Origin of the sequence: Acinetobacter higginsii, assembly GCF_000369525.1 — a bacterium.
GTDB classification, from domain to species: domain Bacteria; phylum Pseudomonadota; class Gammaproteobacteria; order Pseudomonadales; family Moraxellaceae; genus Acinetobacter; species Acinetobacter higginsii.
This window is the reverse complement of the sequence record NZ_KB850072.1, coordinates 1,075,802-1,133,472: the sequence shown is the minus strand read 5'-3', so window position 1 is coordinate 1,133,472 and position 57,671 is coordinate 1,075,802. Positions and strand designations below refer to the sequence as shown.

Sequence of the window (57,671 nt, the reverse complement as noted above, 5' to 3'; positions counted from 1 at the left end):
GACGTCATAGCGTAATCAATTACCTCCCGAAGGAGGTCTCTTTAAAGTGTTGTTCCACAAATATCTTTTGTTCCTGTAGGGTAAGTATTTGCAAGTTTTGTATGGTCAGTAATAAACTCTATAGATAAATTTTGCCCAACAACAGATGCTGATGTCGCAATAGCTCCAGTGCCCCCACCTGCCATAAACGATAAAGTAGAACCATTGCTATCATAACCTGAGATATAACCTTTGTTTACTCCATTAAAAATATATCCAATCTGTTTACTATTTTGATTCACATAAAAACCGAAAGTCTGATAACCATCAGCAGTATTTTCAGGTTTTAAGGTCAACACACCAGATGACTGTGTACCACCATTAATTAAAAGCAGAATATTATTGTTTGTGTTTGTGGACTGACCATTCATATGAATTAAAGCGATATTAAAGGCATTATGATTACTATTCGTTGCAGCAATCAGAATTGGGAAAAAAGTTATTGTTTCACCTGCGGGTAGAACATAAGTTGGAATTTTTAACTTGATTTCAAAAGCAACTGTACCACCAGCAGAAATTACCTTATCTCCAGGCACATCTTGAAAAGCAAGATTTGGATAACTAATTTTATTATTCGCGAAAGCATTACTCATGGCCATATAAGATTTCACACTGCTACTTGCCTCTACGTTAAAACTTGCTTTTGCACCTAGTAGGTTAGGAAACCTAGTCATAGTTGAATCAATTTGTGATAGCTGAGCCTGTGTGGCATCTAAATTATAAGTACAAGCAGCAAAGCTACTCCCCATAATCATCGTACTCAAAAACGTCCCTAAAATTATCTTTTTCATATACTAATCCTTTTTATAATAGAACATTCAGTATACATTTTTTATTAAATTAGTCAGTAAAAACAGATAAATGGGTGCAACTAGCGTTTTTCTGTTGTCAAAAGGAAGAATAAAAACCCACGTCTAAACGTGGGTCAATGTCTTCAAGCAATGGTGAATCAATCTACACAGCCCCGACATATCGATAAATACTGCCGTCTTTGGGATTTTCAAAGAGTAAATCCATATTGGGTAGAAGAATCTCCCCTTCAACTTCAATGTGTTCAATTCGTTTAAAGAAGGGAATTTCTTGATCATTAACAGCTTTTACTTTGGCTGTCGCGATCTTCTCGGCCTCAAATTGATCCTTTACCTTAATTTTTATAGTGTTCATTAAAAACTCCAATTTTTTAAATTTTAAATACAACAGCGAAACGAAAATTTAGAACGATGAAATAGCTGAATAAGCCAACGGCATCGCAAAGAAAGTTAAAACAAATGCTGCTGAACGTTGTAAGTTGCGTTGATTCAGCCAAGAGATTTTGTTGGAAATTAAAATAGATCCAAATGCAATCCATAAAAAAGCAATTGGAGTGATCAGTGCTAAGAACGTTCCCATATGAACAACATATTCATGTAGGTTGAGCCAAGCAGTATGTGGAAAAATAGCTGAAGCAAATAATAAAGCTTTAGGATTAAGTAAGGTTGCTACAAACAAAGCCTTAGAGGTAATCAAAGGTTGATCCAAATCAAACTGTTTTGTTGAAGTAATCCATAACTTAATTGCCAAATAGATAATAAAAGTCGCACTCAGTAACTTAATGAGCGGTGGTAGCCAAGGCACAACGTGTGAAACAGACTCAAGTAAAAAGCCCCATGTCGTAATGGCAATAAAATAACCAATAACCTCTGCGGGGATCAATTTCAGTGAACCTTTAATACCCGTTTGGATTCCAGACGAAGCCAATAATGTATTCGTTGGACCTGGTGTTAGTAAGATCGTAATGATCAAACCAATAAATAGAAATGACACCATAGACAAATACCTTTGCTAAGTTTCGCAAACGCAATATGGCAAACTAAATCTAGTCTTGTCGACAAATTGGTTGTAACCAAAAATATTGTTTTCATTTTTTTACATTATAAATCAGTATCTTATTTTATTAAAAATTAAATTCAGAACTTAATCAACTTCGCATAAAAACGAGATTAAAATCACATTTTCTTAATAATTCCATGTAGATAGCCCAGCTCTAGTTCACATAATATTTCAATTCTCAATAAAAGTTCATAGATAAAATAAAAGTATGAAGTCTGCGTACTTGGTTACAGACTAAAGTATACAAAGTATTGTTTTTTCTATATAACATGAGTTCAACCTTCAAAATGAGCGTACCCATGATGAAGTCTGTAAGGCTTTTATACGTAAGTAAAATTAAGAATATTGACTCGAACTTAAAAAAAGATTTGATTAAAATCCTCGATGAAGCTGTAGACTTTAATTATCGTAATGATATTAGAGGTGTTTTATATTATGGTCATGGCTATTTTGTACAATGCTTAGAAGGTCAAAAGAGCATCGTTGATGATTTATTTTATAACAAAATTGTGAAAGATAAACGCCATATCAATTGTGAAATTCTCTATTACACTGAGTGTGAGAATCAATTTTTTTCACAATGGTCTATGAAATTTTCACCAGTCAACCAGAACATTTCAGACTTTTTCATGAAGTACCATTTAGAAGAATTCAACCCTTACCTGCTAACGGCTGAAACCGTTGAGAAATTTGTTTCTGTTTTAGCTGGTGAACCTGAATATGATGTACAAGCATATGTTTCGTGAGTGAATAAATTATTCATTGAAATTAAATGTCTAAAAGTACCCTTACCAGATAAATTTTACCAATCGGAATAAAATTTAACAAAAAAAAATTGAATGAATTGCCCATTAGTGCTTATATATGTTGTGAAGAGGACGACCTCTTTGTTCAATTTTTCAAGCTTTGGGACGACCTAAAAAATATTATTAATGAGGTGTCGAAATGGCTTGGGCTTATTTAATTTTAGCTGGTATTTTTGAAATCGTATGGGCATATTCTATGAAAATGTCTGATGGTTTTACCAAGCTCACCCCTAGCATCATTACCATTGTATTCATGATTTTGAGTTTCGGTTTACTGGCTGTCGCTATGAAGACCTTGCCTTTAGGCACTGCTTATACGATTTGGGTCGGAATCGGAGCTGTTGGTGCCTTCCTGATTGGAATATTCTTCTTACATGAACCTATGGGTTTTTTACGCCTATTAGCAGCAGCATCTATTGTATTCGGTGTGGTATTGATGAAAGTGACAACACCTTAGTTTTCAATTGTATAAGGCCCTCAATTGAGGGCTTTATACTACAGAATTCAATGCTAATTTTTATTTATTTTAATAGATATAAAATAAGCAATATCCAAATTAGAAAACCAACTGTAAGAATGTAAAGTGCTGTTGTATCAAATTTAGGATTCCTATCTGCGGGCATACATAGATTTGAGCTAGTAATGAATTCGGAAGCACAATTAGAACACGCCCTTAATCCAATGGAACGCCAAACTTCGTAAACCCTAGCTGGTATTTCGAACCCAGAACATTCTTCAAATATCTATTCTTGCTTTATATGGCCTTAACCTCTTCTTAGAAACAGCTTTCTCTCAGCCTCCCGACGGCGAACTAATCCATTTAAAACCTTACCACCACCCTTATTCCAAACCAAAAACTGGTCTGCCGCATCTTGGTACGCTAGTGCATTCAAATACTTTAGCAATGTCGAATTCTTAAAAGCATTGCTACCAATGTTATATGCTAATGAAACCAGAGCATCAAATTGATTCTGAGAAAGTGGAACAGTGACAGCTTCATTTATAGCCTTTTGAAAGTACTTTAAATCATGTTGAAAAAAAGACTTTGCTTGCTCTAATGTACAATAATCCCCTTGCTTAACTCGAACACCTGTTGGATAAACTGTGGTACCAAATCCAATAGACCACACACCAACCCCATCGTCATAGGCATGTAGCTTTAAATCCTCAAAGCTTGTGATAAGATTGATACCATGAGCACTTATAGACATTTCAAAATCAAAGGCTGCACCTAACATATCGCCAGTATCATAAGCCGTTGCAACATTCATTTGCTTATCTTTAGCATCATTCCGTTTTTGAGGGGGCCTAACATCAATGAGCTTGCGGAAATAATCCAAGATAGTCTTCATGATTCCTCACTTACCATTTTCACATCATTCGATCTAACCAAATAAATCCACAATATCATTCATAAAGACTAAAAACCGTATATTAACGCTAAATATATCAAAGCACTGACAACCCTTAACGTTCAATATTTGCATTACATCATCTCTAACCAACCGATCAAAACCTATTGAATGTAACAATATGCTGAATAATCACAATATCTCTTTAATCAACATTACTCATAGCCTACCAATTAATCTTCATTCAATTGCCTTCAGTCAACATACTAGCTAAAATTATGCTTGCAGGAGCAAGGACTTCCCGATGGATGTATTCGTACTTCACAGGGTTCCTGCCGTTGGGCCAATTTTAACCGGGTCTGCTTCCGCAAAGGTAACGCCTTGGGAAGCCTAAAGAACGAAGGACGCCGCCCCTAACAGTTTCCTTTGAAGCTGAGTAGGATAAAAGAATCATGGTCACAGTGAAGTCTTTATTAAGAGCCCGAACTATGGGCTTCTATTTTGTAGTCCTTAACAATTTTGTTTTATCATTCAATTTGAAGCAACAGACTCACCCTTCTAACTCCACTTTCCATACTTTAAGCTGTATAGTAAATTCAGGGTTATATACAATTAAAAAGCCCACTCGATGAGTGGGCTTCCCCTTAATTCTTTTTGCGCTGAATGAAGGTTATTGTTGTTTAGTTATTATCAAACAACAAGGCAAATATAGATAAAAGTGTGATGCAAATCAACAAATTTATACTTATTTTAAGAAAATTTTAAAGCTGAGCTACATAATGAGTGATTTTAGCTCAGTTTAGGCAAAACTTATTTCTTCTTGTTGAACTTGGCTATCAGCACAAGAGAAGCATTAGCTAATCATAAGCACTAGAGCTAAAAAGCCCACCTTTCGATGAGCATTTAAACGAACTGAATTTATTCTCCAACTGGAACTGTTAATTTAAGCTGATTATTTTTTTGCTCTAAAGGCATATGATTTTTCTGGGTAATTTTTTGTTGATAATCTCGGTCTGATATGACGCCTCTATTTCGAGCCTTCTGCAGTGAATTTAATTGTTGCTCATATTCATACGCATTTAAAGCACGAGTATCATTGTTTTTTAGAAGATATTGAGATCGTTCAAATGGGCTCATATTAGATGTATTTGACCGAGTTTCATACATCTTCGCCGCATTTACATCACGCTGATTTAGACGATCTTGCTCTTGTTGCTTTGCTGACTCAAAAAAATCAACATGCTCACGACTTTTGATCTCATATTCAGGTATGTCATTTTTTAAGATTAAAAGTGATGGAGGCTTATTAAACAAATCATCAGCACTATACACAGAAACAGTCACAACTGAATTTATTAGAAATATTAATATTTTTTTCATTAAGTATACTCAATATAAAATAAATAAAGACAAGGATATATTTTATAATTTCTACACAATTCTTTCAAATTTAAACACTAAAGACCAACACATCAAGAATCTTGTCGGTAAGTAATTTTATCCATTCTATTGGTACAATACTTGTATTTCTCCTCTTTATTTTCAATACCGACCGTATGAACACATGAACAAAAAAGTAGTACTTTGTTATACTCAATGTTGCTTGGTACATCTACCCCATAACATTTACTGTCAATTTCGCTTAGTCGGGGCGCCATAATCCATTTACCTGAGTAAAAGGGATAGCCGAGTCCCCCTATAACAATAATGATCAAGATAAGGATAGCAAGGTTAGTTTTAATATATTTCAGCATTTTTCATATTCTTGTTAAAAAACTTAGCTTTCAATGGCGTTTAGATAATAAATCAAAAAATTAATTTAAAAAACCACATAAATATCAATCAATTATATTTAAATCTAAGACGCTTCGCAATCAAAAGATTAGAATTACTTCCAATGCAAGTCCTGTATTCACTATAATAGCCGTGCAGGAGCAAGGACTTCCCGATGGTTGTATTGATACTTCACAGGGTTCCTGCCGTTGGGTCAGTAATTTTACTCCCATTGACACAAGCGGTAATTAACAATTATTTAAATTGATTAAGATAAGCCCGTAGTCAATCGAAAGAACGAAGGACGCCACCCCAAAGGCTCACTATTTAGTGAGCCTTTATTTTTTAATCCGCGTTACTCTTATTCATTCTAAATATTTTGAATAAAGCATTCACGATCCAATTTTTATGATTTCAAATCCATTTACAATCTTCATTGTTTATTCTGCAATTGAACAAAATACAACCCAGAATATCATGTACATTTTATTTTGTTAAAACATATATGGCAGCAATCAATATATAAATAAACCTTTAAAAAGAGCGAAATACTATAAAACAAGCAATTTAATGCACAATAAAAATCATCTTAATCATTTGTTTTATATAAAATTATAATAAAGCTCTTGATATATAAGGCTTTTCCATATTATAAGGATAAATTATGGAGTAAACTTACACTCGTACCATACAGTTTCATTGAAATTTCATTAATAAACCTTATATTGGTATATGCGTAGCGATCAAGCGCCATATGGATCTATTTCATACAGCATTGATTTATACTTTTTTGATTAGAGGAACACCTCATGAATAAGTTAATGGTTGCGGTTTTTGCTGGCTTAATTACCCTCACAGGTTTTAGTGTACAAGCTGCAACACCAGAACAAGAATGTAAAAAGTTACAGGATGACTCGAACCTGATCTATGCATCTAAAGGATTCTGTTTTAAAGACGCGGATGCTAAAGCGAAGTTTGGTAACGAAAATTGCCATACGACTAAGCCAAAGTTTTCTGATAAAGAACAACAACGTCTTGATGAAATCAAAGCTCGTCAAAAAGAGCTTAACTGCAAATAAGCAGCCAAATATCGTGTTTTAAACGCCCCAATTCACTCTCTGATCACGGAGAGTGAATGCTATTATTGAAAAAATAAGCCTATCTAAAGGATGAATCATGGCATACGATGACCAAAATATTTTTGCACGAATCCTTCGTGGTGAATTACCTGCAATCAAAATCTATGAAGATGATCAGGTTCTCGCGTTTATGGATATTATGCCCCAAGCAGATGGTCATGCTTTAGTGATTCCAAAGACACCAGCAGTTACCTTATTGGACCTCCCTGCCGATGCGGCTGCATATACCATCCAGATCGTGCAGAAAATTGCCAAAGCAATGGAAACTGCCTTAGATGCCAAAGGTATCGTACTTATGCAGCTTTCTGGTGCAGCAGCGGGACAAACTGTCCCTCATGTGCATTTCCATCTGATCCCTAGTTCAGTGCATGAACTTGGTCGCCATGCGGCAAAAATGGGTGATCAGGAAAAAATTACAGCACTCGCTGGAAAAATCAAAGCTGCACTTTAAGTTCTTATTTTTATAAAGACGGAGTTTTTACTCCGTTTTTTATTGTTTGCTAATTATATAAAAAATAATAAGAAATATAATTATTACTAAATATGAATCGTCATCAAACTGTCATTTTTCTTTCACTTCTCTGTCACAAAGTTTACCGATACTGCATACAAGTCAGTGAGCTATGTAACTTTATGTACATAAGCAAGCTCATAACAGTAACTAAGGCATCAGCCATTTACAAAAAGTGTTTTGGAGAAATCTCAATGAAAAAATTGCTTCTTGCTGCTACTGTAGCAACTTTAGCCATGAATGCAGCGCAAGCAGCACCAACATTGTATGGTAAGCTCAATGTGACTTTAGATCAAATTGATAAGAATGGCTTTAAAGACGAAAGCGTAACTAAAGTAAACTCAAACGCTTCTCGTATCGGGGTAAAAGGTGAAGAAAAGCTGACTGATAACCTTTCAGCAGTTTACTTAATTGAATGGCAAATCAGTGCAGATGGTGACGGTGATGTATTTAGTAACCGTAACCGTTATGTCGGTATTAAGTCAGATGGTATCGGTACTTTAAAAGTAGGCCAATATGACTCTTACTTTAAAACAGCTGCGGGTAACAACCAAGATATTTTCAACGATCACAACGAACTGGATATGACCGCTGTTTTGGCTGGTGAAGATCGTTTAAAAAACGTGATCGGTTTTGAAACTGATAAAAAATTACTTGGTGGCCTAGCATTCAACATCATGTTCCAACAAGGTGAAGAATCATCTACTGTATCGAACAATGCAAAAGGCCAAAAAGGCAGCCGTGATAGCTTTGGTGATGGTGTTTCAACCTCAATCACTTATGAAAACAAAGACTTCGGTTTAGCTGCAGCAGTTGCAGGTAACTTTGGTGTTGCATCTAAATACAATGCTTATAACAGCGAATTAGGTGGAAACATTTACTCTGATGCAATCCGTGTAACAGGTTCTTTAGACTTAACACCTGCAGGTGTTGATGGCCTAGTGTTTGGTGCATTATGGCAAACAACTCAACCAACTGATGACACAGTAATTACGACAAGCGGAACTCCAGCTGTTGTAACGTCTTATAAAGGCTTGCAAGAAGATGCTTACGGCGTAACTGCTGCATACGTAATTCCATCAACGCCAATTAAGTTAAAAGCAGAATATATCTCTGCAACAACTGAAGTAAATGGTCGTGATGATCGTAAACAAGACCTTTATGGTGTAGGCGCTGATTACCAAATCAATAAACAAACACGTTTCTACGGTGTTGTAGGTCAACAAAAACGTGATTGGTTAGTGAAAGATGATAAGAAAACAACCATCGGTTTAGGTATGGAATATAACTTCTAATTTGAAGCTACCTCCTATCTTATAAGAAAAAGGGCGATCTTGATCAGCCCTTTTTCTTTTGTATTACACTGACAATACTTTGATATTTCCTAACTCGGGAGCTCCCATCAAAAAAAGCCTTTGATAATTTTACGGAAACTCTGAATAACAGGATCTTTAGTTCTGCCTCGTCTAAAAATAAGTGAAAATGGTGCTGTATAACCAAATGTTGCTGGAAGTAGTACTTTTAAGCGTTGTTGCTCCACCCAATATTGAGCAAAATGCTCTGGCAAATAACCAATATATTGCCCTGATAAAATAAGCACCAATTGCGCTTCCATCGAATCAACTGTAGCAAAAGAATGCTTAAATCCTTGTTTGGCCAATTCGGTATGACTCCAATAACCACGACTGACCATTTTTTCACGTCGAATAATTTCGGCCGTTAGACCTTGCTGTTTATATAAGGGGTGCGTATCACTACAAAATAACCATTGCTGTTCTTTGTGCAAAGCTTGATACATCACGCCATTCATTTTCAGAAAAAAAGATCCAATCGCAACATCAAAACGATTTTCCAAAATCCCCATCTGCAACTCATAGGGAGATTGCACCTGCAATTTAATATAAACATTTGGATTCTGTTCTGAAAACTGTTGGATGATTTGATCTAAAGGGATATTTCGATCTGTCACCATCGAATCCAGCATCCCTATTTTAATGGTACCCGTCAGTTCGCCCTTGATCTGTGCAGTGTGCCTAGAAAAATTTTCTAACTCATTCAGTATGCGCTTGGCTTCCTGAAAAAACATTTCACCTTTTTGAGTGATTGCAAAACCACCACGTCCACGTTCACATAACTTGAAACCGACCATATGTTCCAATTGATTCATATAGGTACTGATGGCCGAGGTTGATAGGTTGAGCTCTTGCTGGGCATTGGCAAACCCTTGATTCTTTACAATACTGACAAAAATTCGAACTAACTTGATATCCATATGCGTCATGGCTTTTATCTCAATTTTCCCTCTGCCTCACTTCATCTTAAAACATTCTTGTAAAACTTAGTTTAGAAAAATCAAAACTAAGTTTTTAAAAAATAGGATTTAACCCTGTTCCGAGCTGATCAATAAATAAGAAAAAGGAGAAGCAAATGAACAAGCGCTTAAATCAACCGCTCGGTGGCAACGAAATGCCGCGTTTTGGTGGCATTGCCTCAATGTTACGCCTACCAGTTGTCGATAATGATGCAGGTTTGGCCGAACTGGATGCGGCTTTTATTGGGATCCCTCTAGATATTGGTACATCTTTGCGCTCAGGCACGCGTTTTGGCCCGCGGCAAATTCGTGCCGAATCGGTCATGATTCGCCCATATAACATGGCAACTGGCGCAGCACCATTTGATTCACTCAATGTGGCTGATATTGGTGATGTCCCGATCAACACCTTTAATTTGACAGAAGCGGTACGCATTATTGAAGAACATTATGATCGCGTACTGGCCCATCCGATTATTCCGCTCACGATTGGTGGTGATCACACGCTGACTCTTCCAATCCTACGTGCAATCCATAAAAAACATGGGCCTGTTGGTTTGGTTCATATCGATGCGCATGCAGACGTCAATGATGAGATGTTTGGTGAAAAAGTCGCACATGGCACCACCTTTCGACGTGCTGCTGAAGAAGGACTACTTGATTGTCAACGCGTTGTGCAAATTGGTTTACGGGCTCAAGGCTATAGTGCAGATGATTTTAATTGGAGTCGACGACAAGGCTTTCGGGTTGTTCAAGCTGAAGAATGCTGGCATAAATCGCTCGCTCCCTTAATGGAGGAAGTGAGAGCGCAAGTTGCTGGCGGGCCTGTGTATTTATCCTTTGATATCGATGGGATTGATCCTGCTTGGGCACCAGGGACAGGAACACCAGAGATTGGTGGTTTGACCACCATTCAAGCCATGGAAATTGTCCGCGGCTGTCAGGGCCTAGATCTGATCGGCTGTGATTTGGTTGAAGTCTCACCGCCTTATGACACGACAGGCAATACCTCATTGCTTGGTGCAAATCTGCTGTATGAAATGTTATGCGTCCTCCCAGGGGTAAAAATACGTAAATAACGTCCCACAATAAAACAAGAAAAACACATGGATAAAAATAGGTCGAGATGGAATGAAAAAAGATCAATCAAAACGGGCTGCTGCCGCGGCCTTCGTTGGAACAACAATCGAGTTTTATGACTTCTATGTTTATGCCACGGCTGCAGCTCTCGTGCTCGGCTTGGTATTTTTCCCTGAAACCGATCCTGTAACAGGGACATTAGCGGCTTTTGCAACCTTTGCTGTCGGTTTTATTGCCAGACCGATTGCTGCCGTTATTTTCGGGCATTTAGGCGATAAATTAGGTCGCAAAAAAATGCTGCTATTTACCATGCTGCTGATGGGACTGGCCACCACTGGAATTGGCTTGATTCCCAGCTATGCGCATATTGGGATTTGGGCCCCTGTTCTTCTAATCGTACTACGCTTTTTGCAAGGCTTGTCAGTCGGCGGTGAATGGGGTGGCGCAGTACTCATGGCCAGCGAACATGCTCCTACCCATAAAAAAACTTTTTTCGCCTCTTTTGCCCAAATGGGCAGCCCAGCAGGTCTGATTCTGTGCCTTTTAGTCTTTAAAGGTATTACGTCTTTGGATGAACAAGCCTTACTCAGCTGGGGCTGGCGTGTGCCTTTTTTACTCAGCTTTGTATTTATGCTGATTGGCCTTGCTATCCGTCTAGGCGTAGAAGAATCCCCTGAATTTAAACAGATGCAAGCCAAGCAAGAAATAGCCAAATACCCAGTAAAAGAGTTGCTTAAAAACTATTGGCCTCAAGTAGTTTTTGCTGGACTGGCGATTACCATTGGGACAGCGGGTTTCTTTTTCACCAATACCTTCATGATTAGCTATGTCACTCAATATATGGGAATCAGTCGCCCCACGATTTTAGATGCTTTGTTTTGGGTCACTCTATTTGAATTTTTAGCCATGCCAATTGCAGCTTGGTATGCCAGTAAAGTGGGGACACATCGTTTTCTGTTCTGGGCTGCAATCCTCTGTATCGCCATTCCATATCCAATGTTTATGCTGGTGAGTACCCAAAATATTTATTACATCGTGTTGGGGATTACGCTTGCGGTCATTGCGCTGTCTTCTTTATATGCCGTTGTCGCTGGCTTTATGGCGGAAGCTTTTCCTGCACATGTCCGTTATTCAGGGATTTCCATTTCCTATCAAATGATTGCGGCAATCACCAGTGGAACCACACCCATCATTGGCACTTTGTTGGCTCAACATTATGCAGGCCAATGGCTACCTTTGGCGTTCTTATTTAGTTTTCTCTCGCTGCTGTCCCTTATTGGCATTTGTGGCATTACCCGACTAAGAAAAAAGCAACTTTCTCAGGAACAGGCTGAACAAAAGCATGTCAGCCCCAAACAAGCCGCTTAATGGATGAGCAAACAAGCAAACCTGAACCTGATAAATGGATATTAAGAGTAGCGCATTATGCATAGAGATCGTTCAAAACAGATTACAACAATCGAAAGTTATGGTATCGAAGAAATACCTGCACATGCCCGTACAGCAAGCCCTTTTGATCTATTTCGGTTAAGTTTTGGTGGCGCTAATACCTTTTCGACCTGTGTCTTAGGTAGCTTCCCGATTGTATTTGGCCTTTCTTTTCAAGCTGGATTCTGGGCAATCTTATGTGGGGTTATCTTGGGGGCCTGTATCTTAGCGCCAATGGGAATTTTTGGTGCACGTACGGGAACCAATAACGCCGTGGCTTCTGGCGCCCATTTTGGCGTGCATGGCAGAGTTGTCGGCTCATTTTTATCCTTACTTACCGCCATCGCATTTTTTTCGCTCTCCGTGTGGAGTTCTGGCGATGCACTGATTGGTGCAACCCAACGTCTATTTGACAGCTCTTATCAAAGTAACTGGCTATATGGATTGGTCTATAGTGGCTTTGCCTTATTGGTGCTTACGATTTGTATCTATGGCTTTCGCTTTATGCTACTGGTGAACCGAGTGGCCGTGATTGCATCAAGTCTATTATTCTTTTTAGGTCTGTTTGCTTTTTCCAAGCAATTTGATTCAACTTACGCAGGACAAATTCAACTCGGACAAGCTGGATTTTGGGCAGCTTTCACTGGTGCAGCCTTGATTGCATTCAGTAACCCAATTTCCTTTGGTACTTTCCTTGGTGGCTGGTCGCGCTATATTCCTAAAGAAACCGCCTCCCATAAAATCATGGCAGCTGTATTTGCTTCACAGTTTGCAACCTTAATTCCCTTTCTGTTTGGTCTAGTCACCGCCAGCATTGTTGCTCGCAGTGCTCCCATGTTTATTGAACAAAATAATTACATCGCTGGACTGATTCAAATTGCGCCAGCTTGGTACTTTATTCCATTGTGTTTAATTGCACTGATTGGTGGTTTATCTACTGGAACTACAGCCTTGTACGGTACGGGTTTGGACATGTCGAGTCTTTTTCCAAAATCACTCACACGTGTTAAAGCCACGATCTGGGTTGGTCTATTGTCCATCCTGTTTATATTTCTAGGTCGTTTTGCAGCGAATCTAACTCAAAGCGTCATGACTTTTGCCACTCTAATAGTGGTGTGCACCAGTCCATGGATCATCATTATGATTATCGGATTTATCACCCGTAAAGGTTACTATAAAAATGATGATTTACAGGTGTTTGCAAATGGCCTAAAAGGCGGCGCTTACTGGTTTCATCATGGTTGGAATTGGCGTGGCATCATCGCATGGATACCCAGTGCGCTTATCGGCCTTTGCTTTGTGCATTTACCAGATCAGTTTATTGGTATCTGGGGACATTTATTCAACGGTCTTGATTTGAGTTTACCTATCAGTATTACACTTGCAGCACTGCTTTATATTTCACTGCTCAAACTGTTCCCTGAGCCAAGTAATGTATACAAAGCAACATCTAGTGCGAAAAAGACCAAGCAGCAATGTAATCGATCATTGCTGTCAGAATAGCAATGATGCAGATATATAACTTAGAAAAAAGCCTGCTCAAGTGAACAGGCTTTTCCGCATCGAATTTTTTACTTTTTAAGGAAACCACTCACCAAATTCAACACTTGCTGGATATCTTGGTTGGCTTCTTGAGGATTGGTACTGCTACCTTGCGGTGTTAAAGAATCAATCACTTGCGGTAAAACTGAAGCAATTGCACCATAGATGGCTTGTTTCGGTGCTTGGGTTTGTTGTGCAACTTGTTCTACATCTTGGTCATCAAATAAACTTTGAATATTTTGCTCTGGTACATCTTGTGCATTTTGTTGCTGTGGATCTACCCAGCTTTGCACTTGATTCGATAAACCAGCATTTTTTAGTTTATCCAATGCACCTTGTAAACCGCCTTGTTTTTGAATCCAAGCTAACACCAATGGTAAAACTGCAATCAATAAAGTTTGTGCGGTATTACTACCACCAGTTGCATTACTTTGGGTTGAAGTATTTCCACCACCCAATTGCCCTAAAACTGAACCCAAGATACCACCTAAGCCACCTTGCTGGCTTTGGGTATTTTGTTGTTGCCCGCCAAGTTGACCTAAAACAGAACCTAAAATTCCACCTAAACCACCCGCTTGGCCTGATTGTTGCTGACCGCCTAAAGCTTGCTTTGCTAAAATTTCAACAATGTTGGTTAAATCAGTCATGACTTAAACTTTCCTTTGGAATTATTTATGCAAAAAGCATACGCTGCTTTGAAAGCACAAAACAAAGTTAAATTGTTAAATTTTGCAAGAACTTGCAATTCTTTCCAGCCTGATTATTTTACCAGCGGAATTTATTCCAATTCTCAGGATTCGCCCAGAACTTGGAGTTAAACCAGTCAGGTACATGCTTATAAGTCAAAATATTAAATTGCCATAAAGCAAAATCACTGCCGTGTGTGGTTTTATCAATCAATTGAGTAAAGCCAAGCGAACGCAATAATTTTTCATCGCCCAGTTTATTGACCACGACAATTCGTTTGGCCATCAGGTCACGCAACTTCACCAACAGCTGTGATTTTTGCGTTTCGCTGATATTTTGCATTTCTTCTGTATCAAATAATACAAAACCTAAATCATAACGCTGCGTAAATGGCAGACTTAAAAAGTCAGTTACGCTAAAATAATGCCATTGAATTGAAGCATTTTGGTCAATCTGCTGACCTATACAAAGTGCAGTATGAATGGGCTGTTCTTGAGATAAATCGTCTAGCATAGAAGTGATGACATTTTGTTCAGCCATAACTGCAACCCTTGATTGAAAAGATGAGAGTTTATTAATGGAACTACAAGGCATTTGTCATAAAATGCATGCAGCGCTCAAAACGCATAGTGTAACTGATCAATCAACAAGCAAGGCAAATGTTGAATATAAATTTATATTAGATCGTTCAGAAACTGACCTTCCTTTTGTTTTAGGTCAAGAAATTGAGATCGAATGGACTGGCAATATCTTTTGTACCTCTTGTGGTGCAAAAACACCGAAGTCTTATTCGCAGGGTCATTGTTTTAAATGTTTTAAAACCAAGGCCGAATGTGACCTGTGCATTATGAAACCTGAAACCTGCCATTATCACTTGGGAACCTGTCGTGAAGACCAGTTCGCACATGATGTTTGTTTCCAGCCACATATTGTGTATTTGGCCAATTCAAGTGCCTTGAAGATCGGGATTACCCGTATCGTCAATATGCCGACCCGTTGGTTAGATCAAGGGGCAACCCAAGCTTTACCCATTATGAAAGTCGGTTCACGTCGTTTGTCTGGGCATTTGGAAACGTTAATTGGTACACAAATCGCAGATAAAACCGACTGGCGCAAATTGCTGAAAGGTGAAGCTGAACCTTTAAATCTGCTCGAGCAACGTGATCAAATTCTTGAAGAATTCGCTCCGAAAATTCAAAGCATCCGTGAAGAATTCAATCAGAACCTTGAATTTAACGAAAGCTTGGAATTCTTGGAAGATGAAACGCCACGTGAATTTATCTATCCCGTTGAGCATTATCCTGAAAAGATTAAATCGCTGAATTTGGATAAAACCCCAAAAATTCGCGGTGTGTTGCAAGGGATTAAAGGTCAATACTTATTATTTGATATTGGTGTGATCAATATTCGTAAATATACAGGTTATGAACTAATCCTTCGTGCCTGAAGCATATGCATAAAAAAGGTGGCCTAATCGCCACCTTTTTTATTTAGCCTGCATTCAGGCAATTGAGAATCGCCTGTACTGGATCTTCGGTATTGCCTGAGATCAACTGTTTGTGCATGCTCAAATGTTGCATCATTTGGATATGCGCCGTTTCATGATCCATTAATTTTTCGATTTCAGTGGCTAAATGCTGAGGCGTTGCATCGGCCTGAATCAGTTCCTCGATCACTTTCTTGCCCGCAATAATATTTGGCAATGAGTAGTATGGAATTTTCACCATAAACTTCGCAATCAGATAGGTCAGCCAGTTCAATTTATAAAAAGTCACCATTGGACGGTGCAGTAGCATTGCTTCAAGGGTCGCCGTACCAGAAGCCAAAGCCACAATATCACTGGCATTCATCACCATACGGCCAATTTTTGACTCGGCATCGCTATTTTCCAGAACATGAATTTTAGATTTCAGACTCGTATCTAGATTTTTAATGCCCTGTTCAATCTGGTGCTTGCGCGCATCATTAATTGCAGGGATTAAAAACTCGAGATCGGGATGCTTTCGATGAAGAATTTCAGCCGCGCCTGTGAGCAATGGCAGCAATCGTTCAATTTCACCACGGCGACTTCCTGGTAATAAAGCAATATGGGTTTTATGCGCAGACAAGCCCAATTGATGCTTGGCTTCAGTAATTGGATTTTTTAACGGTAGTTGCTTTGCCAATGGATGCCCAACAAAGGCAGCGGCAACCTCATAATTTTCATAAAAGGTTTTTTCAAATGGAAATAAACATAGAACCAAATCGATACTGCGTTTAATGCCATGAACACGACCTTGACGCCATGCCCATACCGATGGGCTGACATATTGCACGGTTTTTATCGGTAACTGTTTTTCTTTAATAGTTTTAGAGAGGCGTAAATTAAAATCGGGTGCATCAATACCAATAAAGATATCAACGGGATGCTCTGTCCAGCGTTCAACTAAACCGTCACGCACAGCAAACAGTTTTTTTAAATCTTTAAGGACTTCAACAATTCCCATCACTGAAAGAATTTCCATCGGATAATAACTGTGAAATCCTTCAGCAATCATTTGTGGACCACCAATCCCTTCAAATTCAGCATCGATGCCTTGTTCGCGAAAACTGCGCATGAGTTTCACTCCTAGAGTATCTCCAGAAACTTCTCCCACCACGATACCAATTTTTAGTTTTTGCTTTAACAAGACCCACGCCCCACAGAAATGTTTAAATGATTCTAACAGAATGATTTTACATCGAATCACCCTATACCGCGCAAATTGTTCATGATTGGTGAACATTAGTTCTGATCTAAGATGACATTTATTATTTAAAATACAATCTAGATTTACGATGGATGAAGAATTGATTGAAATTCTGCTAAGATTTAATATAAACAAGAATCATTTCCATATGTGATTTATTTCTCCCTCCTTTTGCTTCAAGACCCTTTATGGCTAAATTTGCATCTATTTCGCTTGTCTACCGACTGAGCATTTTCTATCGCTTTGTACTGAGCTTTGTTCTTGGCTACGTGTGCATGATGTATTTGAGCCTTGGACTCGGTTCATTGTTTAGCCATTTATTAGACAAGGCAGAGGCTATTTACCTTGCAGCATTTATTTCAATTCTCTTTTATCTGGCCTTTATCATTATGAGTTTTTGTGCACATTCACTGTGGAAACTCAGCTTAATCAGTCTGGTTTTGACCGGCATATTGTTTGGCTTATCTGTGGGTCTAAATTAAAAATGCAAAATAAAGGCGTTCGCCAATCAATGGCATGGTTGCATGCGTGGACAGGCTTAATTTTTGGCTGGCTTTTATTTGCCATTTTTTTAATGGGCACCAGCTCCTACTATCGTCATCAGATTAACCTATGGATGCAACCACAGCTGGCGCAATATCAAGTTAATCAAGACACTGCTATTCGTACCGCAACGGATTATTTAGCTAAAAATGCGACTGATGCCAAATCTTGGTATCTCAATATTGCCAATCATGAAGAACCCGTCAATAAAATGTATTGGCAACAAGCCAGTGGTGGCTATGAAAGCCGTAGTTTAGATGCCAATACGGGGCAAGAGCTAAAACTCTCAGCGACTCAAGGCGGAGATTTCTTTTATAACTTCCATTTCCAGCTCTATGGCGTGCCCATCATGGTCGGACGGCTGATTGCCTGTCTCGCTGCCTTTATTATGCTGATTGCTTTGGTCTCTGGGATTATCACGCATAAGAAGATATTTACCGATTTCTTTACCCTCAGAACCTTTAAATCGCAACGCTCATGGTTGGACTTCCATAATGTCTCCTCTGTACTGGCCTTGCCCTTTTTCCTGACCATTACTTTTACAGGATTGGCGATTTTCTTCTATCTGTACTTGCCTTGGGGCATGCAAAAGCTTTATCCAGAGAACCCTTTTCAATATTTTACTGAGATCAGAACCACTGAAAAAAGCACAACGCATCAAGCTGAACCTAAAAAAGCAGAAATGTTACCGATTGGCAGCTTATTAGAAAAAGTAAAACAACAATGGGGAGATCAAGCCTTAGCATCGATTGAGGTCAAAAACCCAAATACAGACCACGCCATCATTACCTTTAAGCAATTAGAAGATCGTTCGATTACCTTAAATCAGGCACAAATCACCTTTGATGGACAGGGCAATATATTAGCTAATACCCGAAATGAAAGTGCTGTTGCGACCTTAAATGCGGGTGTTTATGGCCTACATATGGCGACTTTTGCCCAGCCGATACTGCGCTTCGCTTTCTTCTGCTCAGGCATTTTGGGGTGTTTAATGATTGCTTCTGGCCTATTGCTCTGGAGCTTAAAACGCCAGATTCAAAATAAATCGAATCAATTTCATTTTGGCTATTATTTGGTGGATCGTTTAAATGTTGCAGCCTTTGTCGGCCTTCCTACGGCAATGCTCGGCTATCTATTCGCTAATCGATTTGTACATGTAACCGAAACCACACCTAATTATGAAATCTATACATTTTTCTGCGTATGGGGACTGAGCTTTATCATCGCTTTATTGACGAAAAAACAATATTTATGGAAATCACAGATCTGCATTTTCGGCTTGATTGCTTTGGCTCTGCCTGTTTATAACTTGGTGTACTTAATTCAACATCAACTCATCACCGATTTACACAGCTATTGGATATTCTTGCGAATTGATTTGTTCCTGCTGGTCTGTGCCCTATTTGCTGTGTTTATTTTTAGAAATATCCAGCCAATTCAAGCGAAATCCGTTCAAAAAATCAAAACCAAGCTAGCAAAGCAACAAGAGGTCAACGCATGATTTTATTGAGCCTTGTATTGACCCTCATCGGGATGTTGTTGCTGTATAAATGTAGTGCCAAACAAATCAACAAAGCAAAACAACAGATTTTCATTCGCTATCAAACACATCTGAAAGTCTTAGCTTATTTCTGCTTGTTGCTGGCTGGCAGCCTGCTTTGTTTAGAGTATGGTAGCTCCATTGGATTTATCAGTTGGTGGATTTTTGCTACGCCTGTAACCTTTATATTGGTGTTATCTGTGAATGAGCTTAAACCCACTAAAAAACTAAAATGATTTTGCTACAACAGCTATCCTCAACTTCTGCCAAGGATAGCTTTATTACTTAAAAATTAATGCCCGTGATGGCTATGGTCTTCTTGAGAAGCCGTTTTATCTTTGTCATCACAACATTTCATCTTTTTTTCACAGCACTCTTTTTTTGTGGTGCCCTCTTTTTCTTTACAGCAGTCACTTGCAGCAAAAGCAGGTACAGTAGCGGTCAATAGAAGCGTTGAAAACAATACAGTTTTAATATTAAACATCATCATGTCCTTTAAATAAAAATAAGAAATTTGAATTTATAAAAACAGGACATGATTTGGAGGGCGATAAGGTAACTGATAAATGCCTAAAGTCAATTGATCTACATAAGCTGAATTTACTGTTTTAATTGATTGTATGCTTCGTTCAATGGAATGATGACTATGTTCAAAAGTTGCAGCGACACAGCACAGACTCTTTTGACAGTGTGATGTATCCATTTTGCCACTGTCCATAGGGTCATGCTTAGTCATCGTAGGCATTCCACAATCAGACATAGCAGCATGATTTGAAATGACGTGCTCTACGACAGGTTGATTCACTTCAGACACAGCCATTGCATAGCTATTAGTGATAAAACACATAGCAATCAGCAATGAAGTGAGGCTTCGAATGAAAATAGACATAAGGTGAAATGATCAAACATACAATCCGTGTATGAATCTCAAAATAAACCAATCACAGTTCATAAAGCAAGCTGATCTGACTAAAGATGATCTAAAAATCTAGAAAATTGGCTTTCTTTAGCTTTTTTTTGCATAAGCAAATCATTATTCATCACAACGAGTTATCTAAAAAAAGCATAAGATATGCTGATTTTTGCATAATTAGGCATATTGTCGATGTTTGGTCCTATAGAATTTATTATGGCTGGGGTATTGGTTGGCTTCTGTGTCGGTATCACAGGTGTCGGTGGTGGTTCATTGATGACCCCAATCCTGATTAGCCTATTTAAGATCGAACCGCATATTGCCATTGGTACTGATCTACTTTATGCCTCAATCTCAAAATTCTGTGGTTCAGTGGTTCATGCCAAAAAACTGAATATTGTCTGGCCAATTGTACTTTGGCTCGCTTTAGGTAGTATTCCAGCTTCTTTTGCAACCTCTTGGGTACTTGAACATTATCTCAGTCAATCTACCCATTATAAAGCTGTATTGACCATGGTCTTGGGCTTTATGTTGACCTTGACGGGTATTTCAATTGTTTTCCGAGCACAAATTGAAAAGTTCTTTGACCGCTTCCGTAACCGCGAACAAGCCAATATGGAAAGCGAGCAGCATGCATTGCAACACAAACGCCATTACATTGTGATTATGGGCATTGTACTCGGTATCTTTGTAACCTTGTCTTCTGTGGGTGCTGGTGCTTTCGGTATCATGGCCTTAGTGCTTATGTTCCCCAACCTTCCTATGATCCGTATCATTGGTTCAGACGTGGTACATGCGGTATTACTGACAGCAGTTGCTGGCCTAAGCCATATGTCTTCAGGTAATGTCGATTTTACCCTGTTGATGTGGCTGTTGGTGGGTTCAATTCCAGCCATTATTGTCGGTACACTCATCAGCTCACGTATGCCAGAACGACTAATCCGTAAAATTCTAGGCATTACCCTATTTGCTTTGGGTGTGAACTTCATGGTGAACCCAATTAAGGCGAAGCCAAAGCCAGTTGAAACACATCAAGCAGTTGTGATTCAGCAAACAAAGCACGTAACAACAACTGTTTAAGCGTTGTAATGCCGATTATTTCTACATAAATTATGCTTTTCGCTAGTTAATCAATCGGCATTTCATGCTATATTCGTAGACAAAATAACCTTTTCTTTCGATTGAATTTGTGATAGCAATGAATACTCTACAGTCAAATCCAGTTTCTCAGCCAGATATCGACGACGTTAATATTAAAAGCATTCAAACTTTGATTACCCCAGCAGAACTGAAAGCTGACCTCCCTTTATCTGATGCTGCTTCTCAAACTGTGTTACAAGGACGTGCAACTGTACGTAACATTTTAGATGGCAACGACAAACGTTTGTTTGTGGTGATTGGTCCTTGTTCGATTCACGATCCTAAAGCTGCACATGAATATGCTGATCGCCTCAAGGTTCTCAGCGAAAAAGTAAAAGACACCTTATATTTGGTGATGCGTGTTTATTTTGAAAAACCACGTACCACAGTCGGTTGGAAAGGTCTAATCAACGACCCTGACATGAACGACTCTTTCAATATTGAAAAAGGTTTACATATTGGTCGTGGATTATTAATTGATTTGAATGAAAAAGGTTTGCCATGTGCCACTGAAGCACTTGATCCAAACTCACCACAATACTATCAAGACTTGATTTCATGGTCTGCGATTGGTGCACGTACCACGGAAAGCCAAACCCACCGTGAAATGTCATCAGGCTTATCTTCTCCTGTTGGCTTTAAAAACGGTACCGATGGTGGTTTAACCGTTGCGACCAATGCGATGCAATCGGTTAAACATGGTCACAGCTTCTTGGGCCTGAATGAAAGCGGTCAAGTTGCGATTATCAATACCAAAGGTAACCCTTATGCACACGTGGTATTACGTGGTGGTAATGGCAAGCCTAACTATGATGCAACTTCAGTTGCTGAAGCTGAAGCAGCTTTGGCAAAAGCGAAAGTCAGCAACAAGATCATGATTGATACTAGTCATGCCAACTCAAACAAAGACCCGTACTTACAACCTTTGGTGTTGAAAAACATCACGGAACAAATCCTTGATGGTAACAAATCAATCGTTGGGATCATGGTAGAGAGTCACTTAAAAGGTGGTCGTCAGGATATTCCTGAAAACCTTTGTGATCTTGAATACGGTAAGTCAGTAACTGATGGCTGTATTGATTGGGAAACCACAGAAAAAGCATTACTCGAAATGCATGAAGCATTGAAAGACGTCTTACCAACACGTTAATTCGATCTTTTAACTGCGATGAAAACAGGCTCTTATGAGCCTGTTTTTTTTGTTCGTCAATTCGGCTAGCTTGCACAAACGTACAATACAGCCCATAGTACTTTGCCCTATTTTGATCATCCTTTGTTATTGATTCATTTAGGTTGGTCATGGAAATCTTTCTTTATAGCTTAAGTGTGATGTACAGCCCAGGTCCAGTGAACTTTATGGGATTAAATGCTGGGCTAACAGGACAATTCTCCAGAACATTAGGCTTTTTTGCAGGTGTGGGCTGCTCCATGCTGATGCTATTTGTTGTATTTGGTTATGCAGGTGCGGCACTGATTCCCCATGCGTATTTGCATTTTATTGCCTTGATCGGGGCGCTTTATACCTTTTATATCGCCTATAAAATGATGACAGCGCATACCGAATTAAAAACAGATCAAACCCTATACAAAAGCCTCAGCTTTTGGAATGGTTTCTGGATTCAAAGCTTGAATCCGAAAGCGATTTTGGTGATTTTACCTGTCACTACCATTATGTACCCTGCAGCACATATCACAGGTAGCTTAATTCTGATTGTTTCATTACTCATTTCTCTCGGTGCAGCGGGTGCTCCGTTGCTGTATTCATTTGCTGGATCAGTAATTGGCAAAAAATTGAGTAATCCAATTTGGCTCAATCATCTGAATAAAATACTGGGTATCTTCTTAATTATTTCAGGTCTATTTATGCTGAGTGATTTCTTAAAGGGCATGCATTTTATTTAAAGCATCTCTTAAATTCTCAGAAAAGCTTATTTCTGATGTGTATAAATCTCTTTCCATCTTGCTGGGGTAATTCCAAAAGCTTTGCTAAAATGCCGAGTCATATGACTTTGATCAAAAAAACCAGCAATGATGGCGGCCTGAGTCAGCGACTCTCCATACATCAGACACTTTTTCACGATATCCAATCGACGCATGGTCATATAACGATGCGGACTGGTGCCAAATAGCAGTCTAAAATCACGAGAAAGACTCCAACGATCACGTTGTATATTTTGTTCTAAATCATCCAGACTGATGTTCTGATCCAGTGAAGCGTGAATAAACTCTCTGGCCCGTTCCGCCGCAATATAATCATAGCGTTGCCGCGAGCGTGCTGGCTGACCTGCAACTTCATACAAGGTTGTCGCCAAATCATACAAAGCATCTTCTTCTTCTAAAAGATCCAATGGGTCCTGCATATTTTGCAAAAGTGTATGGGTAACACGATAAAGCCGTGGATCATCACTCAGTCCATGTTTGAAAAAAGGCAGCGGTTTGCCTTTCATGATCTTTTGAATCAATGCAGGTTCGACATACATCATTCGGTAGTGAAAGCCGTCTTGAGTCCCCGCACTGCCATCATGTTTTTCATCTGGATGCAATACCATGGTCATGCCATGCTGACTATGTCGGACTTCACCACGATAATGAAAACTTTGTACACCCGATAAGGTTCGACCAATCGCGAAGGTATCATGTTGATGCGGCTCATATGCATGATCAGAGAAGAAAGCTTCAATCCTTTCCAAGCGATCACTCTCAGAAGCCCGAACAATCCAATCCGAATGATTTGCTATTTTTGACACGCTGATCTGCCTATAAATTATTGAATTCAGCAGTCTCAGAATACCTCAATTTTGCTTTGATCTATAAGTCATTTTTTGATTATACTGCTGCCACATTTCTCCTACGACGTATCGCTGATATGAAGTCCAGTTTTCGTCAACATTTGCTTAAGTGGCGTGCCTATTTTGGCGCGATTACTTTGCTATGTTTACTCTGGCATATCTTCCTACCAACGATGGTTCATACAGGCGTCGTTCCTGCACTTTATGCAATGCCAAGCCATTGCCAAGTCACCGAAATTCAAAATGTCTCGTTGATGTCACAGACACATTCAGGTCATCATCAACATAGCATGCACGACATGCATCACGGACCGCAGCTACAACACGCAAAACATGCTCAGCTGAGTGAATATGCACAACAAGTTTTTGCACTGGCGGGCCAAATCATGAAGCATTGTCCTTTATGCTCACATGGTTTAGATGCCGCTGCGATCGTCCCGCTGATTGCATTCATTATTATATTTCTACTGGCTTGGTTCAGTCGCGTTCGCTGCCTGTGCCATACGTGGACAGAAGATCTGCACATCACCCGCATCTTCTATATTTTTCCAATCAAACAAGCCCCGCCACTGACTTTATAAATCGCAAATTTTACTTCGTGCCCCGCCAATAAACGGGTGTACGTCCTTAGTTCTTGCTTTTTATAGAGTTCAACATGAATACTCAATTCCGTTTGTCTGTATTAGCGGCTGCGTGCCTGTCTGTTGGCTATAGTTCTGCTACTTTTGCTGAAACTGTGCCATCTGATACCACCAAAACCTTAGCCACCATTGTTGTGACCGCCAGTCGTGAAGGTGAATCGATTAATAATACCCCTGCTGCGATTAGTAAAATTAACAGCAAAGACATTGAAGATAAACATGCAACCTTTATTGGACAGGTGCTGAATCAAACCCCAGGCGTGTTAATGAATGACTTGGGCAATGAACAGCATATGATGTCCATCCGCCAACCGATTACCACAGCAGCCGTTTATCAATATTTAGAAGATGGTATTTCGATTCGTCCTGTAGGTGTGTTTAACCACAATGCCTTATATGAAGTGAATTTGGCGGGTATTGATAGCATTGAAATTTTACGTGGCCCTGCTAGCAGCTTATATGGCAGCAATGCGATTGGTGGAACTATTAATTTTCTCACCAAAGCACCGAGTACTACACCCACAGCCGACCTTGGCATCAGTGCCAGTTCTGAAGGATATCGCCGTGTCGATGTCGGTGCATCCAATACCTTTGATAGCGAATGGGGCGAGCATGGGTTAAGACTTTCAACCTACGCCAGTGATCGTGGTGATAGCTGGCAAGACCATGCAGAAAGCAATAAACAGAGTATGACGCTCAGACATGACTGGCGCATCTCTGATGCTACACAAATCAAAAATATTGTCAGTTATAACCATTTAAAAGCGGATATGACCGGTAGCTTAAATCTGGATGATTATCGCAAACGTCCTGGATACAGCTACCAAACCTTTACCTATCGTGAAGTTGATGCCACACGGCTTTCTTCTCAAATTAGCCATCAATGGAATGATCAGCAACAAAGCCAAGTTACCTTATATTATCGTGACAATACCACCGAGCAAAACCCAAGTTATAACATCCGTACTGATGTTAAAAATGGTACACCGACGGGCACTTATAGTGGACAAACTACCTATAACGCCTTTCAGTCCTATGGCTTAAATGCGCAGCATTCAGCGGCATTTGATCAGGTCAAACTGATTGTTGGGGCGATGGCTGACCATTCTCCTAACCAAGCCAAAACCAATGATATTCAGGTATTCCGTGACCCGAATACCTTAGTATATACCGGTTATCAACAACGCCAGCGCTTGCGCGACTTCAATGTTGACGTCAATAACCAAGCCCTCTATGCACAAGCCAACTGGCAAGTGTTACCAACTTTGAATTTAGTCGGTGGTGCACGTTATGACTGGATCAGTTATGACTATGAAAACAAATTAACCCCATCAAAAACCACAGGCGCACCGAATGAAAAACGTGATTTTCATAAAGCCAGCCCACAAGTCGGTTTTGTCTGGAACATCACGCCAGCAATTGATCTTTATAGTAATTGGTCACAAGGTTTTGTACCGCCAGAGGTGAGCAGTTTATACGGGGCGAATCTGGTGACACCAGACTTGAAAGAAGCCACATTTAATAATATTGATGCAGGTCTGCGCTTTAAATTATTCGATGATCGCTTAGATGGTGAAATCACCCTATATCGCTTAGAAGGCGAAGATGAAGTGATGAGCTATACCAAGCCAGATAACACACGCGAGCCACGCAATGCAGGCAAAACCTTACATCAGGGAATTGAAATTGGGGGAACATGGAAACTCAGTGATTTATATGATCAGCGCTTAAAACTCTCAGGCAGTGTGGCCAAACATGAATATCAGCAGTTTCAACCGTCGAGTGTTTTAGATTATAGCGGCAACACCATGCCAAGTGCGCCTAAAACATTTGGTACGCTTGAATACCAGATCAAACCAATACCTGAACTATTACTTTCTGCGGAAGCGGTTTATGTCGGTTCTTACTGGATTAATGATGCCAATACGGAAAAGTATGATGGCCATACTTTGCTGAATCTGCGCGCCAATTACCGTAAAAATGCTTATGAAATCTATGGGCAAATCCTGAATGCCACAGATCAACATTATGCGGAAAGTACTTCGTTTAGTAATAACCAAGTTAGTTATACCCCCGCTGCACCACGCACCTATTTATTAGGTTTACGTTATCATTTTGGGAAATAAGCAATGAATGCCAAACAACTAAAAAAACTACTGGCATTGCACCGTAGTTTTGGGATGGTGTTGGGCATTCTCGTTTTACTTTGGTCTTTAACAGGTGTGTTGCATCCGATGATGAGTGCAACACAACCTCAACCTGTGAAACGAATGCCACCAGCTCAACAATTGGATTTAACACAAGCCTTAGCAGCAACGGATGTTCTGAAGCGACATCAAATCGCGCAATTTTCAGCCTTACAGGTAATTGAATTAGAAACTCAGCAGATTGCCTATCGCATATTACAGCCTAATCAAAACATTGCTGAATACTATGATAGTCAGACCGGTCAATTGCTGACTAATGTCGAACAGCAAGATGCCGAGCGTTTAGCACGCTGGTATACAGGTCTCTCTCAACAAGAAATTGTATCCAGTCAAATCATCACCGCATTCAGTGATGATTATCCGAGCGTCAATCGTTTACTGCCAGTTTGGCGTGTTGATTTTCAAAATGGTTTGCGTGCCTATGTCGATCCTGCACAAGCACGACTGGCCACGCTGTCTAATGATCAAAAAATGTGGATGGCAAAAATATTTCGCTTAGGTCATACCTGGACCTGGGGCGATCAAGCTTGGACAGGTCAAACTATTCTCATGCAAATGGCTTTGATCGGCATACTGTGCATGCTTTTTATGGGGATTAGCTTATTCTTCAAGATTCATAATCGGCGCAATCACCGTCTAGGGCAAAAACCGATCCGCTTTCTACATCGCTATTTAGGTATCAGTTTAAGTGTCTTTATTCTGCTTTGGGTGTTCAGTGGTTTATATCATATCTGGCAAAAAAAGCCCGATATAAAAAATATTCAACCTGTTTTCCATACGGCTGATCTAAGTACCAAAGCATGGCAGCAGGTCACTCAGCAGCTCATTCAGCGTCTGGATCTTGTGCCCACCACCTTTAGCCAGACACATACTCGTGCTGCATGGATGATTCAAGCCGTCGGACAACCTCCTTTACAAGGCAGCATGACGGCGGCAAGTAAAGAGCATGATCATCATGCGACCCAAACAGTAGCTCCCGCGATTCAGTTTATAGATGCGGGTAATGGTAAAGCGCTTGATATTCTCGAACAAAGCAAACAATTAGCTGCTAGCTACTTAGATTTAAAGCCAGAGCAGATTAAACAATCCTCATGGGTGACAAGTTTTGGAGGAGAATATGGATTTATCAACAAACGTTTACCCGTGATCAAGGTTGAGACCCAGTTAGAGAATCAACTCAGACTGTATATAGAACCGAGCAGCGGTGTGATTGCAGCTCAGGTCACACAACAAGATGCCTTAGAAGGATTTAGTTTTGCTTATTTACACAAATGGACATGGTTGCCGATAGATAAAACGCTTCGAGATATCATTCTGGCTACAATTGCAGCAATGGTTGCCTTGTTCACTGTGTTGGGTTTCCAGGTTCAATTGCGTAAACGTTAACATTCATTATTAAAGTGATTCTTCTGTTTGCAGGAGGATCACGCCAATCCAAGTGATCAATTTTTTTAAATGATATAGAACGAAGCAATCACAGCACTGACAAGCACGCCAGTTTCAGCCAGCTCAATTGCAGCGCCTATAGTATCCCCAGTAATCCCGCCAATTCTTTTAATAAACAATGATCGCATATAAAAAAGCATCACTAAAAAAACCAGTAAAGCAATTAATCCAAGCCATTTAAACACACAAAGCAATGCTATTGTAATGACAAAAACCATCCAAAGTTGTTTTTTAGGCATAAAATCTGTCATAGAACGGCCCAAGCCTTGAGCACGTACATAAGGTGTTGTGAGGAATAAAAACAGCGGCACACTGCGCCCAAGCATAGGCAAGACGATTAAAAAAACAGCCATTTGTTGTTCAAGCAAAACGTATAAAGCCACAAATTTCAGCAAGCAGACGACAACTAAACTCAGCACCCCGATTGGACCACATGCAGGGTCTTTCATGATTTTCAAGGTTCGTTCAGGATCACCAAATCCACCGACCCATGCGTCGGCTGTATCTGCTAAACCATCCAGATGTAATCCACCTGTCAGCCAAATCCAGAGTACGAGAATCACTGCCGCACTCAAGATGATCGGAAGCTTTGCCAATAACATGGCAGATGCAAACAAAATCAACCCAAGCAATAAACCCACCAAAGGATAAAACAGCATGGCCTGAGCATTCTGTTTTGCGCTTGGCATCGTTTTGAGTTCAATTGGTAAAACAGTCAAAAACTGCAAGGCAATCCAAAAAGGTGTCATGCAACCTCTCAATGACAACGGGTTTATCATGCATGGATTATGAAGAAATAAAATTGGGAATAGCAAGCTATTCCCAAATGAAAAGGCTGAATATCTTAGTTTATTGAATTTGATAACATTGTTTGAGCTTCAAATAATCATAATAAAAACTATTCGTGCTATAACGTGCATAGTTACAGCTCGACTTAAATAAGGTTTCTTTCTCGTTATAGAACATTTTCACTAAGGTTATACCTTGCTTGTTTTGATAAATATCCCACTGTAGATTCGCTGCCATGGGTGACACCACCTCACCTCGCCAAGTGCTGCTGTTGTAGCTATAGGTTTGACGTAAAGGCAAAGGTTGCATCATATTGTGCAACTCTAAACTGGTCGCCAATGGAATGATAATTTCGGCATGGGCAAAACGTAATACCGCACGATGTGCTTGCTGATGATCTACAATCACATCGACTTGTTTAAATAAGTCCTGCTTTAGGCCCTGAGCAATTGCACTGGTGACGTTCTTCGATTCGGTAAAACTTGGCCCTTTGCTATAAAAATCATTGGCATCGTTAAATTCAGCATAGAATTTTGCAGCATCTACAGGCATATATTGATCAAAATCCACACCTTTCAATTCAGTTTTCATACCACCTGATATTGAATATAACTCATAGACATAGGCCGCGGCATCCACAGCACTGGCAATGCTATTTTTACCTTTACCTTTTTCAGTGATGGTTTCACCTTTTGGTGAAGTGACGCTATATGAACCGGTATTGCTAAATACATAGCCCGTGGTTCCCAACTTTTGAATAAATTCTGCTTTGAACAGTGGATTCAATACACTCTTTGCCACTTGTTCAGCACGACTATTTTTCGCAAGTTCATTTAACTTATTGACCAGATCTGCATCCTCTTCTTCAAAATGCTGATAGGCTTGGCTGGCATCGTAAATCGCCTGTTGTTGTGCGGATAAATGCTGTGCTAAATCTTGCTCTTTATTCAAACTATGAAAATAAAGCTTAAAACGATCCACCCCACCATCTTCAATTGATGGCACGCTGCTACTGGCTAAACTGGTATATGAAATTGGGGTGATGTGTGCCTTTAATTGCGGTTGCTGTTGAATCAATTCAGCAGTAAAAAACTTGGCACTATCTACCGCACGGTCTACACCCGAACTTTGCACTAAAATTGATGCCGGTTGTTGTGCGGCGGTTTTAAACAGATTTGGTAAGCGTTGTAATAAGCGATCAGCAATACCACGATGTTCCTGAATACCTTGCATGGTTTCATTGCCATAGCCAAACTGACGGATGCCATCCACACCATAGCCCAAAAGAATATTGGCCTTCATCGTAGTTTCTAAATCTGCCCCTAACTTTTCGCCTAAAGGTGTGAGTGCATTTTCAGCTTTGGCTTGTTTCCAAAGGTTATATAGCGCTAAATCATATTTGATGCTGGATAAACCGCGTGAGCCATGACGTGCAACCAGTTCAGTAAATACAGGCTGAAATCCTTGCGGAATGGCTTCATATTTTTTAAGATCTTGTTGCGGTTGGTATGGAGTTTTTGTCTGATAATATTTTGATGCAGTATTAGTTTCTGGTAGTGTTTTTGATTCTGAGTGATCGTCGTTATTACATGCCGCCAATACAATGCTCGCGCATAACACACTGCTTTTCAATAAGATATTCATGAATGATTTGCTTATAGGTCAAGAAATGCCATGTATCATAGGCAGTGGCAATGACAATTCGATTACATGACCCAAGTAAATACTGGAAATAGAATAAGATTTTATGACTACTAAGTTTCTGTCATTTCAGAAAAATGAATTTGATTTTCAACTTGAGTTAGCTTTAAAGCATATAACTTTCCTAACTCTGCGGGCATAGTTAATAGGTCATCCAGCTTTTGCTGACGTGCCAAACAGGTCAGCAACTTAATCACCCCGCCATGCGTCACAATCAACGCCCTATTCCAATTGTGTTGTTGCATTTGGACATAAATTTCATTAAAACCATGCATGACTCGCTGCTGAAATTGATGCAACGACTCTCCATTCGGCGCATGGTATCGAGTCGGATATTGCCAGAAATTAGCCAATAACTCGGGCTCATTTTCATAAATGGTTTGAGTAGACATGCCTTCCCAATCACCAAAATACATTTCCTTGATTTCAGCATTGAGTAGTAAGGGCAATTCGAGTTGTTTGGCTAATGCTGCCGCAAACTTTTGGCAGCGTTGCAAGGGCGAGCTTATGATTACATCCCAGTGAACCTGAGCATCAAGCTGCTGCTGAATGGTGGATTGCATTTGCAACCAACCTTGCTCAGTCAAGGCATCATCAAGATGCCCACGCAAAGTATGGCTCAGTGTGGTTTCACCATGCCGCAGCAAATCAAGGTGCAACTTTATCACCGGTCACAGCAGCTTCAGCAAAGGTGGCCATTTGGTTATGCAACACGCAAGCCAGTTGCAGCATCGACAATGCAGCCCCTGCACCGCTACCTTCACCAAGACGCAAATTCATATTTAAAATAGGCTGAGCCTCTAAGGCTTTTAGCACACGATGATGGCCATATTCAGCCGATTGATGTCCAAACAGCATCCATGCGCGACTGTGGGGTTGAATGTGTACAGCACATAAAGCGGCAACCGAACTAATAAAACCATCCACCACGACTGGCAAACCAAGTTGTGCACAGCGGATATAAGCACCCGTCATTGCAGCAATTTCCAAACCACCAACTGCAGCCAAGATTTTTAAAGCATCGTCAGCAACATCTGCTTGATGTCGTTTCACTGCTTGATCAATAACAGAGACCTTGTGTTGCAGCTGTTGGTCATTAATACCTGTACCCACACCCGTTAGTTTTGCAGCATCTTCATGCAACAATAAACATGCCAGTGCTGAAGCTGAACAGGTATTGCCTATCCCCATTTCACCTGCAATAAAAATATCGGCAGCTTGAGCTTTGGCGCGATCGACACTGTCTTTACCCAGTTGTAAAGCCGCCAAGCATTCCTGTTCCGTCATTGCTGCTTGTTGAGCAAAATTGGCTGTACCTGCACGAATGCAATGGCGCTCAACCCCTGCATAATCATAGGCCTCACCCACTGTTCCGCAATCCACCACTTGTAAATGTGCACGATGATGTTTGGCAATGACACTAATAGCTGCACCGCCTGAGGCAAAATTTTGCAGCATTTGACGGGTCACGGCTTGCGGATAAGCCGAAATATTTTCTGCAACCACCCCATGATCGCCTGCAAAAATCGTAATCCAAGGCTGTTGAATCTGTGGATGCAACGTGCCCTGTAAGCTCGCCAATTGAATGGCAAGCTGCTCAAGTTGACCCAAAGCCCCTGTAGGTTTGGTCAATTGTAGTTGACGCTGTTCAGCTTGTTGTTTCGCCTCTAAATCTGGTTGCTGTACTGCTGCTAAAAACCATTGTGCTTGTTCAGTCATGTTATTTCTCATCTTTTAAAATCATTGGAAAGCCTGCGACACAAAACATGACTTTATTGGCAAGTTGCCCCAAGGTCTGATGCAAACGCCCTGCTTCATCCACAAAACGACGGCTGATTTCCCCCATTGGTACCACTCCAAGCCCAGTTTCATTACTGACCAGAATAATTTGAGATTGTAGTTGCGGTAATACGTCGAATAGTTTTTGCATCTGTTGTTGCTGCATGCCGGCGTCTTCAGCCAATAATAGATTAGTCAGCCACAAGGTTAAGCAATCGACCAAAATCAGCTGATTGGCTTGATCGCATTGCAAGAGTCGATCTGCCAGATAAATCGGTTCTTCAAGCACTTGCCAATGAGCTGGACGTTGCTGTTGATGATGTGCAATACGTTGCTGCATTTCTGCATCTAAGGCCTGCGCCGTTGCAATATAAATGACGGATAAGCCTGTATCTTTGGCGGTTTGTTCTGCCAAACGACTTTTACCTGAGCGCGCCCCACCTAAAATTAGTTGCAACATATCTAACCTAGTTCAATTTGCTGATAAGGATACAGTAATCCTTGTAAAATCTGTGCCTTATAATAGCCGAAAGTCAGTTTTTTGACCTGAATCTTCATGGTTTTTAACGACTGTTGTTGTATCCGCTGTAATACCCTATCACTTGACCAAGCTTCACCATACAAACCTAAAGTAATATGCGGACAATATTCAAGTGCTGCGATCTCTTCAGATACATGGGCAAATTGCTGACGAATTTGAGTTAGTACACCCTGCTGATCTTTAATCTGTAGAAACAAAGCACTACTAAAACTATCGATCTGTGTGATTTCAAGCTCAAAAGGTTTGAGCTGTAATGCTTCAACTAGCTTGATCTGCTGCTGTAATTGTTGAATCTGAAAATCATCGTCGTATTGCTTAACGGCAGGCTGCAAGAAACCACACACAAATAAAGTAATGTGATATTGGCGCTGCTGTGCAGGAAGCAATAGATTTGAAAATTGTGCTTGGATTTCATCTAAATATTGAATCAACTCAGGTTGATCAATCTCTATATACCAAAGCCCATAATCTGAACGGCCCTTGTGCCATTCGGGATAATCACGCATTTCAGTTGCAATCAGTTGGGTCTCTGCTTGTAATAACACAACTTCAGCATCATAGATAAAGTTGCGTTATTCAAACATAAACCCAGATAGAAGTTAAGGTACTTTCACCGTGATCATTGCCGCTTATACAGTTAGCGGTTTCAATTCCTCCAACTGTGACATGAATGCATTATCATTGAGTTGCGCCTGAATTCCGTGATAGAGCTGGTTTAATAAGGCTTTCTTCTGATTTTCAGTGATGTCCATATGCTCAATATTGGTCTGGACATGTTTTACAATCTTAATCTCGTCCAGCTCAAGCATTTTCAGCGCATAGGCATAGCCATAAATTGCACCTTGCATTAACTTCTGGTAAGGAAGTTGTTGCTGCACATGAGATTCTAAACTGCCTAAAACACGCTCATTCAGATTGAGTTTTCTAAGCGGATCACGAGCTACACGCTCACATGGATCTTTATAGGCGGCTCGGCAAGAATGCAGAAAACTTTCCGCCATCCGATCCAGTTCTTTGGCTTGGTTGGGAATCATATTAGCCAAACCCAATTTAACTTCGTTGACCACCTGCTCTGCATATTTCATGATTTTTGGATCAGCCATAGCGATACCAATGGTTTCATGTCCAAGCGCACTGGCATACCACGCCAACATGGCATGACAGCCATTCCATAGCCGATTTTTAATGATTTGAATCTCAGAAATCTGATCAACTAAAATCATTTGACGCATTTTGCTCAACAATGGACTGCGATTTTCCACGTAAATCGGCATATCCATTTCACTATGGAATAGGATCAAATCCATATTTTGTAGGAATTGCCCTGTTTGGAATTGCCCACGCATGTCTTCTAAACAGTAAGTGATCTGCTGTTCTTGCTTTTCAGTCAGAGCGGTTTCCTCTGAAAGTTCAATCGTTTCTGGATTGAGATCATTTTGATATTGTTTAAATAAATTGTGCTTGATATTGAGCTGACGATATAAGGCCTGATCCGTCAGTTTTGACACCATTCGATTGACCACGGTATCGCAAAAATAATGTTCACTTAAAATATGTTCTGCAATATCTTCATCCGTCATGGAAAGTAAGGCTTCACGGATATGTTTTAAGACCAAATACTTTGCGCACACTTTATTCAGAATAATCAAAAAGGTAATCGGCTCATTGTTGTCTGCATCAGCTGACATAAAACGGGCCAATAGTCCCTTCGCAATCGTTTTCGCCTCGGACTCAATTGCCTGTTCTGGCAAACACAGTGCGATCAGGCTAGATTGCATATACATCTCTAACATCTGCTGTTCATTGTCAGCATCAATCACAGTGAGATTATCAATACGCTCATCATAGGAAGACTGACCATATCGAATACTATAGCTGCCAAAACTGTTCACGGATTCCAAATAAAGACGATTTCGGGTTGATGCCAGAATCCGTTTTGGGCGTGTGTAACCATCCCAATAGGACAGGATCTGTGCTACATATCCCCCACCAATGGCACCAAAGCCATGAATCCCAACAGTCAATTGATTGACACTTTGCGGAAATAATTCTTGTAATTGTGGCATGCCCATTTCAGGAATATATTGATCCAAAGCATTCAGGCACTCATACATGTCCTGATAATAGAAATTTGCTTTAGAGAGCATATGATCATTGGGTTCTTTAATATCTTTGAATAAAATCGTGATACCACCAGCTTCATAGGCTGAACAAATCCCGTTTTCCGAATCTTCAAACATTAAACATTGTTGCGGTTGTAAATTTAGCTTCTGCGCCGCTTTTAAAAAGATTTCTGGATGTGGTTTTCCTTTTTCAACTTCATCCCCACAAACCAACAAATCAAAAAATTTATAAACATTGGCATTAATTAGATATTCTTCTGCAATTGCTCGACGACTTGAGGTCGCAACTGCCATTTTTAGACCAGACTTTCTTAAACGTTCTAAAACTTGAACCAAACCTTTTTTAATCGGCACACCATTTTTACGTACAGACTCCAATTCCACCTCATCTGCACGTTTGCGAATGGCAGTATAAGGAACATCTGTACCATAAAACTTTTGTGCCAGTTGCTCCGATGCTTTGGCACTTAAGCCGAGACACTGCATCAAATATTCATCTGAAAATTCCTGTCCAATCAGCTCTTTTGATGCCTGTTTCAATGTCTGGAAGCGCAGGCGCTCGGTATCAAACATTGTTCCATCCATGTCAAAAAGTGCGCCTTGAACAGGATAATCATGAAAAATAAGCATCTTTACTCCTTTATCTATCTTGTTATGACGTTTTATAGGGTACATAAAAAATCCCGTTAAAATCCAAAACGTCAATAAATGAAATAAATTTGATTAAAAAATAAACATAAAGGCGCCTCATCATAGCAATATATGACTGAAACAGTCGGAATACTTGCATTATGAGGAAAAAGATGAGTCATTTTTAGCCAAAAACCCTTTTATTCATCAAGTAGCAATGCGGTTTCACCGTCTTTTCGAATCAACATCCAACTAAAATAAAGGCCAATCGATAGGGTTAAGAACAGTAATAAATAGAATGGGAAATGGGTATTAAAACGGTACAGGAATGTACTGAATAAGGGACCAACAATTAAACCTAATGCCTGTGTCGCCGTACAAAAACTTGCCATCTTAACCTGTGACTGTTGTGATACGGCTTGAGCAGCGCCTGTGGTAAATGCAGGTAATAAGCACGCCACAGAAATACCATAAAAAATATAACTGGCCTGAAATACAAAAATTGTAGGTGCGTAGAGTGAAAGTAATAGACCAAAACACATTGTGACTAAACCAATAATCACCAAACTATTTAATTTGAGTTTAAACACTTTCACAATTAAAAGTTGGGTCAGCACCAAACAGACCCCGACAACCAACATGCATTGAGAAAAATAAACTGCACTCTGTTGGCTACTGAGATAAAACTTATCCTGAATATAAAAACCTGCCGTCATATTTAAAGTCACAATTGCAACATAAGTGACAAAACCTAGAATTAACCAGATCAGACTTTGCTTCAGAATTGGCTCATTCGCTCGTGCATTATCTTTATCTTGTTGTGAATTGAATGACTCAGCCTGAACTTGCGGACTTTTACTAAACAGGATGCCGAGTGCAATACTCACTAAGCCAAGTAAAGCCACTGCAATCCACATCGGGAAAAGTAAACCACCAAACAATAAAACTGAGGTTGCAAACGGACCGATAATCATCCCAAAACTATTCATCGCACCAAACATCGCCATTTGCTTGCTACGTTCAGCGGCTTCACTCGCATGTGTCATTACATAGCTTTGCAGACCAATTTGTGGCAAAGCCATAAAAATACCTGTAGAAGCACGACTCAATACCAGTAAGATAAAAATGAATAACGTGGGTAAAATCGCTTGTGATCCAAAATACAGAATCAAGGTGAAAATAGCCCAAGTAAAGGTCATTCCCCAAAAGCCATAATTGACGAGTTGATTGGGAGATAGCTGATTTTTCTTTTTCGCAATCCAGATCGATGCAATTGCCATACAGATTGCCCCTGCTGAAACAATCACACCACCTTGGAATTCAGATAAATGTAATTGTCGTGTCAATGGGGCAAGTAAAGGGAGAATCATGGAAAAACAAGTTCCATTGATCAAAGCAGCCAGTGCTAAAAACTTTAAATTATTGTTCATCATGAAATTCATCAAAAGAAAAGGCATCTAAACAGATGCCTTTTTGATTAGATTAGTATTTGAGGGTATAACTCAAACCATAAGTACGACCTTGTGCAGCTAGACTAGAAATATCGCCATACACTGTCGAAACTGCTTGGCTATATACAGACTTATAGTCTGTATTCCAAACGTTATAAACACCAAATCCTAATGTACCCGGACCGGCTTTCGCATTGGCAATCACATCCATCACTGCAAAACCTTTAATTTCAGCAGGCGGACGACTGCCATTTTCAATGGCTTCTTTACGTGCTTTGTCTGTACCGCCAATTGCCAAGGTTTGAACACGCAAACCTAAACCATCGTTAAATTGCCAATCTGAATAGACAGTTCCTTTTAACGGTGCAACACGGATGGCATCTAACTCTTGCCATTTACCACTGGTATTTTTAAATTGACCACGTGTATAAGCCAAAGTACCACCGACATTCCATGCATCAGTCACCGCATACTTCACATTGCCTTCTAGGCCATAAACACGTTCATCGGTATCAATCACTTCGATTGCAAAGTTTGGTGGACCAAATTTCAATGATTTATCCGACTTGTTATAGAACGCTGTAAGTCCCGTAGTTAAAGCATTATCTTGCAGACGCCAACCTAACTCAAAACTATTCACTTTAATTGGATCAATGGTTTGATTGCTTACAACAAAGTTTGCAGGTACGTCTCGTAGCATACGTTGTACGTCAGGTAAGTTTGCCCCTTGAGAGAAATTAGCAAAAACTTGTTGAGCATCTGTTAAATGATAAACAGCCCCTAAGTTAAATAAAGTCGCATCATGCTTGACCGACCCACCTTTTAAAGTTACTGGATTATATGTTGGAATAAAATCTGCAATCATCGCTTCAGAATAAGGAACAGAATCCTGCACTTGGCTATCAATTCGCTCATGGCGCACGCCTGCCTGTAAATTTAAGCGATCAGTGACTTCAAATTGACTCTGTAAAAAGAAACCTAACTTCTCAGTATCTACATCTGGACCAAAACCATAATTATTTAATGGTTTGAACTTCAGACCATTACTACTCATAAAAGTATTTAGATCATAAAGCTGTGCGGTTTGCTTGCCTTTTTCTTTGTCATAATCGACACCATAAGTGAGATGTAAAGCGCGTTCCGCAAGGTTTAATTTGCTTTGTAAAGCTAAACGCGCACCAAATACATCAATATCAGTTTCCGATTGAGTAACAATATACATCCCTTTTTGAGGATGGGCTGCATGTGCTAAATAGTTTGCACTTGGATAAAACCGACCTTTTTCAGTACGATAGTAAGCTTCTGCATTTAAAGTCTGACCAAAGAAATCTTGGTTTTCATATTGTGCATTTACAGCTGCACGTTTTGTTCTTGGCTGACTGTCTAGTTCCAAACCTTTCACTGCTTTCTGGCTTGGTTTTGCACCTCTAAGTAAAACAGCTAAGCCTGGTCCATAGTCTGCACCATAGTCACTGTCTTGTTCATCATTATAATATTGTGCACCAATGCTAATACTTTGCTTATCAGCAAACTGCCATCCCAGGCGACCATTGACATCGATGGTTTCCGTATCTTGACGATCCGTTTGCGCTACTTCAGGTCCAATTCGATCGCCATGACTGTCTTGAATCTCACCGCGTTTGGTATAGCTTGCCCCGAGGAAACCATTCCAATCCCCTTGTTTAAATGCAGCAGATTGATATGCTTCATAAGCCAAGGCATCATTTTTAAAGTTATCGCCTGAAGTTACACCGAGTTTTGATTCAAAATGAACACCCTCGGTCGACCCTTTTTTAGTGATAATATTGATGATCCCGCCTGTTGCACCAGAACCATAAATACTACTGGCACCAGAGACTACTTCAACACGCTCAATCATATCTGGGCTAATACTATTTAATTGTCGTGAGCTATCACGCGAACCCGTTTGTGGTACACCATCAATCATATACTGGACTGTACGGCCACGCATGGTCATTCCATAGTTACTGGTTGTACCAGAACTTGGTGTTAGTGATGGAACGAGTAAACCTAAAATATCTGCTGTGCTTATACCCGCAGCGGCTTGTTTTGCAATATCTTCTTGTTCAATGCGGTACACCGTACCTGCAATTTCAGCAATACTTTGTGCTGAACGCGAGGCTGTCACCACAATAGGTGCAAGTTGTGTTGGTTTCTGACTTGTAACAGCAGCAGTCGTTTGAACAGATGCATCTGTTTCAACTGTTTGAGCATATAGCTGAGTACTGATTGCTAAGCTTAACAGCGTTAATGATGTCGAAAGTGAACGTACTTTCATAAATTACCCCTAGGTGAGTTGTTCCGTTTGTTTTGCTTTGTGGATTAACACTTGGCTGAGCAAGACGCTCAACACAGATGCTGCTGCGAGAATGAGATAGAAATTTCCATAACCAAATGCTTTGGCCAAGAAACCAGACATTGCACCGCCAATGAAATAAACCAGGAGTTCAAAACAGACCAAAATGGTGAAGTCTGTTCCAGCTTGTTCCTTAGAGCTGGTATGCATGAAGTGCGCATATAAAGCAGTCATCGCGATATAACGAATCGCCAAAATAACTACAACAAATAGCCCCAATAACATTTGCCACTGATTAAACCAGCTGAGTAAGACCGCGATGCCCAGTAAGGCATACACCAAACTGCGTGCCCAACCAGCCCAAATCAGTAATTGTGTTGCTGCAATTTTTTTTAACAGGAATGCGGCTGTCACTGCTGCCAATAACCCAATGCCCGCGCCAATCACAGACATCAGTACGCCAATCTCTGCCAATGACCATTTTTGATCAATCAACATCGGATTGAGCATGGCCATTGCTGGCGCTTCGACTACGCGATAACAGACAATCAAAGCCAAGGCCCAAAGCATCTCAGGGCGCTTAAAGGCTCGAATCAGACTCGGCGCTTGTTTGGCAATTTTTTCAGTATTGGTTTTTTCTTTAATTTGAAACACTGCAAGCATGGTGAATGCTGTCATTGCAGCTAAACAAATCAGCGCTGTTTGCCAACCATACAATTGATAAAGCCACAAAGTTGCAGCACCACCAATCATACTGCCCAGCGCCACGCCAATACTTTGTGCCATACTGCCTAATCGGTATTCGGATTCAGAAAAGGTTTCGACGGTATAACCATCAATCGCAATATCTTGGGTTGCGGCAAAGGTTGAAATCCATAAACCGACAATAACAAATACACTTAGACCATAATCGAATTGTGTCAAAGCCAAGGCAACGACACCTAATACCAAGGCTATTTGGGTGAATAAAAGCCAAGTTTTGCGTTTTCCAAGTGCCTTAAAATAGAAACGATCAATTAAGGGTGCCCAAAAAAACTTAAATGCCCATGGGATATATAGCAGCGACAACATGCCAATCCAGCGTAGATCGACCCCTTGATGACGTAGAATTGCAGGTAAGGCAACATTGTAAAAGTACAGCGGCAATGCATGTGCAAGGTACAACACCACCACCACAGATAAGCTCAGTGCAGAGACTGTTTTGATTGGAAAATCTTGGTCAGGTTTTATTTGTTGATTCATAAGTACCTCTGCATCGCCCATTGCACGGCAGCGGTCTTTTCTAAACTGACAAAATAAGGAACATGCCAAGCTTTTTGCAAAGCTGGCGTGTCTAATCGAATACGATCTGCCTCATCTTGGGCAATTCGGGCAAGGCCTAAACAATACTGGTAAAAATCTTGTTTATATTGTTTGTACCATTTCCCCTGAATCACCCGATATTCTTCGGGAAATTCAGTGTTCGGCTCGGTTTGCATAATCAGCACAAAACTTCTTTTTTGTTCGAAATATTGTTGAATATGGATTAACCATTGCTCAAATTCTGCCACTGAGACATGCGCTGCAAAGCGCATGTCCAAGATGTGCATCTCATTGATAGATAGGCTCATGTAACACTCAGGATTTTGGCTGGCTGATTGGCTAGCTGTTGTTGTGACGTTTGGTAATATTCACCAAACTTGTTATAAAAAGTTTCTCTAAAGCAGTAATACAACATTGCCGTTTTTTCTGGCATAGGAATTAAACGTTGAGTTTCGTAGCAGAGTTCTGCAACCACAGCGGCATAAGGTTTAACCGTATGATCAGGCTCACCCACAATTTTCTTGGCTTGTGAATGTTCAAAAATATAGAAGCTGAGCAAACGAATGGTTGGACGTAAAAAGCCCTTACCAAACACGGATTTATCACCAAATAGCAAATGCCAACCGAGATCATTGTCATCACCTTCGTAATAACGACCTAAACGATCACGCTTACCTTCATAGATCTCGGTATAGCCCACATCTTTGCCATCCACACCCACAATCAATAAACGTTGATGGTCATCCGCCAGCATCTTGTCGAAGTAAACCTGTAAATCCAGTTCTGACTTATTCAATTGCCACTGTGGAATGACATGTGGCTCATGCATCCATTGATGTAGCAAAGGAATATCTTGTGGGTATTGCACTTGGCGTAAGTAGTATTGTGTGCCATCTTCGTGGTATTCAAAATAATCTGGTAATTGCTGAGAAATAGTTTTCATATCGAACCTTTATAAATTTAGAAAAAGACTTAACCCGCTTTAGATTCAGCTTGTTGAGCTGACCATTCAGCCAATGTTTCAGGGCTCACGGGATTTGCAATTGGATCAAGGAAAACAGGCACCGGACGTTCTGCTTCATCGTTATAACTGGTGGTAAATAAACGAACACGGTTTAAACAAATTTTGGTGTACGTTGGGCGCAGCATGGCAAATTTTTCAGCTCGCTCAGCCAATTCTGGATGTTGTTGGTTAAACGCAACAATGGTGTTGGAAATGGTCTGCCAGAAATCGAGTTCTGAATATTCAGGATAGTCTTGTAGGAACACATTACAGATATAACGGTAATGCACCATAAATAGACCTGTGAAAATGAAATGACTTAAATCTGTCGCTTCGTGACGTAATAACAAACCGCCTTCAGATGGCAATTGAGCCAATTCAGGGAAATCCTCATCCACTAAATTGATGTCATCAATGAAGTCTTTTAATACCAATGCTTTTGGCACACCATTTTCATGTACCAACATGGTGTTTTCGCCATGCGGTGAAAAAGCCAAGCCGTAGCGATACAGGCAAAGCAATAACGGACTGAGGCAGACTTGTGCAAATTGTGCTAACCAAGCCAGAGGACTCAAACCAGACGCTTGAATCAGTACACTTAGGATCGATTGACCTGAAATATCTCGGTGTAATAGTGCTGCTTGAGAAAGCACTTGTTGTGATGGATCAACATAGCGATCGATACTTTCACGCCACAAACAACCAAACAATTCTTTAAATTGATAAGGTGCACCTTCAATTCGGTCAAAACAAGGCTGATGAATGGTTAAGGTCGCCACTTCACCCAAGAAAATCACTCCAGTTTTTTGTAGGTCTTGATCTTGCTGATGGATTTGCTTTAACCATCCAGTTACAGCTGGGGCTGCTAGATTACGTTTTGATGGGAGTCCACGATAAACAGCGGTATTGAAAATACTTACAGGCAGTTTAATGTAATGACGTTGTAGGTTTGATGTGTTGCATAATGTCCGAATAGACTGCATTGGCACATAGCTGTCTTGGCTAATGTTCAGCTCAATAATTTTTTGGTCGACAATTTCATTGGCATAAGTTGGAACCAGCCACTGATGCCATTGCCAAGCATGTACAGGAATCAAAAAGTAATTTTGCGGATCTAAATTCTTTTCTTTCAAAATTTGGATGAACTGTTGCAGCTCATTGGCATCAAATTCATGTTGATATAAACCACAAGCATCCCACTGCTTTGTACTACGGAACTCAGCCAAATCACGATGTACGGCCAACCATAATACTTTGACTTCTGGTGATAGCTCTGGTGCAGCACTTAAATAATCGTCATAACCAAAGCCCATGCGGCCTTTGCTCATAATCAACCAAGGGTGACCACGTAGCATGCCTTCAACTTTATAGTGCGGTTCAGTCAGCACGGCTGTGCTTGGTAAACGCGCTTCATTAAATAAATGCGCTTCTGCCAACCAAGTATTATTCATTTCCTTAATCAAATACGCTTTGGTGAATGGCTTTACGTTTGCCTTGTCAGACATTGCGACAATAAACTCATGTAAATTCCAAGCAGGCTGATCACTGTGCTGACCGTTGCTTACATCACGTACTGAGCCTTCCTGAATATTCCAGTGTCCAAGCAAATATGGGTGGCCTTGGAATTCATAATGACGATTGCCTAAATCTAACTGATAACGTCCTGTTGATAAGGCTTTAACTTCAATAATTTCTTCATATAGAAACTCTGCAATCGCCATTTCAATGAGACGCTGTCCAGCGGCACGCCATTGCTGCTGATTAATTTTTAAAGTTGCAAAGTTCATATCAATTTCTCATAAGTTGAATGTACAGACACAGTTTGTGTACGTGTATTTGCACAACGACTACCTGCATGCGTTGTAATCGTGCTCTGTTCTGTTTTCTTTAAAATAGACTGGTTTTGGCTCACAGCTTTTTCAGAAACACCCTCGACTGAAAGTGCTTGGTCATCTGCCATTTGGATTTTAGGATTCTGATTGAGCTCAAAATGCTGGAAGGTCTGCGCCTGCTGATCGAGTTCATAAAGCGACTCACCAAGCAACTGGTTAATAATCGTCGCTGCACGATAAGCGCCAAGCCCTAAGTCTGGTGTACCGACCCCATGGCTATGCATTTCCTGATTCTGGACAAAAATATGACCATTTAGATGATGTACAACACGATAGTCTTCAGTGATTTGCCAACGCTGTTTATGATCAAATTCAATATAAGGTTTCAGCAACTGCATAAAACCAAAATCAGGGGTAAAGTAACCTGTTGCAGCAACCAGGAAATCACAATCTAAATGGAAAGCCTGTGTCGTGGCACGATGTTGGAAATGCAGTCGAATTTTTTGCGTATCTAAGACTTCTACATCTTTCAAATCACATTGGCTATGTAAATGTGTCTGCAAACTTTGACCCGCAATGCTACGGTGATAAAGTTTTTGATAGATTTCACGGATGGTCTTTGCACTAATGCCCTTGTATAACAAAGACTGCTGCTGCAATTGTTGCTCTTTCTTTTCAGCTGGCAAAGCATAAAAATGCTGTGCATAGTCTGGGCTAAAATGTTCCAGCCCCAATGGTGCATATTCCATTGGAAAGAAGCCCTGAGAACGAGTAAACCAGTGTAGGTCGAACTGATGATTGGCTGTATCTTGCTGCTCATCAAACAGATCAATAAAGACTTCGGCTGCGGATTGTCCTGAACCAAGTACCACAACATCGCCGTGTAAATCTGTATCGGCATGCGTCATATATTGTGCAGAATGCAGACATTTTTGTGGTTGCTGTTGCTGCACTTTGGCCAAGCATTCAGGCAAGTAAGGCACATTACCGCTTCCGATAACCAGATGACGGCATAAATAACTGTGCTGAACACCCTCCGATTCCACCACAACTTTAAAGCCAATGGTTTGAGGTTCGATCTTCAAAACACGAGATTGATATTCGATACAATCAAGTTGTTCTGCAACCCATTGACAGTAATGGTTATACTCACAACGTGGAATATGCGGTTGTTCTAAAAAGTAAAATTTATATAAACGTTGCTGATGGCGCAGATAATTCAAAAAGCTAAATGGGCTGGTTGGATCAACCATTGAGACCAGATCCGCCATGAACGGCACTTGCAATACCGTATTGGGTAACTGCATTCCTGCATGCCAGTCAAACTGGGCTTTCTGCTCAAAAATTGCATAGTTCAGTGTGCTTTTATTATGCAGCAGGCTGGCCAGACTCAGATTAAATGGCCCTAGACCAATTCCAATAAAATCAAGCATAACTGACATCCTTCTGTGAAATACGCAGCGGATTTGGCAGTTCGACATAGACAGATTGGTTCTCGACAGGCGCAATCAGCTCATCTAATTCATGTAAACGTGTGAGCAAATTACCTTTATAAGGCAAGGTTGCATTGAACAATAATCCCTGTAATAAGGTACTGTCTGGATATTGCTGTAATTGTTCCTGCAAGAAACTTGTTAGATGCCCAAGTAATTCATCTTCAGTAATATAGCCTGTTGCGCCAATCGCATTGATAATGCCGAACAAGGTATTGCCAAAGAAATAATAACTAAAACGTTCATCCACGAAATCTTTAGGCCCGACGGCAAACGCTTTTTCTTTCAGCTCAGGCAGCGCTTGCAGAATTTCGATTGCAAACTCTTCGATATAATAAAAACCTTGGTTATCACGTAGCCATAAGCTTTTTGGGAAATGATTTTCTAACTCCAACAGCACATTTTGCTGATGTGATTCAAATGCCATGCCATGGCGATGATAGACATACATCAACGGTTGCAAACTGACTTCAAGGAAACGATTAAACCAATCCAAAGCAATTTCTGAGAAATCGGTTTCATGATGTGCTTTTGCAATTTTTGCGAATAAAGCATTAAAACGATTTAGAGGTTTATTTGGATGATCCTGACATAAGGATGCAATACAAGTGACTTGCTGTTGAGGATGGAATGGCTGATCGCGGAAAATACAGATACTTTCGTTCACCACCTCATCATCAATTTTCAAAGCAATCCATGCTGGATCATTCACTGCTTTTAAGCTTGGGCAATGCTTTAAAATATTCTGACCAAATTCACTGTGCCATAGACGATGAGTGAGTTCACCACGGTGGCATTCTTTCGCTAAATTGACTCGAATAGAGTTGGTAATCATCACCGAAAGCGATGGTTTTACCATCCACGGCGCATTAAAACTCGCCAGTGTTCGGATCGAAGTGGTTGGAGAAAATTGCCAGCCTCGTAAGCCAACATCAATTAACTGTCCCGTTTGTTTTAAACGTTCAAACCAAGGCTTACTTTGCAAATAGCGGGCTTGCCAAGGATGTAATGGGAGTAATTTATATGCTGTGTGGGTCTTGAGCAGATTGAGATCATTTTCAGACAAATACCACTGTAACGCTGTTTTTAATTGAGCTGAAATACTTTCATCCGTAGCGCTGCCTTCTGAGATATAGTCCTGATGAACCAGCCAATAATGTAGTTGCGTCTTGCCTTTATGTTCAGGTGAAAACTTTAACCAGTCTTCATGTACAAAACCTGTTCTACTTTTTGGCGCTGGATGCATGCTATGCCCTAGAATCAGTGCCTGTTCGGTTTCAATAAAATTCTGGCCTGCTTTTACCAAGTCGTCGAAATCAGCTTCGCGCTGCGCTAAAAACTGTTGTAATGCATCACGGCTTTGAATCCACTTCTCCAACAAAGAAGCTGCATCTAATGGAATAGATGACTCAAAAACCAGTTCCTCAAGCAATAACCCGACAATTGCAACAGTACTAAATGGTTTGACTTGTCCATGGATAATAATTTGTGGAAGATCTGCTAAACGATGTCGCCCGACTCGACTGACATAAGATAAAGGGAAATTACATTGCGCTTGAATAGAATGGATAGGGATTGATAACAGCGTCAAACCTTGGCTAAACGCTTGTTGTTGTGGACTTTGCTGACTGTTATCTAGCAAGTGACCTTTGCCAGTTTCTTGCGTATATGCATTGACGAAATGTTGCATCGCCAACCGATTGGCAAGTGATTGCATCTGACGGTATCCTCTTTCAAGAGAGTTAATTTGTTTTTCGAAATGTTTTAGGCCTGAAACACATCTTAAGCACAAGGGAGTTTGCGATTAAGATAGAACTAATGATAATTATTATCATTTACTATTTCAATTCCATAAAAGAACCTGAAAAATGCGATCTAATTTATTGAATTAATTTGTTTTAAATATTAATTTAGCTTAATAAAGATACAAAAAGATAATAATAATTCTCATTAAATAAAATGATAACTTTTTAATTGCTAATTGCTTTTGTAGATTCTTAAAAAATTAGATATAACAATAATTTATAAAAAACATTGTCTGTAAAAATTATTTTTCTAGTCTAAAACATCAAAAAAATCAGCACTCAGTAATTTTGCGAGGTCCTGTGGATTAAGACCAATATCCAATCCCCGTTTCCCACCACTGACATAAATTTTATTGAATGTTTTCGCCGTCGCATCAATGACCGTCTTTAGACGTTTTTTTTGTCCTAATGGACTAATCCCCCCGACAAGATAACCGGTCAAGCGCTCCGCATCTTTAGGATTGGCCATTTGTAGTTTCTTACAGCCTACTGCTGTCGCCACTTTTTTTAGATTAAGTTGATGGTGCACAGGTAAGATTGCAATGAAATAATTCTTTTCATCGGTCACCATTAAGGTTTTAAAAACTTCTTCCACCTTTAAGTTGAGTTTTTCTGCAGCTTCTAACCCGAAACTTTTTGCATTCACATCATGTTCATATTCATGAATAGAAAATTGTATTTTATTTTTTTCCAATAGTTTACAAGCAGGTGTCATAACAATTCTGTATTTTTGTCTAATGTTGGTCGTGTGATAAGTGTAGCATTTTTAAATAAACGTTTAAATTTGCTTAGGCTATTTTTGATATAAATCTATTCTTGATAAATACTCTAACAACCTCATATATTGGCTAACGGTGAAATAAACAGGCTCAATGGTTATATGAGTTATAAGCATAATAATTTGATGGCGATGCGTCAGAATTATTGGGATGATGAATCATCCAGCACAGTACAAGCTGAAAAACAATTTCTCAGAGAGATACTTGTTAAAGAAGGCGTTTTCAAAGATGCGACTTTAGACGACACCAAGTATTTTTTCTTTACGCTGCCAAGTATTATTATCGTTAAAGCGTATGCAGTTGGGTTTCACCACAGTCAAGTAAAACAGATGCTAGTGAAACATATTCACAGCAATCGTGCTGCGTTGATGAGGAAATCTTCACTTAAGATTCAGTTTAAAATTTAGAACATTTGTATAGTAAATAGCAAATTTCTACTTAGGCTATTTTTATGAAGATACCCTATTGCACAAATTTAGACTGATAATTCAAGAGATTGAACTATTTTAATACGTTCAAAAGCGGTAATATCCGCTACAATTCAAGTCTCGGCTTTCAACCCTCCGATTTCAGCATAGGACTTTTCTTTCATGTCAGATCAGAACGATAAGCTTAAGAATCTAAAAACCTCATCGGTGGATCGTCGCTTATCTATTGCAAAAGCTTCTCTACTTGCTGGAACACGCTGGGCGACAGCAAGTGCCACTTCTATATTCTCGAGCGAAGAAGAAAAAGAGAAGAAACGAAAAAAGGCCATGGCTGAGCAGGCACACTATTTAGTTTCTGAAATTGGTAAATTAAAAGGTTCAATTGTTAAGATTGGACAAATGATGGCTTTATACGGTGAACATTTTTTACCTGAAGAAATCACACAAGCATTAAATACCCTCAACAACCAAACCGTTGCACTGGCTTGGCCTGCAATTAAAACGCACTTACAAGATCAATTGGGCTCTAAACTCGATGAACTTACGATTGATCATGAGCCAATTGGAACAGCATCACTTGCTCAAGTACATCGTGCTACACGTAAGTCAGATGGTTTAGAGCTGGTCCTAAAAATACAGTATCCTGGTGTTGCTGAAGCCATTGATTCTGACATGAATCTGTTTAAGAACATGCTGAAACTGACACGTATGGTGCCTCAAACCCGTGAGTTTGATCAGTGGTTCGATGAAGTTCGTGAGATGATGCATCGTGAAGTCGATTATGGCATTGAGGCGGCAACCACACGTCGTTTTGCTGAACGCTTGAAAGATGATCCGCGTTATGTAGTACCTGAAATTATTGAGGAATTTTGCGCTGAAAAAGTGTTGTGTATGACCTTTGAGCGTGGCGTACCAGTCAATAGTCCAGTGATGCTTTCCCTGCCCCAAGAGCGTCGCAACCAACTCGGTGAAGCGTCTTTAGAAATTGCGGTACGTGAGCTATTTGAATGGGGTGAAATGCAGACCGACCCGAACTTTGGTAATTACTTGGTTCGTTTAGGTAATGGTGATGACGTTAAAGATAAAATCGTGCTCCTCGATTTTGGTGCGATTCGACAATTCGACAATAACTTGCTCACGGTTGCACGCAATCTGATCCATGCGGGTTATGACCATGATAAGAATGCCATGGTCAAAGCCATGACAGGTTATGAATTCTTTGATGCCATGCCTGAAAATGTTAAACCAGGTATGGCAGATGTTTTCCTGATTGCAACAGAAGCATTTAGCTGCCCGAGTAACAATCCTGATATGCCAGCTGGTATTATGGATGATCAGGACCGTTATGACTGGAAAAAGAGCCAATTGCATAATCGAGTGATGCAACAGGCTGGTCAATCGATGGCTTCACGCTATTTCTCGGTTCCACCTAAAGAGTTTATGTTCATTAGCCGTAAATTTATTGGTGCTTATACTTTTATGACCGTGATTGATGCGAAAACCAATGTACGGAAAATGATTCCGCAGTTTGCTGAATAACTTACCTATGCTGTATTTAAAAGGCCTGTCTAACTGATTAGACAGGCCTTTTTTATTTGCTTTACAGAACCGACTTAGGCACGAACTTCTTCAGTACTATTTTTTATTTCATAAGGCAAGCCGACATAATTTTCTGCCAAAGTCGTCTTGCCCGCCGTAGAGCCAAGAATATAGCTAAGTTCGGCTTGTTTAATCTTATGTTCAAACTCACTTTCTGTTTCAAAGCGATGCAACAAATGCGTCATCCACCAAGAAAAACGCTCGGCCTTCCAGACCCGTTGTAAACATTTTTCTGAATATTCCTGAATGCCCTGATCTGAACCTTCGACATAATATTCAATCAATGCCCTGGAGAGATAAGCAATATCTGAGGCTGCCAGATTCAATCCTTTTGCGCCCGTTGGCGGGACAATATGTGCCGCATCACCTGCTAAAAACAGCTTGCCGAAGCGCATCGGTTCAGTCACAAAACTGCGTAGCGGTGCAATACTTTTTTCGATCGATGAACCTGTTACCAACTTTTCTCGGCTTTCAGCATCTAAACGCAATTTCAGCTCTTCCCAAAATCTCTCATCTGACCAATCTTCAACTCGATCATTAAGCGGCACTTGCAAGTAATAACGGCTACGTGTTTCTGAACGCATACTGCATAAAGCAAAACCACGTTCTGATTGGACGTAAATCAATTCATCGGCTACAGGTGGTACATCGGCTAACACGCCTAACCAGCCAAATGGATACACTTTTTCATACGTCTTGATTTTATCCTGAGGCACACTGGCTCGGCATATTCCATGATAGCCATCACAGCCTGCAATAAAGTCACAGTGAATTTTAAATACCTGCCCTTGATGTTCAAATTGCACTTTAGGTGTCTGATAAAAATCGCTAACCTGTACATTGTGTGCTTCATAAAATGATTTAAGTTGTGCGGCCTCACGTGCCATCATCAAATCTTTGGTCACTTCTGTTTGACCATAAACTGTGACTTGCTTTCCACCTGTCAATGCAGATAAATCAACACGGTGCTTCTGCCCATTGGTAAGTATTTCAATGCCTGAATGTGGCAATCCTTTCTCTTTTAAATGTTGATCTACACCGGCCTGCTTAAGTAAATCCACCGAGACTTGTTCCAAGATGCCAGCACGTATTCGCGAAGCGACATAATCTGTACTACGTTGTTCAATAATAATATGCTCAATACCTGCTTGATATAAAAGCTGCCCAAGTAGCAATCCAGCTGGACCTGCACCAATAATCGCAACCTGCGTTGTTAAAATTTCCATGACATCTTCCTTGTGATCTCCTGTCATTTAACTTACTGCTTTTAAGTTGTGTACACGATATAGCCAAGTCGAAAAGAACCGATTATCATTTCATTTGTCCGAATAGCGGACAAAACATCACAATAACAGGAATGGAAGCATGGTTAAGGTTGATGCTGTGTTAGAACACCCCAATTCGCATGAACAGATTCGTCAGGAAGACTACATTGCAGGCTTAGCAAAGGGTTTAGTTTTACTGGAGGCTTTTGGGGTTGATCGACAACGTTTAAATGTCACTCAAGTGGCTGAACGGACTGGAATTAGCCGAACTGCAGCACGGCGTTATCTTAAAACTTTAAAATACTTAGGCTATTTAGACACAGATGAACATTATTATTGGCTCACCCATCGTGTGTTACGTTTCTCAAGTTCTTATTTAAGTTCAGCACACTTGCCTAAAATTGCCCAATCCTTCCTTAATCTTTTATCTGCACAAACGTCATTAACCTTTTCCCTGGTGGTCTTAGATGATAACGAGGTGGTGCCGATCGCCCGTAGCTATCTGCCTCAACAAGATAATCTCAGGGTGAGCCCTTATGGCATGCATTTAGGCAATCGTCTACCTGCACACGCAACGTCAACAGGGAAAGTCTTATTGGCTGCCCAATCAGAGACAGCTCAACACGACTGGATTAAAAGATTTGGTTTAAAACGTTTAACCCCTTTTACAATAACGGATGAAAATAAGTTCTTTGAGGTGCTGAAAGGTATTTCACAAGCAGATTATTGCCTCTCTAAAGAAGAACATGAACTCGGTGTCATCGCAATTGCAGTACCTGTGATCAATGCTCAAGGAAAAGCGATTGCCGCTGTAAACTGCATGTCACAGACCAATCGTGTACAAGAGGATTATTTAGTGCAACAGATTTTACCGCTACTACGCAACACCGCCAATGAACTGCGTAATGTGATTTAGCAGCATTTGTCCCTAAAGTTTTAGGGACAAATCACAAGGAGTTTGTTAACCCTACTTAAAATGGATAATGTGGCGCTTGCGCTTGAATAGTCATCCACTGCCATTGAGTGAATTCATCCGCATTTGCAGGACCACCAATCCGTGAAGCATTGCCTGATGCACCAAAGCCGCCAAAAGGATTCACTGTTTCATCATTTACGGTTTGATCATTGATATGCAATAAACCTACATTCAATTGTTGGCCAAGCTGCATGCCGCGCCCAACATTTGCAGTAATAATCCCCGCTGAAAGCCCATAGTCACCATCATTTGCAAGTTCAATTGCCTGTTCATCGGTGCTAAAAGGAATCAGAACAGCAACAGGACCGAAAATCTCTTCTGTAAAAATCGGATTGTCTTGTGTTACATCAGCTAAGACCGTTGGCTCAAAGAAAACCCCTTTCGCCTGCCCACCGAATTCTAGTTTTGCACCATGCGCAATTGCATCCTTAACCAGCTGTTCGACCCGTTGCGATTGCTTGGCATTAATCAGTGGGCCAATCGTGACATCATTTTGCAAAGGATTACCCACCACAAAATCTTTAACCTTCTCAAGCACACGTTGTTTGACTTGAGGATAAATCTTCTCCTGAATCAGGATTTTTCCAGAAGTCATACAGATTTGACCCGAATGCAAAAAAGCACCCCACGCGATATTCTCTGCTGCAAGCTCAATATCGGCATCGTCCAGAACAATCAGTGAGTTTTTGCCACCTAACTCAAGCGATACTTTTTTCAGTGTTTTAGCCGCATTGGCACCCACAATACGACCTACATGGGTTGAACCAGTAAACTGGATACTGGCAATATTTTTATCCAAGGTCAGGGCCTCACCCACTTCAGCACCACCAGGCAGTACATGTAATAGTCCTTGTGGTAAACCAGCCAATTCAAAAATACGGGCAATTGCATAACCGCTACAGACTGCAGTGCGTTCATCAGGTTTCAAGACCACCGCATTTCCAAGCGCTAAGGCTGGTGCAACCGCACGTAGCGCAAGATATAAAGGAAAATTAAACGGCGAAATCACACCAACGACACCTAAAGGCACTCGCTTGGCTAAACTCAGTTTACCTGCCGTAGTTGGCAATAATGTGCCCTGATCAGCTGCTGGTAATCCAATACAATGCTTTAATACCTGTATCGAGATATTAACCTCAAAACCTGCTTTTAATTGTAACGAACCACTTTCTTTCACCAGCCACTCGATAATTTCAGCCTGATGCTCCGTTAGGATCTGAACTGCGCGCTCAAAAACTACCTGACGCTCTTGATAACTAAGCGCCCACCATTGCTTTTGTGAAATCTTGGATTGCTGAGCTGCATCGACCACATCGGATGTATCTGCATATCCAATCTGCCCTAAGGACTCACCAGTCGCAACTTCAACCACTTGATAACCGTTTTTGGCAGATTGCCATGTACCACGAAATAATTTTTGATCCCAAATTTCTTTTGTTAAAATAGACATCATTAACCTCGTTGTATTTCCTTAAATAAAGTATTCACTTTTAGGCGGGTTTACATCCAAAAATGTACTGGCAAATACTTGCCTGTATTTTTCTGACGAAGAAGTAGAAAAACTTACACTCCATCATCAACTAATATTTAAAAACAAACTGTTGCTTTTTGATGTCTTGTTATCGCGGATGTTCAAAAGAAATTGATCAGCTCAAATGGTCTATTTAGGCCGTTGTTGGCTTGATTTGGTGATCAGACTGAAAATCTTGATAGGTCTTACGATCATGTGAATTTTCAATAAAAGGCAGGACTTCTATCATGCTGTTTAAACAACGCTGTGCAAGCTCAATATATTCTTGAGTGCCCTTTATTTTCCATGCGCGTTCTTGTTCTGTTAAATCTCGCACAACTTTTGCTGGGCTTCCCATTGCCAGTACATTGGCCGGAATTTGATCTTTGGTTTTGACCAAACTATTTGCGCCAATTATGCTATTTTCACCAATCTCGGCATAATCCAAAATGACGCTATTCATACCAATCAGCACATTTTTACCGATACGGCAACCATGTAAAGTCGCAGCATGACCAATATGTCCCATTTCTTCAACAAGGGTAATACTTTGCGGAAAACCATGAATGATGCAACTGTCCTGTACATTGGCATTTTCTTTGATATGGATACGGCCAAAATCCGCACGCAATGAGGCAAATGGCCCAATATAAACCCCAGCTTCAATAATCACATCACCAATTAAAACCGCAGTGGGATGAACAAATGCACTGGGGTGAACCACAGGAACCACCCCATCAATGCTATAGCAAGGCATGACTCAATCTCTCATTACTTTGGGTTAAGCCGCCAAAACGACGCCAGAACGGTGCAGTCGCATTTGGCATTGGCCCTTCCGATGTTGCCGCAACCGATAAGAAATAGTCATCAGCCGCTTCAAAGACTTTTTTGTAAATGTTCATGGATAATGTACGGGCATTGACTGCAGGCCAGTCCGCCGATAATAGTTCTAAGGGCAATGCAGGATCTTTCAGTAAAATACGACGATAGTAATGAATCAATAAGGTCCGAATCTGGAAGGCTTGAATCGGTTCAATATTTTCGTCATCCTGCATCAAAATCACGCCAATCTCCCGAAACATATCCAGAAATTGCAGATAACGTTGACGTAACTCATCAATCGGCCAATTGGTTTCTAACATACGGCCAATCGTTTCGGTTGAGTTATTAAACAGCTGTAAGGTCTCAGCCTTAAACACCACCACCTGTTCACTCATATTTAAGTCAACCAACAGCTTTTGTAGCTGCAAGCGGTTTGAACCTGGATAAGCCATCAGATTGGTAGAAATATTAGCAAAACCCAACCATTCCAGTTCTTTCTTTAAAAATGCCTTATTGTCTGTATCCAAACTCGACATCAAAATCAGGTCCCAAGAATGATCCCACTCTTTCATCTGATCATTATAAATCCGTTGCTCAGCCTGCAAATATTTGGAACGACTGGCATCGGTAATGCGGTAGAAACTGGTCCTGCCAATTTTATCTGAACCAAGCCAATCACTTTTAACCAAACGAAAAACAGAAGTTCGTACAGCACGATCATTAAAATCAAACAACTCCATTAACTGAATCAAGCTGGCAAGACTGATATTTCCACCTCGATGCAGCACTGAATCGCCAAAAATAGTCGAAATCAATGAGGTACCACTTAAGGGTTCATTCTGAATGATTGAATCAATAATTTGCTGTAACTTTACACTCATACTTTTATCTTGGCATTTAGATTCAGGATATAGGGAATACTATACCCTGAATGATTATAATGTTAAGCAATCTGACGCATATCAATGACGCGTTTTGCTTTACCTTCAGAACGTGGCAAGGTCAATTCATTCACCACTTCCACCGTAACAGAAATCCCAATCATGGTTTTAATCCGCTGCATCAACTGTTGAGCCAATTGCTGCGCCTGCTTGTCACAGTTATGGCACATTTCGGTACGGATATGCAAAGTATCCATATGCCCTTTCTTTGCCACCAGAATTTCATAATTCGGTACCAGACTCGGCACTTGTAAAATCTGTTCTTCGATCTGTGTCGGGAATACATTGACACCGCGAATAATCAACATGTCGTCACTACGCCCTACAATTTTATCCATACGGCGCATGGCAAGATTCTGACCTGCCAATAAACGGGTTAAATCGCGGGTACGATAGCGGATAATCGGCAAACCTTCTTTGGTGATGGTGGTGAATACCAGTTCACCCAATTCACCATCTTTACACACTTCACCCGTTTCAGGATGAATGATCTCAGGATAAAAATGGTCTTCCCAAATGGTTAGTCCTTCACCTTCGCCCAAACACTGCATCGCAACCCCTGGCCCCATAATCTCCGATAAACCATAAATATCCAGCGCTTTGATATTCAAACGTTCTTCGATTTCACGGCGTAACTCGTTGGTCCAAGGCTCAGCACCAAAAATCCCAACTTTTAACGAGGTATTACGGGCACTGCCTAATTGCTGCTCCAGTTTTTCAATAATGCTGACACAATATGATGGCGTCACCATAATTGCCGTCGGTTTAAAATCCTGAATCAGTTGCACCTGTTTTTCCGTCTGCCCACCTGACATTGGAATCACGGTTGCACCTAAGCGTTCAGCGCCATAATGTGCGCCTAAACCACCTGTGAACAGACCATAACCATAGGCGACCTGAATCATATCTTTGGCACTTAGACCTGCCATACGCAGGCAACGTGCTACGATATCCGACCAAGTATGGATATCTTTTTGGGTATAGCCAACGACAGTTGGTTTCCCTGTGGTACCTGAAGAGGCATGTAAACGAACAATCTGCTCCTGTGGCACTGCAAACATACCAAAGGGATAGTTATCTCTTAAATCCTGTTTAGTGGTAAATGGAAACTTGGCCAGATCATCCAAGTTGACGAAATCATCAGGATGTACACCTGCATCGTCAAACTTTTTCTTATAGACAGGGCTATTGGCATAAACATATGTCAAGGTGTCTTTTAAGCGTTTGGTTTGTAGCGCTCGTAACTCCGCAAGCGTCATTTTTTCTACATCTTGTGTTATCAGGCTATCCACTGCCGTCTCTCCTATGTCGTTATATTATTCGAACCGTTTCAATTGCTTTAAGCTAAATTTTCTAAGATCAGGGCGACACCTTGCCCAACACCAACACACATGGTGCACAGTGCATATTTCCCTTGGCGTCTTTTTAGTTCTCTGGTGGCAGTCATCACCAAACGTGTCCCGCTCATCCCGAGTGGATGACCCAATGCAATTGCACCACCATTCGGGTTGACACGAGCATCATCATCCTTGAGACCTAACTCACGCATACAGGCCAATGACTGTGCTGCAAAAGCTTCGTTCAGCTCAATCACATCCATTTGATCTAAACTGAGGCCCGTTTGTTTTAATAGTTTTTGTACCGCAGGCACTGGGCCAATACCCATATATTTCGGTTCAACACCAGCACTGGCCATCGCCACCACACGTGCTAATGGGGTTAAACCATGGATATCTGCAAACTGACGATTGGTCAGCAACACACAAGCCGAACCATCGTTCACTCCCGAAGCATTACCCGCCGTCACCGAGCCACCTTCTTTACGGAACGGTGCTTTCAATTTTGCAAGACTCTCTAGACTGGTATCTGCACGTGGGTGTTCATCCTGTGAAAAGACAGTAATATTTTTTTTACGATCAGTCAGTTCGACAGGTAAAATTTCCCCCTCAAAAAAGCCAGCTTGTTGTGCCGCTGCCACTTTTTGTTGGCTACGAATCGCAAACGTATCCTGATCTTGTCGGCTAATCTGGTATTTCTCAGCCACATTTTCAGCTGTTTCGGGCATGCTGTCGGTGCCATGGTCAGCTTTCATTTTTTTAT

General features: G+C 40.5%; 56 protein-coding genes (1 of these 56 cut by a window edge). 21 read left to right on the top strand and 35 right to left on the bottom strand.

The genetic code is table 11. From position 1 onward, the window contains the following. Positions 1–41: 41 nt before the first annotated feature. The 3 genes from F902_RS11300 to F902_RS11290 all read right to left on the bottom strand — a co-directional run bounded on the left by F902_RS11300 (position 42) and on the right by F902_RS11290 (position 1,845). Entirely contained in the window at positions 42–830 is a 789-nt protein-coding gene (locus F902_RS11300) for a DUF4882 family protein (RefSeq protein ID WP_005203519.1), read from the bottom strand. A gap of 163 nt (positions 831–993) precedes the next feature. Then, positions 994–1,203 carry a hypothetical protein gene (locus tag F902_RS11295; protein ID WP_004807234.1) on the bottom strand — a complete coding sequence of 70 codons (210 nt, stop codon included), beginning with the start codon at positions 1,201–1,203 and terminating at the stop codon, positions 994–996. A gap of 48 nt (positions 1,204–1,251) precedes the next feature. Then, on the bottom strand, positions 1,252–1,845 hold the full coding sequence (locus F902_RS11290) for a LysE family translocator (protein WP_005203518.1): 594 nt from the start codon (positions 1,843–1,845) through the stop codon (positions 1,252–1,254). Between the two features lie 365 nt (positions 1,846–2,210). Between F902_RS11290 and F902_RS11285 the strand changes: the two genes are divergently transcribed. Beyond that, complete coding sequence (locus F902_RS11285; protein ID WP_026057554.1) at positions 2,211–2,654, top strand: BLUF domain-containing protein; 444 nt, start codon at positions 2,211–2,213, stop codon at positions 2,652–2,654. 199 nt (positions 2,655–2,853) lie between these two features. After that, on the top strand, positions 2,854–3,171 hold the full coding sequence (locus F902_RS11280; protein ID WP_004807239.1) for a DMT family transporter: 318 nt from the start codon (positions 2,854–2,856) through the stop codon (positions 3,169–3,171). Between the two features lie 307 nt (positions 3,172–3,478). Here F902_RS11280 and F902_RS11275 read toward each other — a convergent pair whose 3' ends face one another. From F902_RS11275 to F902_RS22890, 3 genes are all read right to left on the bottom strand, one after another. After that, positions 3,479–4,066: a lysozyme gene (locus tag F902_RS11275; protein WP_005203517.1), complete on the bottom strand. Its 588-nt coding sequence runs from the start codon at positions 4,064–4,066 to the stop codon at positions 3,479–3,481. Between the two features lie 918 nt (positions 4,067–4,984). Further along, positions 4,985–5,446, bottom strand: a complete 462-nt coding sequence (locus F902_RS11270) for a hypothetical protein (RefSeq protein ID WP_005203516.1) — start codon at positions 5,444–5,446, stop codon at positions 4,985–4,987. Between the two features lie 92 nt (positions 5,447–5,538). After that, the gene (locus F902_RS22890; protein WP_005203515.1) at positions 5,539–5,820 is read right to left on the bottom strand and encodes a hypothetical protein; all 282 of its coding nucleotides are present in this window, start codon (positions 5,818–5,820) and stop codon (positions 5,539–5,541) included. An 828-nt stretch (positions 5,821–6,648) separates the two neighbouring features. Here F902_RS22890 and F902_RS11260 point away from each other — a divergent pair. The 3 genes from F902_RS11260 (at position 6,649) to F902_RS11250 (ending at position 8,784) form a co-directional block, all read left to right on the top strand. Then, complete coding sequence (locus F902_RS11260) at positions 6,649–6,918, top strand: YARHG domain-containing protein (RefSeq protein WP_004807247.1); 270 nt, start codon at positions 6,649–6,651, stop codon at positions 6,916–6,918. A gap of 97 nt (positions 6,919–7,015) precedes the next feature. Next, positions 7,016–7,429 carry an HIT family protein gene (locus F902_RS11255; protein WP_005203514.1) on the top strand — a complete coding sequence of 138 codons (414 nt, stop codon included), beginning with the start codon at positions 7,016–7,018 and terminating at the stop codon, positions 7,427–7,429. A 254-nt stretch (positions 7,430–7,683) separates the two neighbouring features. After that, positions 7,684–8,784, top strand: a complete 1,101-nt coding sequence (locus tag F902_RS11250) for a porin (RefSeq protein WP_005203512.1) — start codon at positions 7,684–7,686, stop codon at positions 8,782–8,784. Positions 8,785–8,891: 107 nt separating this feature from the next. Here the strand turns inward: F902_RS11250 and F902_RS11245 are convergent, their stop codons facing one another. Further along, the gene (locus F902_RS11245) at positions 8,892–9,770 is read right to left on the bottom strand and encodes a LysR family transcriptional regulator (protein ID WP_004807253.1); all 879 of its coding nucleotides are present in this window, start codon (positions 9,768–9,770) and stop codon (positions 8,892–8,894) included. 146 nt (positions 9,771–9,916) lie between these two features. Here F902_RS11245 and speB point away from each other — a divergent pair, with 146 nt between their 5' ends. The 3 genes from speB to F902_RS11230 are packed head-to-tail and all read left to right on the top strand — an operon-like array spanning position 9,917 to position 13,811. Continuing rightward, positions 9,917–10,879 carry an agmatinase gene (gene speB / locus F902_RS11240; protein WP_005203510.1) on the top strand — a complete coding sequence of 321 codons (963 nt, stop codon included), beginning with the start codon at positions 9,917–9,919 and terminating at the stop codon, positions 10,877–10,879. A gap of 52 nt (positions 10,880–10,931) precedes the next feature. Beyond that, complete coding sequence (locus F902_RS11235) at positions 10,932–12,248, top strand: MFS transporter (RefSeq protein WP_005203508.1); 1,317 nt, start codon at positions 10,932–10,934, stop codon at positions 12,246–12,248. Positions 12,249–12,305: 57 nt separating this feature from the next. Continuing rightward, positions 12,306–13,811, top strand: a complete 1,506-nt coding sequence (locus F902_RS11230) for a purine-cytosine permease family protein (protein ID WP_005203506.1) — start codon at positions 12,306–12,308, stop codon at positions 13,809–13,811. Positions 13,812–13,879: 68 nt separating this feature from the next. On the opposite strand, the gene F902_RS11225 is transcribed toward F902_RS11230, so the two are convergent. Together F902_RS11225 and F902_RS11220 are read right to left on the bottom strand one after the other, a co-directional pair. Then, positions 13,880–14,497, bottom strand: coding sequence for a YidB family protein (locus F902_RS11225; RefSeq protein ID WP_005203504.1), 618 nt, complete (start codon positions 14,495–14,497; stop codon positions 13,880–13,882). 118 nt (positions 14,498–14,615) lie between these two features. Further along, a complete protein-coding gene (locus tag F902_RS11220; protein ID WP_005203503.1) occupies positions 14,616–15,077 on the bottom strand; it encodes a DUF6231 family protein in 462 nt (153 codons plus the stop codon). 37 nt (positions 15,078–15,114) lie between these two features. On the opposite strand from F902_RS11220, the gene F902_RS11215 reads away from it, so the two are divergent. Further along, positions 15,115–15,984, top strand: a complete 870-nt coding sequence (locus tag F902_RS11215; RefSeq protein ID WP_004653389.1) for a DUF2797 domain-containing protein — start codon at positions 15,115–15,117, stop codon at positions 15,982–15,984. A 43-nt stretch (positions 15,985–16,027) separates the two neighbouring features. Here the strand turns inward: F902_RS11215 and lpxB are convergent, their stop codons facing one another. Further along, the gene (gene lpxB, locus F902_RS11210) at positions 16,028–17,206 is read right to left on the bottom strand and encodes a lipid-A-disaccharide synthase (protein WP_171061118.1); all 1,179 of its coding nucleotides are present in this window, start codon (positions 17,204–17,206) and stop codon (positions 16,028–16,030) included. A 248-nt stretch (positions 17,207–17,454) separates the two neighbouring features. Here lpxB and F902_RS11205 point away from each other — a divergent pair, with 248 nt between their 5' ends. The 3 genes from F902_RS11205 to F902_RS11195 are packed head-to-tail and all read left to right on the top strand — an operon-like array spanning position 17,455 to position 19,585. Then, entirely contained in the window at positions 17,455–17,748 is a 294-nt protein-coding gene (locus F902_RS11205; RefSeq protein ID WP_005203500.1) for a hypothetical protein, read from the top strand. A 2-nt stretch (positions 17,749–17,750) separates the two neighbouring features. Then, entirely contained in the window at positions 17,751–19,310 is a 1,560-nt protein-coding gene (locus F902_RS11200; protein ID WP_005203499.1) for a PepSY-associated TM helix domain-containing protein, read from the top strand. Continuing rightward, positions 19,307–19,585: a hypothetical protein gene (locus F902_RS11195; protein ID WP_005203498.1), complete on the top strand. Its 279-nt coding sequence runs from the start codon at positions 19,307–19,309 to the stop codon at positions 19,583–19,585. The genes F902_RS11200 and F902_RS11195 overlap by 4 nt, the downstream gene beginning before the upstream one ends. 56 nt (positions 19,586–19,641) lie before the next feature. On the opposite strand, the gene F902_RS11190 is transcribed toward F902_RS11195, so the two are convergent. Continuing rightward, positions 19,642–19,833: a hypothetical protein gene (locus F902_RS11190; protein ID WP_005203497.1), complete on the bottom strand. Its 192-nt coding sequence runs from the start codon at positions 19,831–19,833 to the stop codon at positions 19,642–19,644. Between the two features lie 36 nt (positions 19,834–19,869). After that, on the bottom strand, positions 19,870–20,238 hold the full coding sequence (locus F902_RS11185) for a hypothetical protein (protein ID WP_005203496.1): 369 nt from the start codon (positions 20,236–20,238) through the stop codon (positions 19,870–19,872). A gap of 216 nt (positions 20,239–20,454) precedes the next feature. Between F902_RS11185 and F902_RS11180 the strand changes: the two genes are divergently transcribed. The 3 genes from F902_RS11180 (at position 20,455) to F902_RS11170 (ending at position 23,304) form a co-directional block, all read left to right on the top strand. Then, complete coding sequence (locus F902_RS11180) at positions 20,455–21,342, top strand: sulfite exporter TauE/SafE family protein (protein ID WP_005203494.1); 888 nt, start codon at positions 20,455–20,457, stop codon at positions 21,340–21,342. Between the two features lie 118 nt (positions 21,343–21,460). Beyond that, on the top strand, positions 21,461–22,552 hold the full coding sequence (locus F902_RS11175; RefSeq protein WP_004807288.1) for a 3-deoxy-7-phosphoheptulonate synthase: 1,092 nt from the start codon (positions 21,461–21,463) through the stop codon (positions 22,550–22,552). 149 nt (positions 22,553–22,701) lie between these two features. Next, complete coding sequence (locus F902_RS11170; protein WP_005203492.1) at positions 22,702–23,304, top strand: LysE family translocator; 603 nt, start codon at positions 22,702–22,704, stop codon at positions 23,302–23,304. A 26-nt stretch (positions 23,305–23,330) separates the two neighbouring features. Here F902_RS11170 and F902_RS11165 read toward each other — a convergent pair whose 3' ends face one another. Then, complete coding sequence (locus F902_RS11165) at positions 23,331–24,149, bottom strand: AraC family transcriptional regulator (RefSeq protein WP_005203490.1); 819 nt, start codon at positions 24,147–24,149, stop codon at positions 23,331–23,333. Between the two features lie 119 nt (positions 24,150–24,268). Here F902_RS11165 and F902_RS11160 point away from each other — a divergent pair, with 119 nt between their 5' ends. From F902_RS11160 to F902_RS11150, 3 genes are all read left to right on the top strand, one after another. Next, a complete protein-coding gene (locus F902_RS11160; protein ID WP_005203489.1) occupies positions 24,269–24,772 on the top strand; it encodes a hypothetical protein in 504 nt (167 codons plus the stop codon). A 74-nt stretch (positions 24,773–24,846) separates the two neighbouring features. After that, complete coding sequence (locus F902_RS11155) at positions 24,847–26,958, top strand: TonB-dependent receptor (RefSeq protein WP_005203487.1); 2,112 nt, start codon at positions 24,847–24,849, stop codon at positions 26,956–26,958. A gap of 3 nt (positions 26,959–26,961) precedes the next feature. Further along, the gene (locus tag F902_RS11150) at positions 26,962–28,425 is read left to right on the top strand and encodes a PepSY domain-containing protein (protein WP_005203486.1); all 1,464 of its coding nucleotides are present in this window, start codon (positions 26,962–26,964) and stop codon (positions 28,423–28,425) included. Between the two features lie 65 nt (positions 28,426–28,490). On the opposite strand, the gene F902_RS11145 is transcribed toward F902_RS11150, so the two are convergent. The 16 genes from F902_RS11145 to ybaK all read right to left on the bottom strand — a co-directional run bounded on the left by F902_RS11145 (position 28,491) and on the right by ybaK (position 47,966). After that, positions 28,491–29,234 (bottom strand): adenosylcobinamide-GDP ribazoletransferase, encoded by a 744-nt coding sequence (locus F902_RS11145; RefSeq protein ID WP_005203485.1) that lies wholly within the window; start codon positions 29,232–29,234, stop codon positions 28,491–28,493. A 100-nt stretch (positions 29,235–29,334) separates the two neighbouring features. Next, complete coding sequence (locus F902_RS11140) at positions 29,335–30,918, bottom strand: histidine-type phosphatase (RefSeq protein WP_005203484.1); 1,584 nt, start codon at positions 30,916–30,918, stop codon at positions 29,335–29,337. Between the two features lie 110 nt (positions 30,919–31,028). After that, on the bottom strand, positions 31,029–31,634 hold the full coding sequence (locus F902_RS11135) for a histidine phosphatase family protein (RefSeq protein ID WP_017402326.1): 606 nt from the start codon (positions 31,632–31,634) through the stop codon (positions 31,029–31,031). Further along, positions 31,624–32,694, bottom strand: coding sequence for a nicotinate-nucleotide--dimethylbenzimidazole phosphoribosyltransferase (cobT, locus tag F902_RS11130; RefSeq protein WP_005203482.1), 1,071 nt, complete (start codon positions 32,692–32,694; stop codon positions 31,624–31,626). The genes F902_RS11135 and cobT overlap by 11 nt, the downstream gene beginning before the upstream one ends. Position 32,695: 1 nt before the next feature. After that, the gene (gene cobU, locus F902_RS11125) at positions 32,696–33,214 is read right to left on the bottom strand and encodes a bifunctional adenosylcobinamide kinase/adenosylcobinamide-phosphate guanylyltransferase (protein ID WP_005203480.1); all 519 of its coding nucleotides are present in this window, start codon (positions 33,212–33,214) and stop codon (positions 32,696–32,698) included. Positions 33,215–33,216: 2 nt separating this feature from the next. Next, on the bottom strand, positions 33,217–33,840 hold the full coding sequence (locus F902_RS11120) for a 2'-5' RNA ligase family protein (RefSeq protein WP_005203479.1): 624 nt from the start codon (positions 33,838–33,840) through the stop codon (positions 33,217–33,219). An 84-nt stretch (positions 33,841–33,924) separates the two neighbouring features. Next, positions 33,925–36,048 (bottom strand): bifunctional mannitol-1-phosphate dehydrogenase/phosphatase, encoded by a 2,124-nt coding sequence (mtlD, locus tag F902_RS11115; protein WP_005203478.1) that lies wholly within the window; start codon positions 36,046–36,048, stop codon positions 33,925–33,927. Positions 36,049–36,248: 200 nt separating this feature from the next. Beyond that, positions 36,249–37,505 carry an MFS transporter gene (locus F902_RS11110; protein ID WP_005203477.1) on the bottom strand — a complete coding sequence of 419 codons (1,257 nt, stop codon included), beginning with the start codon at positions 37,503–37,505 and terminating at the stop codon, positions 36,249–36,251. A gap of 25 nt (positions 37,506–37,530) precedes the next feature. Beyond that, positions 37,531–39,798 (bottom strand): TonB-dependent receptor, encoded by a 2,268-nt coding sequence (locus F902_RS11105; RefSeq protein WP_005203476.1) that lies wholly within the window; start codon positions 39,796–39,798, stop codon positions 37,531–37,533. A gap of 9 nt (positions 39,799–39,807) precedes the next feature. Beyond that, positions 39,808–41,058, bottom strand: a complete 1,251-nt coding sequence (locus F902_RS11100; protein WP_005203475.1) for an MFS transporter — start codon at positions 41,056–41,058, stop codon at positions 39,808–39,810. Next, positions 41,055–41,426 carry a hypothetical protein gene (locus tag F902_RS11095; protein WP_005203473.1) on the bottom strand — a complete coding sequence of 124 codons (372 nt, stop codon included), beginning with the start codon at positions 41,424–41,426 and terminating at the stop codon, positions 41,055–41,057. Before F902_RS11095 ends, F902_RS11100 begins: the two co-directional genes overlap by 4 nt. Continuing rightward, the gene (gene acbD, locus F902_RS11090) at positions 41,423–42,061 is read right to left on the bottom strand and encodes an acinetoferrin biosynthesis acetyltransferase AcbD (protein ID WP_004807319.1); all 639 of its coding nucleotides are present in this window, start codon (positions 42,059–42,061) and stop codon (positions 41,423–41,425) included. The genes F902_RS11095 and acbD overlap by 4 nt, the downstream gene beginning before the upstream one ends. Before the next feature lie 29 nt (positions 42,062–42,090). Beyond that, positions 42,091–43,908 carry an IucA/IucC family protein gene (locus F902_RS11085; RefSeq protein WP_005203471.1) on the bottom strand — a complete coding sequence of 606 codons (1,818 nt, stop codon included), beginning with the start codon at positions 43,906–43,908 and terminating at the stop codon, positions 42,091–42,093. After that, positions 43,905–45,386 carry a lysine N(6)-hydroxylase/L-ornithine N(5)-oxygenase family protein gene (locus F902_RS11080; protein ID WP_005203469.1) on the bottom strand — a complete coding sequence of 494 codons (1,482 nt, stop codon included), beginning with the start codon at positions 45,384–45,386 and terminating at the stop codon, positions 43,905–43,907. Before F902_RS11080 ends, F902_RS11085 begins: the two co-directional genes overlap by 4 nt. After that, entirely contained in the window at positions 45,379–47,163 is a 1,785-nt protein-coding gene (locus F902_RS11075) for an IucA/IucC family protein (protein ID WP_005203467.1), read from the bottom strand. The genes F902_RS11080 and F902_RS11075 overlap by 8 nt, the downstream gene beginning before the upstream one ends. Positions 47,164–47,501: 338 nt before the next feature. Then, entirely contained in the window at positions 47,502–47,966 is a 465-nt protein-coding gene (ybaK, locus tag F902_RS11070; RefSeq protein ID WP_004807326.1) for a Cys-tRNA(Pro) deacylase, read from the bottom strand. Between the two features lie 165 nt (positions 47,967–48,131). On the opposite strand from ybaK, the gene F902_RS11065 reads away from it, so the two are divergent. Next, positions 48,132–48,437: a hypothetical protein gene (locus F902_RS11065; RefSeq protein WP_004807329.1), complete on the top strand. Its 306-nt coding sequence runs from the start codon at positions 48,132–48,134 to the stop codon at positions 48,435–48,437. A gap of 183 nt (positions 48,438–48,620) precedes the next feature. Then, on the top strand, positions 48,621–49,997 hold the full coding sequence (locus tag F902_RS11060; protein ID WP_005203464.1) for an ABC1 kinase family protein: 1,377 nt from the start codon (positions 48,621–48,623) through the stop codon (positions 49,995–49,997). A gap of 74 nt (positions 49,998–50,071) precedes the next feature. Here the strand turns inward: F902_RS11060 and pobA are convergent, their stop codons facing one another. Next, positions 50,072–51,283, bottom strand: a complete 1,212-nt coding sequence (gene pobA, locus F902_RS11055; RefSeq protein WP_005203455.1) for a 4-hydroxybenzoate 3-monooxygenase — start codon at positions 51,281–51,283, stop codon at positions 50,072–50,074. A gap of 139 nt (positions 51,284–51,422) precedes the next feature. On the opposite strand from pobA, the gene pobR reads away from it, so the two are divergent. Continuing rightward, the gene (gene pobR / locus F902_RS11050) at positions 51,423–52,238 is read left to right on the top strand and encodes an IclR family transcriptional regulator PobR (RefSeq protein ID WP_005203453.1); all 816 of its coding nucleotides are present in this window, start codon (positions 51,423–51,425) and stop codon (positions 52,236–52,238) included. A gap of 55 nt (positions 52,239–52,293) precedes the next feature. Here pobR and F902_RS11045 read toward each other — a convergent pair whose 3' ends face one another. From F902_RS11045 to pcaF, 5 genes are all read right to left on the bottom strand, one after another. Next, positions 52,294–53,748, bottom strand: coding sequence for a benzaldehyde dehydrogenase (locus F902_RS11045; protein ID WP_005203451.1), 1,455 nt, complete (start codon positions 53,746–53,748; stop codon positions 52,294–52,296). Positions 53,749–53,962: 214 nt separating this feature from the next. Continuing rightward, on the bottom strand, positions 53,963–54,565 hold the full coding sequence (locus F902_RS11040; RefSeq protein WP_005203449.1) for a DapH/DapD/GlmU-related protein: 603 nt from the start codon (positions 54,563–54,565) through the stop codon (positions 53,963–53,965). Then, positions 54,552–55,511 (bottom strand): PaaX family transcriptional regulator, encoded by a 960-nt coding sequence (locus tag F902_RS11035; RefSeq protein WP_005203446.1) that lies wholly within the window; start codon positions 55,509–55,511, stop codon positions 54,552–54,554. Before F902_RS11035 ends, F902_RS11040 begins: the two co-directional genes overlap by 14 nt. A gap of 62 nt (positions 55,512–55,573) precedes the next feature. Beyond that, positions 55,574–56,863, bottom strand: a complete 1,290-nt coding sequence (gene paaK, locus F902_RS11030) for a phenylacetate--CoA ligase PaaK (RefSeq protein WP_005203444.1) — start codon at positions 56,861–56,863, stop codon at positions 55,574–55,576. A 47-nt stretch (positions 56,864–56,910) separates the two neighbouring features. Beyond that, positions 56,911–57,671, bottom strand: the 3' portion of a protein-coding gene (gene pcaF / locus F902_RS11025) for a 3-oxoadipyl-CoA thiolase (RefSeq protein WP_005203442.1). Its footprint extends 451 nt past the window's final position; the window shows 761 of its 1,212 coding nt (coding positions 452–1,212); the start codon falls outside the window, past its right edge; the stop codon is at positions 56,911–56,913.

Excerpts from the sequence above, each read along its gene's own strand:
- cobU (WP_005203480.1), bottom strand. The coding sequence starts at position 33,214 with ATGTTGCAACTAATTTTAGGTGGGGCGCGCTCAGGTAAAAGTCGTTTG.
- acbD (WP_004807319.1), bottom strand. The coding sequence starts at position 42,061 with ATGAAAACTATTTCTCAGCAATTACCAGATTATTTTGAATACCACGAA.
- F902_RS11065 (WP_004807329.1), top strand. The coding sequence starts at position 48,132 with ATGAGTTATAAGCATAATAATTTGATGGCGATGCGTCAGAATTATTGG.
- mtlD (WP_005203478.1), bottom strand. The coding sequence starts at position 36,048 with ATGCTTATTTTTCATGATTATCCTGTTCAAGGCGCACTTTTTGACATG.
- F902_RS11260 (WP_004807247.1), top strand. The coding sequence starts at position 6,649 with ATGAATAAGTTAATGGTTGCGGTTTTTGCTGGCTTAATTACCCTCACA.
- F902_RS11225 (WP_005203504.1), bottom strand. The coding sequence starts at position 14,497 with ATGACTGATTTAACCAACATTGTTGAAATTTTAGCAAAGCAAGCTTTA.
- cobT (WP_005203482.1), bottom strand. The coding sequence starts at position 32,694 with ATGACTGAACAAGCACAATGGTTTTTAGCAGCAGTACAGCAACCAGAT.
- F902_RS11105 (WP_005203476.1), bottom strand. The coding sequence starts at position 39,798 with ATGAAAGTACGTTCACTTTCGACATCATTAACGCTGTTAAGCTTAGCA.
- F902_RS11180 (WP_005203494.1), top strand. The coding sequence starts at position 20,455 with ATGTTTGGTCCTATAGAATTTATTATGGCTGGGGTATTGGTTGGCTTC.
- F902_RS11140 (WP_005203484.1), bottom strand. The coding sequence starts at position 30,918 with ATGAATATCTTATTGAAAAGCAGTGTGTTATGCGCGAGCATTGTATTG.
- F902_RS11220 (WP_005203503.1), bottom strand. The coding sequence starts at position 15,077 with ATGGCTGAACAAAATGTCATCACTTCTATGCTAGACGATTTATCTCAA.
- ybaK (WP_004807326.1), bottom strand. The coding sequence starts at position 47,966 with ATGACACCTGCTTGTAAACTATTGGAAAAAAATAAAATACAATTTTCT.
- F902_RS11095 (WP_005203473.1), bottom strand. The coding sequence starts at position 41,426 with ATGAGCCTATCTATCAATGAGATGCACATCTTGGACATGCGCTTTGCA.
- F902_RS11205 (WP_005203500.1), top strand. The coding sequence starts at position 17,455 with ATGGCTAAATTTGCATCTATTTCGCTTGTCTACCGACTGAGCATTTTC.
- pobA (WP_005203455.1), bottom strand. The coding sequence starts at position 51,283 with ATGGAAATTTTAACAACGCAGGTTGCGATTATTGGTGCAGGTCCAGCT.
- F902_RS11080 (WP_005203469.1), bottom strand. The coding sequence starts at position 45,386 with ATGCTTGATTTTATTGGAATTGGTCTAGGGCCATTTAATCTGAGTCTG.
- F902_RS11280 (WP_004807239.1), top strand. The coding sequence starts at position 2,854 with ATGGCTTGGGCTTATTTAATTTTAGCTGGTATTTTTGAAATCGTATGG.
- F902_RS11285 (WP_026057554.1), top strand. The coding sequence starts at position 2,211 with ATGAAGTCTGTAAGGCTTTTATACGTAAGTAAAATTAAGAATATTGAC.
- F902_RS11045 (WP_005203451.1), bottom strand. The coding sequence starts at position 53,748 with ATGTCTATTTTAACAAAAGAAATTTGGGATCAAAAATTATTTCGTGGT.
- F902_RS11060 (WP_005203464.1), top strand. The coding sequence starts at position 48,621 with ATGTCAGATCAGAACGATAAGCTTAAGAATCTAAAAACCTCATCGGTG.
- F902_RS11290 (WP_005203518.1), bottom strand. The coding sequence starts at position 1,845 with ATGGTGTCATTTCTATTTATTGGTTTGATCATTACGATCTTACTAACA.
- F902_RS11185 (WP_005203496.1), bottom strand. The coding sequence starts at position 20,238 with ATGTCTATTTTCATTCGAAGCCTCACTTCATTGCTGATTGCTATGTGT.
- F902_RS11295 (WP_004807234.1), bottom strand. The coding sequence starts at position 1,203 with ATGAACACTATAAAAATTAAGGTAAAGGATCAATTTGAGGCCGAGAAG.
- F902_RS11175 (WP_004807288.1), top strand. The coding sequence starts at position 21,461 with ATGAATACTCTACAGTCAAATCCAGTTTCTCAGCCAGATATCGACGAC.
- F902_RS11110 (WP_005203477.1), bottom strand. The coding sequence starts at position 37,505 with ATGCCTTTTCTTTTGATGAATTTCATGATGAACAATAATTTAAAGTTT.
- F902_RS11250 (WP_005203512.1), top strand. The coding sequence starts at position 7,684 with ATGAAAAAATTGCTTCTTGCTGCTACTGTAGCAACTTTAGCCATGAAT.
- F902_RS11040 (WP_005203449.1), bottom strand. The coding sequence starts at position 54,565 with ATGCCTTGCTATAGCATTGATGGGGTGGTTCCTGTGGTTCACCCCAGT.
- F902_RS11255 (WP_005203514.1), top strand. The coding sequence starts at position 7,016 with ATGGCATACGATGACCAAAATATTTTTGCACGAATCCTTCGTGGTGAA.
- F902_RS22890 (WP_005203515.1), bottom strand. The coding sequence starts at position 5,820 with ATGCTGAAATATATTAAAACTAACCTTGCTATCCTTATCTTGATCATT.
- F902_RS11035 (WP_005203446.1), bottom strand. The coding sequence starts at position 55,511 with ATGAGTGTAAAGTTACAGCAAATTATTGATTCAATCATTCAGAATGAA.
- F902_RS11235 (WP_005203508.1), top strand. The coding sequence starts at position 10,932 with ATGAAAAAAGATCAATCAAAACGGGCTGCTGCCGCGGCCTTCGTTGGA.
- F902_RS11300 (WP_005203519.1), bottom strand. The coding sequence starts at position 830 with ATGAAAAAGATAATTTTAGGGACGTTTTTGAGTACGATGATTATGGGG.
- F902_RS11085 (WP_005203471.1), bottom strand. The coding sequence starts at position 43,908 with ATGAACTTTGCAACTTTAAAAATTAATCAGCAGCAATGGCGTGCCGCT.
- F902_RS11275 (WP_005203517.1), bottom strand. The coding sequence starts at position 4,066 with ATGAAGACTATCTTGGATTATTTCCGCAAGCTCATTGATGTTAGGCCC.
- F902_RS11155 (WP_005203487.1), top strand. The coding sequence starts at position 24,847 with ATGAATACTCAATTCCGTTTGTCTGTATTAGCGGCTGCGTGCCTGTCT.
- F902_RS11200 (WP_005203499.1), top strand. The coding sequence starts at position 17,751 with ATGCAAAATAAAGGCGTTCGCCAATCAATGGCATGGTTGCATGCGTGG.
- F902_RS11190 (WP_005203497.1), bottom strand. The coding sequence starts at position 19,833 with ATGTTTAATATTAAAACTGTATTGTTTTCAACGCTTCTATTGACCGCT.
- F902_RS11075 (WP_005203467.1), bottom strand. The coding sequence starts at position 47,163 with ATGCAATCACTTGCCAATCGGTTGGCGATGCAACATTTCGTCAATGCA.
- F902_RS11270 (WP_005203516.1), bottom strand. The coding sequence starts at position 5,446 with ATGAAAAAAATATTAATATTTCTAATAAATTCAGTTGTGACTGTTTCT.
- F902_RS11230 (WP_005203506.1), top strand. The coding sequence starts at position 12,306 with ATGCATAGAGATCGTTCAAAACAGATTACAACAATCGAAAGTTATGGT.
- speB (WP_005203510.1), top strand. The coding sequence starts at position 9,917 with ATGAACAAGCGCTTAAATCAACCGCTCGGTGGCAACGAAATGCCGCGT.
- F902_RS11170 (WP_005203492.1), top strand. The coding sequence starts at position 22,702 with ATGGAAATCTTTCTTTATAGCTTAAGTGTGATGTACAGCCCAGGTCCA.
- pobR (WP_005203453.1), top strand. The coding sequence starts at position 51,423 with ATGGTTAAGGTTGATGCTGTGTTAGAACACCCCAATTCGCATGAACAG.
- F902_RS11245 (WP_004807253.1), bottom strand. The coding sequence starts at position 9,770 with ATGACGCATATGGATATCAAGTTAGTTCGAATTTTTGTCAGTATTGTA.
- F902_RS11195 (WP_005203498.1), top strand. The coding sequence starts at position 19,307 with ATGATTTTATTGAGCCTTGTATTGACCCTCATCGGGATGTTGTTGCTG.
- F902_RS11145 (WP_005203485.1), bottom strand. The coding sequence starts at position 29,234 with ATGACACCTTTTTGGATTGCCTTGCAGTTTTTGACTGTTTTACCAATT.
- F902_RS11100 (WP_005203475.1), bottom strand. The coding sequence starts at position 41,058 with ATGAATCAACAAATAAAACCTGACCAAGATTTTCCAATCAAAACAGTC.
- F902_RS11215 (WP_004653389.1), top strand. The coding sequence starts at position 15,115 with ATGGAACTACAAGGCATTTGTCATAAAATGCATGCAGCGCTCAAAACG.
- F902_RS11150 (WP_005203486.1), top strand. The coding sequence starts at position 26,962 with ATGAATGCCAAACAACTAAAAAAACTACTGGCATTGCACCGTAGTTTT.
- F902_RS11160 (WP_005203489.1), top strand. The coding sequence starts at position 24,269 with ATGAAGTCCAGTTTTCGTCAACATTTGCTTAAGTGGCGTGCCTATTTT.